Origin of the sequence: Pontixanthobacter sp. CEM42 (assembly GCF_017812015.1) — a bacterium.
Classification (GTDB): domain Bacteria; phylum Pseudomonadota; class Alphaproteobacteria; order Sphingomonadales; family Sphingomonadaceae; genus Pontixanthobacter.
This window is the reverse complement of record NZ_JADQTN010000002.1, coordinates 566609-623941: the sequence shown is the minus strand read 5'-3', so window position 1 is coordinate 623941 and position 57333 is coordinate 566609. Positions and strand designations below refer to the sequence as shown.

Sequence of the window (57333 nt, the reverse complement as noted above, 5' to 3'; positions counted from 1 at the left end):
TCTATCATTTGAAGTCTTTGCTGATGAGAGCCAGTTTTCGCTGAACGATATTGTCCAGCCGCTAGCTGAGCACGCCAGCGGATCGACGCCTTTGGACCATATGTCAGGCTTTTCTTATACCGGCGGCACGCTAGCCTCTGCGGTAAAACTAATCGGCGAGCTCCACCCGATCATTGCCGAATCAAACAGTGGTCATGTGCGGCTGTCGAGCGAAACCGCGTTGGACGCAGAACCAATACCGCTGCCTGCGACTGTTGCGACAGGTGAGGCTGGCGAGTTCGGACAAGCGGATGGTCAAAGCAGACAACGGCAAGCTGGCACGCCGCCACTATCAAGCGCAATCCGATATTACGATCTATCGCGCGATTATCAATCGGGCGTGCAGCGTCCGGATGGCCGCGCCAACTTGGCCGGCAATCGGATTATCGAATTTCCTGGCGCGCTGACACCAAACGATGCGCGACTCCTGATCAATCGCGCTGCATCGCATGATCAGCGCAGTAACGAGCGCCTTAAATGGCGAATAGCCGAGCTCGATCCAGCTTTGGCGCCTGGCCAGCTGGTTACCGCACCGGACATCGCAGGCAACTGGATCATCTCCGGCTGGGAGTGGCGGGCAAATGGCGTTGAGTTAGAGCTTGAGCGACCATCAAAAGCGATCGATTTCTCAAGCGAAGGCGATGTAGGCAATCCTGCAATTCCACCAGACACGCTGCCTTATCCAACGCGGCTTCGCGCCTTTGAATTGCCATGGGACGGGTGGGGCTCACCATACGAACCAAGGATTTTCGCGGCAGCAAGCGCAGAAGCTCCCACCTGGTCGGGTGCGGCGCTGTACTCCGGATCTGGCGGTCCGCTCAACGCTATCGGTGCTACTGGTAGACAGCAAGCGACGATGGGCACGCTTACTTCGCCTTTGAAAAGTTCATCAGCGATTCTGTTCGAGTGCGATGCGATCATCGAAATTGAGACAGTTTCCGATTCGATGGCGTTCACAACGCTTGATCTCAATCGTTTGATTGATGGCGGTAACCGTCTGCTTGTCGGTGAGGAAATCGTACAATTTGGATCGGCTGCACCTCTGGGGCCGAGGCAATGGCGCCTGCAGGGCCTTCTCCGCGGCAGAGGCGGAAGCGAAGCGACTGCGTTGCAAGGGCATGACATTGGTACGCAGGTCACGCTCATAGATGACAAATTGACACCGATTGACTCTCAACAGCTTCCACCGAGCGAGGAGAAACTCATTGCCGCGATCGGACGAGGCGACGAAGAGCCCGTTATTGCAGAGATTTCGAATCGGGGCACCACCTTACGCCCGCTGTCACCAGTGCATCCACGAGTCGTGTGGGGTCCCGGAACAGGCTTGCATGCGTGCTGGGCCCGCCGCGCGCGCGGCGCATGGCGCTGGATCGACGGTGTCGAAACGCCACTGGTCGAAGCCGCCGAATCCTACCGAGTCGGCATCGGCAGCACCCACAATCCCGACCTTCAGTGGCAAGTTGACGTGCCAGAAATCACACTCGACCCGGAGCAGGTCGCTGCACATTCAGCCGCGTTGCTGTGGGTCAAGCAGGTCGGCAGCACATCTCTTTCGGATCCGCTGCTACTCACAATTCTTCCTTGATACACGAGCACGCCGCCGATCCGATCGATTCCCGCTACCAACCGATAACCGCAGGAGCCCCAAATGGCCCAACCTATTGAATTTACTGATTCGTCGGGACGGTTTCTCCTGCCGTTCCTATTTGCTGGCCAAACGCAGAAGGAGTTCTTCGTCAACGAAGCCCACGCATTGACGGATATCCTGCTCCACACTGCAACACAGGGTGAGCGGGCCGCCCCGCCGACCGAATCGCTGGATGGCGACATCTGGCTCGTCGCGGACGGCGCTACGGGGGAATGGGTAGGCCACGAAGGAGAGCTAGCCGGATTGCAGGCAGGTGTGTGGAGATTCGTCTCGCCGAAGGACGGCATGCGCATATTCGACAACTCGGCCGGGCAATTTAGCGTCTATTCAAACGGCTGGATCCGCCCAACCACTCCGACTGCCCCAACTGAGGGTCAGACTGTCGATGTTGAATTGAGAGCCGCGTTCGATCAATTGATTGAAGCCCTTAGGAATGCAGGAATTTTTCCTGTAACCGAATAGGAACCATCTGCTGTCACTCACGTTGACAGGTCTAGAAGTAGAGGAAACGGGCAAATTTTGGCTGCAAACGGCCAAAGAGAGACATTCTTGCAACAGTTTGTGTCATTGATCGCTTGCCTCTGCTAATAGGAAAAGTTAGAAAACTGCCACTCGGTGGCTCAATTTCGCTAATAAAGGGGAACTACATAATGCGGAAACTCGTCATAGGCATGGCGATGGCTTCAACAGCCCTTGCTTCGCCTGCCCTCGCCCGCGACGGTCAATGGTATGTCGAGGTCGGTGGCGGCCCGATGTTGATTGAAGACGTCGACTTTGATGTTAACAATGGTGCCGGTGAAGTAACCGCTGACACCCAAGAAGGTTACGACTTCGGCGGCGTCGTTGGTTATGACTTCGGTGCGTTCCGCCTCGAAGCTGAAGCCAGCTATCGCGAAGGTGATGTTGATAATCTCGTCGCGGACTCAGTTGGTCTGCCGCGTACAACAGCTCCTGACGTAACACCTGCAGGCACTTATCCTGCTGGCGGTGACGTCAACGTATTGAGCTTCATGGTCAACGGCCTGTTCGATTTCGGTCCCGATGATGGTCTTCAAGGCTACTTCGGCGGCGGTCTCGGCGTTGCACGCACTGACGTTCAAGCATGTGCTAACCCACGCGCTTGTGATGCGATCAACGATTCGGACAGCGGCATCGCTTGGCAGGCACTTGCGGGCGTTCGCGCTCCACTCAGCGACAGCTGGGATGTGGGCCTTCGCTATCGGTTGTTCACTGCTGAGAACCTGAGCCTGGTCGACCGTTTCGGTCGTGATCTGGACGGCAAGTTCCGTTCGCACTCGCTCATGGGTACGCTGACTTATAACTTTGGCGGTGAGCCAGAGCCTGAGCCAGTAGCACCACCTCCACCACCAGTGTACACACCTCCACCGCCACCTCCACCGGTTGCAGTGACGCCTCCACCGCCACCTCCACCGGTGTGCAACAAAGGCCCGTACATCGTATTCTTCGAATGGGATCAGTCAGACATTACGCCTGAAGCTGCGAACATTCTTAACAACGCTGTTACAGCCTACGCAAACTGCGGTTCGGCATCTGTGATGCTGGCAGGTCACACTGACGCATCGGGTTCGATGACTTACAACAACGGCCTGGCCGAACGTCGTAACGCATCGGTTACCGATTATCTTGCAGGTCGCGGTATCCCAGCTGGACGTATCTCCAGCGAAGGATTTGGTGAAAGCCAACTGCGCGTCCCAACAGCTGACGGTGTGCGTGAACCGCAAAACCGTCGTGTTGAAGTGAACTACGGTCCAAACGCGGGCATGTAATTCGCTAACGCGATAAACCTATTAAGAAGGGGCTGGAGAAATCCGGCCCCTTTTTTATTGTGGTGACGAAAAGCGACTTAAACGGAGAGTGCAATGAAACATATCAAAGTGGCGCTAGCGGTAGGTGCTGCATCAATGACGATGGCATGTTCGCCCGGAAGCGAAGACGCGGAAAGTGATCCATCTGCGACGGCAGCCGAGCGCACACGGCTCGCATATGGCAATCTTGCATTGGCGGACGGGACTGAAGTTGGGGGAGTCAAGCTCGTGGCAGAAGGCGATGCAGTAGAACTCGTTGTAGCCCCTAGCGAACTACCAGAAGGCACACGGGGCTTTCACCTCCACCAAACCGGTAGCTGCGAGGGACCCGACTTCAAATCGGCTGGCGGGCATCTCAATCCGCTCGGCAAGACACATGGTAGCGAATCGGAAGGCGGAAGCCATGTCGGCGACCTACCAAATTTGGTGCTGAGTGAAGGCTCCACCGAACTGCAAACCTTCTCGATAGAGGGTTCAAAAGCTCAAATCACCGACTGGATCTTCGACGAGGATGGAACTGCCGTCGTGATTCATGCCGAGCCGGACGATTATAAAACCGATCCGTCTGGGGCTGCAGGCGCACGCATCGCCTGCGCCGTACTCGACGCCGACGCTACACCCTAATCAGATACCTTCCTCACCCGCAGCGCGCGCGCGCTCTACAACTGTGCGCTCGGCTTCAGGGACTGTGCGGTAGGCAAGATAAAGCAGCACGGTCCCTATAGGAGCCACCACCAACATCGACAGGACACCGGTCGATAGGCTTCCGGTGATGGTCGATACTTGACCCGCCATATAGGGGCCAAGCGCCAAGCCCACCAAAGTAGTCGATAGGAAGAATGTCGCTGTCGCAGTCCCGCGCATTCGCGGCAGAACCAGGTCTTGTGTGGTCGCTGCGGCGGCCCCCAGTGCAGAGCTGCCGAATAGCGAAAGCACGAAGTTCAAGAAGTAGAACAGCGTTACATTCTCAGTCGTGAAGGCAAAGATTAACGGAATCACGGGGGCGAGTACACCGAACGCTACAACCATTAAGCGACCACCCGGATTACGTTCGCGCAACCAATCCGAAACCCGGCCACCGATGATAACACCCAAGAAACCGCCGAGTGCTCCGCCTCCGCCAATCCAGAAGCCAAGCACCGATTTCGATGCCCCGAGCACACGCTCCGCATAAGGCGCGGCCCAGAAGGATACCGAGTAAGACGCAAATGCGACCATACCGTAACCGAGGATGGTATAAAGGAATGCCGGACTACCCCAGATTAACCTGAATGTCGGTAAATCACGGTGACGCAGAGACAGCGCCCATGAGAAGACGGCATAATAACCGATGCCCAACGCGATCCACTGTTGGAAGTTGCCGGTCAAACTACCGATTAGCCATGCAAGCCCGGCCGTTACAACAGCAGCGACGATGTTGACTATCAATGCACCAGAGCCGCGCTGAGCCGCTGAGAAAAAGGTGAAGGGTGGAATGACGGCGAATAGCTCGGTTGCAAAGCCGCGGAACGGCTTATCATTCTTCACCTCGGGCAGGCCGTCCATCCGACCGCGAATCGGCTCTCGCAGCGTAAATACCCAGATAGCGAGCAACAATCCTGGGACACCGACCGCCAAGAAAGCAGCCTGCCAGCCGACCAAATCAAGCGGGCCGCCGTTTGGATATGCAGCGTTCCATTTTTCGACGATCAAGCCGCCGATCAGCAGCGACACGCCGCCACCGATGTACAGACCTGCTGAATAAATCGCGAGCGCAGTGCCGCGCATCTTCTTGGGGAACCAGTCGGAAATCAGCGAGTATGCCGAGGGACTTGCTGTCGCCTCACCGACACCTACACCAATGCGAGCAGCGCCGAGAGCAAGGCCGCTTTTTGCAAAGCCCGATAACGCCGTCATCGCCGACCAAAGAGCCAGACCAGCTGTCATGAGCTTAACCCGGTGCCAGCTATCGGCTAGCCGCCCGAGCGGAATGCCGAATAGGGCGTAGAAAACGCCGAACGCAGTGCCGTAAAGAAAGCCCAGATCGGCGTCAGTCAGGCCCAGATCGGCTTTGATGTCGTTTGCCAGAATCGACAGGATGTTGCGGTCGATAAAATTCAGAACATAGACGAGGACCAGAACACCGAGAGCATACCAGCTGTAACGCGGTACCGCCTGATCTTGGATCTGATCTTCGGGCGACATATTCTCTTCGGTGGAACCTTCATTATTGTTCTGCATATTTGATCCCGTCCTCTAAACCAGCTTCGGCGAATCCCTTCTGCCTTAATCGGCAGCTATCGCAAGCCCCGCAGGCCAAACCATCTGATGACGGATCATAACAGGACCAGCTCATCCCGGTATTGAGCCTCAACCTCGCGGCCTCCGAAGCAATGTCGGCTTTGGTCATATCTTGCAGCGGTGTGTGGATTGTGAAGGGTTCACCTTCCACGCCGGCCTTTGTCCCGAGCCGCGCAGTTTCGGTGAAACTTGCGATGAATTCAGGCCGGCAATCGGGATAGCCGGAATAATCCAGCGCGTTGACCCCGATAAAAATGTCGCTCGATCCTGTCGCTTCTGCCCAAGCCGAGGTCAGCGCCAGAAACACCAAATTGCGTGCTGGCACGTAAGTGACGGGAATATCGTCACCAACGCCCTTTTTGGGAACATCGATATCATCGGTGAGTGCTGAGCCGCCAAAAGCGCGTAGATCAAGCGGCAGGACGACATGGCGCTCGCACTCGAGATACTCTGCGATCCGCTTTGCGGAATCGATCTCGATTCTGTGCCTTTGGCCATAGTCGATTGTCAGCGCAGACAGGGCGAAGCCTTGCTCGCGTGCAATCGCAGCAGAGACCATAGAGTCGAGACCGCCCGACAGCAGCACGACGGCGGATTTCATATTCTGGGAGTTCCTGACCATTGGCTCTGGCTAGTAGCAATCTCACGCAATGCTGCAACGCCGCAAGTTAAGCAGCCCCGAATCAACCAGGGCAGCTGCCGACAAGCCGGGCCTCTGCCGCTACATTGTAGACATTCCGGCCAACGGTGGCGTTGCCGCCAATCTGCACAAGCGTAGAAGTCTCACGGCGGATATTGGTTTGGCCATACCCCTTCCCCGGACACGAATAATGTACAGTCACCTGTGCTGGACCATCCTCAATGACCGTCCATGAACATTGCGGTCCAGGATGGCGGAGTTGGATCAGTTCACGACCAGTCCGAAGGCAAATTTTTTTCGTCTCGTCGACTGTCCGATAACGCACTTCCCACAATCCGCGATCCAAACCGTCGAGCATCGTCAGCGTTGGAGCCTGCGCTGTTGCAGGCAGACCAGCAAACCAAGCAGCCGCGCAAAGCGCAGCAAACGCGCCGATCCGCCGCAAAAACCCGGCAGTTGGCGCTTTGGAAGATACAATGTCAGCCATCAAAGTTGCCATACCACACGCTCTAGTACTGGAAAATGAACAAACACTGCACTCAGCGGTTCACGCCTCAATGGGGAACTTTCTAGAGCAAAATTTGCAATCGACTTGTATTATCCCGTCATCATCACGCATTTCTGCCCGCTCAGCCTCACCAAAGCGGGAAATAACCTCCTGATAGTGCTCGATTGTGCAGCGGCACCCGCGCGACAGGCTGTGCCCTGGCTGAACGCGCACCTCATCTTCCTCATGGAATAGACGCCAGATGATCGATTCCATCGATAGGGTCTCGTCCAACAGTTCTTCGTGCCGGATACTACCGGCGAGGATTGATACATGTTCCCACTCGGGATGATCGAGTCGCGCATGAAGACGCTCTCGCCCTTCTTCTCCATCAGGCAAGTGTTGAACCAATAAGCCAGCCGCAACGCAGCCTTCCGGACCGGATTTGACTCCCAAACGGATCAACGATGGGAGCTGTTCCGATTGCACGAAATAGGATTCGCATGCAGCGGAGAGAGACTCACCTTCAAGCGGAACAATGCCTTGATAGCGCCCATCTTTACCCGGCCGATCAAATGTAATCGCCAGATATCCTTTGCCGAACAGAGAAAACAGCGAGGGATTTGCGCCGAGCTCGGCCAAACGACTCTCACTGAAATCGACATAGCCGCGGAGCTCACCTTCGCGGTAGTCGCAGGCCAAAAGGCGCACCACGCCTTCTTCGGTTTGAGCCTGCATAGTCATTTGACCGCCTTCTTCTTTCACCAAGCCGCCAATCAGCGCGGTCAGCACCAACGCCTCTGCCAAAAGATGCGTTATTGCTGGCGGGTAATCATGCGCGCTCAAGACAGTGTCGAGCACGCCATCGAGCCGCAAGACGCGGCCACGCGCATCGCGGCCAGGCAAAGTAAAGCCAAGCAGCTGATCGCTGAATGTTTCTGCTGTGTCAGTCATCGGCCAAATATGGGGCTGCGATGGCAGAAAGCCACCCCGACGCCCAATAGGGCGCGCATCACAGCTTGCCGAGTGCCCAAAGCAAGATCGATTTTTGCGCATGAATGCGGTTCTCAGCCTCGTCGAACACACTCGATTGTGGGCCTTCGAACACAGCCTCATTCACTTCGTCGCCAACGTGAGCCGGCAAACAATGCAAGAACCGCGCGTCCGACTTCGCCTGCGCCATCAGCGCCTCGTTGACTTGATAGGGAGCCATCGCACCAAGCTTATTTTCGACATTGTCTTGACCCATCGAAACCCATGTGTCGGTGATAATAACGTCGGCGCCACCGGCTGCTGCTGCTGCATCTTGCGTTAGCGTCACGGTCGCACCGCCTGCGCGGGCCATGTCGACAAACTCCTGCTCAGGCTCGAAACCTGCCGGTGTTGCAATCCGGACATTGAACTTTAGCAAACCCGCCGCTTCGAGAATCGAATGTAAGACGTTATTGCCGTCGCCAAACCACGCGACTTCCAAACCCGGTAACGGCTTTTTGCTCTCCAAGATGGTTAGAAGATCGGCCACGATCTGACACGGGTGTGATCGATCGGTCAGACCGTTGATGACCGGAACAGACGCATGCCGCGCCATCTCTTCGATCTTGGCGTGATCGTCAGTCCGGATCATAATCGCATCGGCCATGCGGCTTAGCACACGCGCCGTATCGGCGATGGTTTCACCCCGGCCAAGCTGGCTGGTGCCTGCTTCCAAAATAACCACGCTTCCGCCAAGCTGGCGCATAGCAATATCGAAACTCACTCGCGTGCGGGTCGAGTTCTTCTCGAAAATCATCGCCAGCACAAAGCCGTCGAGAGGCTTGTCCGCGTCGGGCTTGCCCTTGGGCCAATCTACGCGCGCGGCCTTGCGGTCATGCGCGTCGTTCATCATTGCCGCGATTGCATCGGTGCCCGCGTCGGACAGATCGAGAAAGTGCCGTAAGGCGTTGTTTTGGTCCATCAGCTCGCCTGCGGGATTTCATAGTCGGCAGCGCCCGCCGACAGTTTCTCAAAGAACTCGTCGATTTCCGCATCGCCAATCACCAGAGGCGGCAGCAAGCGCAGAGTGTTGTCGCCAGCAGCGACCATCAACAATTCGTGATTGTCGCGCAGATGCACGAAGAATGGACGACTCTCGACCTTCATCTTGATGCCGAGCATCAGTCCCTTACCGCGCACGAGTTCGAAGAGATCGGGGTAATTGCCGATAAACTGCTCAAGGCGCGCACGGATACGCTCGCCCTTCTCGCTGACCTCAGCAAGAAAATCGTCGTTCGCAACCGCTTCCATCACCGCCGTACCAGCTGCCATCGCCAGCGGGTTGCCGCCATAGGTCGAACCATGCGTACCGAAAGTCATACCGCGCGCTGCTTTCTCGGTCGCGAGACAAGCGCCCAGCGGAAAGCCGCCGCCAATTCCTTTGGCCGTTGCGACGATGTCGGGGACGATACCATATTGCTCATAAGCATAGAGCGTGCCGGTCCGCGCAACACCGCATTGCACTTCGTCAAGCGCGAGCATCAGATCGTGCTCGTCCGCCAAAGCGCGCAGACCTTGCATAAACTCGTTCGATGCAGGGCGAATACCGCCCTCACCCTGAATCGGTTCGACCAAAAAGCCTGCCGTATTGGGCCCGATCAGAGATGTTGCCATCTCAAGATCGTCAAACTCGCAATATCTGAAACCTTCGAGCAGCGGCTGAAAGCCGTGATGCATCTTGGTTTGGTTCGAGGCACTAATTGTAGCCATGGTCCGACCATGGAACGCGTTGGTGAATGTGATTAGCTCGTGCTTATGCTCGTTACCGGCCGACTGGTGGTAAGCGCGGGCCGTCTTGATCGCAGTCTCAACTGCTTCGGCACCCGAATTGGTGAAAAACACCGTGTCGGCAAAAGTGTTGTCGACCAGCATTTGTGCCAGCTTCTCACCCTGTGGGCTGCCATAGAGGTTTGACACATGCATCAACGTCTCAGCTTGCTTCTGGATCGCACCGATCAGACCGGGATGCGAGTGCCCCAGCAGATTGACAGCAATGCCGCTGGCGAAATCAAGATATTTCGTGCCGTCTTCATCGATCAGATGGCAATGCTCTCCGCGTACAGGACGGACACCGCAGCGGGGATAGACGGGCATAAGCGGAGTGATGGCCATGAGAAATTCCTAAATTCAAAGCAGGTAAAACATTGGATCAAAAACGAATGGCGACCCCAACGGAGCCGCCATTCAAATTTCTATTCACTTGAAACTAGTTTGGTCAATCGCCGTCCCGAATAAGCGGTTGGCAAGTTGACGCCGTCACAAGTGAGGGATCAATCGCTGTGGCTTACTCAGCCGCAGTAAGATTGACCGCCGAATGTTTGCCTCGTCGGTCAACTTCAAGGTCGAACTGGTACCGCTCGCCTTCGTTAATCGCCGTCAGACCAGAACGTTCGACCGCACTGATATGCACGAACGCATCGGGTTGGCCATCGTCACGAACGAGGAAGCCGAAGCCTTTCATTGCGTTGAAGAACTTGACTGTGCCGGTAGCTTTTTCGCCAGTGAGCTCACGCTGCGGAGGTCCGCCGCTGTCACCACGATCGCCGCCGCCTTTTTTCACTTCGATGACATCGCCAACGACCTGAAGGTCTTGAGCCGATGTCTTTCCGCCGCGATCGACGAGATTATATTCAAGGCCTTGGCCTTCAGCGAGACCTTCAAGACCGGCGCGCTCAACAGCAGAGATATGCACGAAGACATCTTCGCCGCCGCCTTCTTGCTGGATAAAGCCGAAACCTTTGTCGCCGTTGAAGAACTTTACAACGCCTTTGCCGGTTCCAACGACTTGCGCCGGCATGCGGTCACCACCGCCTCCGCCACCGCCGCCACGGAAACCGCCGCCGCCACCGCCGCCGCCGAAGCGATCGCCACCGCCTCCGCCGCCGCCGCGATATCCGCCGCCGCCACCACGATTGCCGCCGCCGAAGCGATCACCGCCGCCACCGCCATAGCTGTCACCGCCGCCAAAACCGCCGCCGCCGAACGGATCGAAGCTATCTTCACCGATGTTGTCGCGCTTATCACGGCCTCGTCCACGACGCCCTTTATCATAACCCATAATCTAAAACGTACCTTCGTATTCGCCGCCCAATTTAGTATTATGCTGGTGACACGAACGGCAGGTTCACCGGGCAAAAGAGACTGTCAGAACAAACTGCACAGACTCGCAAGCAATAATCATAGCGCAGAACGCCGTCCCGCGCGACTTTTTTCACTTTCAAGCCATTTCTACAGCTCAAATGTGACATTTTCGCATAGCGAAATGGTTTCTGTGCTCTACATTACGTCAGCAATCAGCCCGCAATTGGAGACCATTGATGAGTGATTTTCGCCGCCTAAGCGACTCGGTATTGGCCAGCCCGCAGATCGTGACGGACGATATTGCGGAAGCCAAAGCCTTAGGTGTTACCCTGATCGTCAACAATCGTCCCGAAGGCGAAGCGCCTGACCAGACAGAAGGCCCCTTGATCGAACAGGCTACGCGCGATGCGGGCCTAGACTATCTGGCGATCCCGATCGGCCAGGGTGGTTTTGGCGAGGTAGAGGTGGCTGCAATGGGCAGTGCCTTAGAGAATGCAGACGGCAAAGTACTCGCCTATTGCCGCTCCGGAACACGCTCAACATTTCTCTGGTCTCTGGCCAGTGCCAGCAAAGGCGCTGATCCGGAGGAACTGTCAGCGCAAGCTTCCGCCGCCGGCTATGACGTCTCTCCAATTCGCCCGATGATGGATATGCTTGCCGCCAAAAGCGGGTGAATTACTTCCGGTAGTCGAGTGGCGGGTCACGGTCGCCTAGCAGCGATTCATAGACGTAATTTTCGCCGCGTGCTTCGACAAATTCCGCCTTCGCCTTCATGCGTAACTCGGGATTGGTGTAGAGCTCGATTGCCGCCAACGTCATTGCCTTCGCGGCGAATTGTGTTCCCTTTGTCCCATAGCTGTGCCCGCTCGCGGCAACTGCCTGCCAGCTATGCGCCGCTGTGCCTGGCACCCAAGCGGCAGCAGCGAGGCTGACGGTGGGAACTGCCCGCGAGACATCGCCCACGTCTGTTGAGCCGTAGCCAGTGAGCACTTCATGAGGCTGTATTTGCTGGGCTTGGGACATAGCCGGCGCGTTTTCACCGAAGCTTTTCTGAATTGTACGCGCCCATTCCAGCTCTTCCGCAGAATATTCGATCGGATCGAGCTGACGCAGCTTTTCAGTCATCATCAGTTGCAGAGCTTCTACTGGAAGAGTGGGATTATTGCCGTGAATAATCTCCCAATCGACCTCGGTCCCGGTGCCCATTGCTGCGCCCTTGGCTGCCGCCTCCAAGCGCGGCCACATTTCCCGCACATCGTCAGCTTGCGAATGGCGCAGATAATAGAACACTTCGGCAGAATCAGGCACCACATTAGGAGCAGCGCCGCCTTCGGTGATGACGTAATGGATGCGCGTATCCATGCTGGTGTGCTCGCGCATCATGTTGGCCATCATGTTCATCGCTTCAACCCCGTCGAGCGCACTGCGGCCGCGCTCTGGCGCGCCTGCCGCATGAGCCGAGATTCCACGGAAGCGGAACTTGGCCGAACGGTTTGCGAGGCTTTTGCGCGAGGCAGCCGAATTGCGATCCGCCGGGTGCCAGTCGATCACGAAATCGGCGTCGTCGAACAATCCTGCGCGGGCCATGTAGACTTTGCCCGATCCGCCTTCTTCCGCAGGAGTGCCATAGAGACGGACGCGGCCCGGCGTTCCTGTAGCCTCCAGCCAATTCTTGATTGCAATCGCTGCAGTCAACGAGCCCGCACCGAACAGATTATGCCCACAGGCATGACCGGCATGCTTGCCATCCACCTGATCGCGGGTTGGAGACGAGGACTGGTTTATTCCCGGCAAGGCGTCGAATTCGGCGAGCAAGCCGATAACCGGGCCGCCTTCTCCCCATTCGGCTACAAAGGCGGTGGGAATATCGGCAACGCCTTCCTTGATCGCGAAGCCTTCGCCCTTCAGTTCGGTTTTCAGCAAGCCGCTTGATTTGAGTTCAAGGTAACCCAGCTCAGCCCAATCCCATATCTGTTTGGCAACGCGTTCGGTTCGTTCCTCTTGGGCGTCTACGGCCGCAATTGGGTCCGCTTGCTGAGCAAGAGCGGGCGAGGCCGCGAGCAAGATGGTGCCAGCGATAAGGCTAAAGGCTGTTTTCATAGTCTGGGGTCCCCTTTCGACCACTCTACCGTGCAGTGTCCATCAAGCAAGTCTCGACCCCCACTGACATTTATGTCAGTAGCGATTCTGATGGATCAGTTGGTACAAATCGGTGGGTCGCTTATGGCCATCCTGGTGCTCGCATGGCTGGCGCACAAAATGGGCTTGGGCGGCGATGAGCGTATCCGCGATGATGATCACGCGCGCTATCTAGCCGATCAAGCAGTAAGCGGTTTTGACCCCGTCGATATCGTGATCGACAAGGCTGGTTATGGTGCCTTACTTCGTGATCGCTCTGGTCGCGTGCTCGTGCTGAAGCGCCATGGAACGCATTTTGCCGGACGGATCATGACGGTCCGGCCTGAAGCGCGGCTGGATCAGGGCTTGCTAACGATACAGCCAGATGACCGCCCGTTCGGCGCAGTAACGCTCAACCTCGGCGAGCAAGCGCAGATCTGGGCCGCTAGCCTACGGCGGTTGGAGAAGCGCGCCGATGCCTGAATTCTCACCTACCGAATATGCCGTTCCGGGCTTTGTCATTTTGGTCGTGCTGGAAATGCTTTGGGCATGGAAGAAGCGTCCGGACGCCTACGAGCCGCGCGATACGCTGACATCGCTCGCTTTCGGGCTTGGCAGCACTATCGCTGGCGCTTTGTTTGGCGGCTTTGCAATATGGGTATTTCTGCAAACCTATGAGTACCGCATTTTCGATTTCGGCGAGCAATGGTGGACGGTGTGGTGGACATGGCCTGTCGCATTCATAATCGACGATCTGAAATATTACTGGGTCCACCGCGCCGGGCACCGAATCCGCTGGATGTGGGCCGCGCATGTGAACCACCATTCCAGCCAGCACTATAACCTCTCTACCGCGCTGCGGCAGACATGGACCGGGAGTTTCACTTTCGGTCTGCTGTTCGCGCTCCCGCTGGCCTTGCTCGGCTTCCATCCCGCGCTGCTTGCCATCGTCGGTGGGTTCAATCTGATCTACCAGTTCTGGATCCACACTGAGGCAATCGGCAAGATGCCGCGCTGGTTCGAAGCAGTGATGAACACGCCCAGCCATCACCGCGTTCATCACGCGACCAACCCGCTCTATCTCGACCGCAACTATGCGGGTGTATTCATCATCTGGGACAAGATGTTCGGTACCTACCAACCGGAAGTTGAGAGTGAGGACATACGCTACGGCATCGTCAAACAGCTTGGCAGCTTCAACTTGCTGTGGTCGGTATTCCATGAATGGATCGGGATGCTCAGCGATATCTGGCGTGCGCCATGGCGGCACAAACTGTCCTATCTGCTGCGCGAGCCCGGCTGGACTCACGATGGCAGTCGCGAGACTTCCGATATGATCCGCGACCGTTGGCGCAGCCGCCAAGCTCCGGAAGACGGCGAAACGGCACAACAAAAACAAACCGCCTGAAAGGCAACGAAGGTAATTTCATGCAGCAATTCGATATCATCGTAGTTGGCGGGGGCAGCGCAGGCAGCGCCGCAGCAGCGCGATTGGCGGAGGATGGTAAACGACGCGTCTGTTTGGTCGAAGCTGGCGGCAAGAACGAGCATATCTTCACGCGCACCCCGGGTCTGATCGCGATGATGCCCGATAAGAGCAATTGGGCCTATGACACCGAGCCAATGGATGCGCTCAACGGACGTGTGGGCTACCAACCGCGCGGTCGCGGCATGGGCGGATCATCGGCAACCAACGGCATGGTCTATATTCGCGGCAATCCGTGGGATTATGACAATTGGGCCGACCTCGGCTGCACCGGCTGGGCATGGAAAGATGTTCTTCCCGTCTTCAAACGACAGGAGAACAGCCGTCACGGTGCCGGCGAACATCACGGCGTTGGCGGGCCCTTGCATGTCAACAAGCAGATCGAACCATGCCATGTGGGCGAAGCGTTCGTCGCAGCTGCCGAACAACTACAGATCCCGCGCAATGACGACTTCAACGGTGCCCGTCAGGAAGGGATGGGCATTTATGATGTGACTCAGAACAATGGTGAACGTTGGTCATCGGCGCGTGCATTTATCGATCCGATCAAGGACCAACCCAACCTGGAGATCAAAACCGACGCCTTGGTTGAGCGGATTGTCGTCGACAATGGCCGGGCAACCGGCGTCGTGATCAAACGCGGTCGGAAGCAAGAAACACTCCATGCTTCAGGCGGCGTTGTTCTGTCCGCAGGTGCGTTCGGATCGCCACAAATCCTGATGCTGTCCGGCATCGGCCCATCTGAAGAACTGCTGCGTCACGGGATCGACGTGATTCTCGATAAACCGGCCGTAGGCGCCGATTTGCAGGACCATTGCGATTACCTCACCGGTTATGAGCTCGACGATCCCAGCCTGTTTGGTGGCTCACTCAAAGTCGCGCTGCGGGTGGCCAAAGCCTTCGTCGAGCACCGTCTACACCGCACCGGGATGCTCACCACCAATTACGCCGAGAGTGGCGGTTTCGTGACCTTACGGCCCGATGCTCCTGCGCCTGATATTCAGTTCCACTTTATCCGCGCGATCATTCAGAACCATGGACGCGATAAGTTGAAAGAGAGCGGCTTTTCGCTCCATGTCTGTGTGCTTCGTCCCGAGAGTCGGGGTTGGGTCAAGCTGAACAGCGCCAATCCTGCCGACGCCCCCGCGATCAATCCCAACTTCCTGTCTGATCCACGCGACATGGAGCTTATGATCGATGCGGCGCAGCTGATGAACCGGATTGCCGAAACACCGCCTTTGTCCGATCTGGGTGCGAAAGACCGGAACCCGATCGACTACAATGATCGTGCGGCTGTCGAGGCGCGCATCCGCGAAGTTGCCGACACAATCTATCACCCGGTTGGCACATGCCGGATGGGTCCGAATGCCGATGATGTCGTCGACCCGACCCTGGCGTTTCGCGGGATCGATAACCTTTGGGTCGCCGATGCCAGCATTATGCCAAGGCTCGTCAGCGGCAATACCAACGCGCCAAGCATCATGATTGGTGAGCGCTGCGGCGACTTTGTGAAAGCTGCTTTGGGGTAGGGTGTTTGTTTAGCCTCAAGCGCCGGCGGTCGCGTCCGCTCCCTTAGGCTTCCGTCCTACCGGATGGCACACGGTCGTGCGCTGACTGCCGTGACCAAGGTTCAAAACAAATATCGATGGCTTGGAATGGATCGGTCAGTGACTAGCTGACCGCAAGGCCGACCGGCCGCCCGAGCTGATGCGAGGAAGCAAGCGAGGCGGATGGCTCGCGCCCGCAGAGACCAAACAAAACCCTCCCAAAAAAGGGCCGGAGCTTTTCAGCCCCGGCCCGTAAAGTGTTGTTCGCAGGAGGAACGTTGTGCGGCGGGAACGGGAGGGGAGAGAAAATCTCCCGATCCCGCCGAACCTGGGTGTTAGTTGTAGGCCCGTTCGCCGTGTTCGCTGATGTCGAGACCATCGACTTCAACTTCTTCGGTGACACGCAGGCCAATGATTGTCTTGACGATCAAGCCAGCAATCAGGGTACCGATACCGGCCCATGCAATCGTGACGAGTACGCCTTCGGTTTGGATCCAGAGTTGGGCACCGAGAGCGGTCGAACCGTCTCCAGGGCCGCCAAGGAACGGCTGGTAGACAATGCCGGTTCCGATAGCGCCGACGATACCGCCAACGCCGTGGATGCCGAATGCGTCAAGCGAATCATCATAACCGAACTTCGCTTTGAGCTTAGCTACAGCGAAGTAGCAGACGATCGACGACAGGATACCGAGCAAGATCGCACCGAATGGTCCGGAGTTACCGGCCGCCGGTGTGACTGCAACGAGGCCAGCGATGACGCCCGAGCAGAAGCCCAGCGCAGAACCTTTGTGCCCGGCCAGCTTCTCGATAACCATCCAAGTGAGCGCACCAGCTGCAGTAGCAACGAAAGTGTTGATCATCGCAAGGCCAGCAAAGCCGTCCGCTTCGAGCGCTGAACCGGCGTTGAAACCGAACCAACCGACCCACAGCAGGCCTGTGCCAACCATAGTCAGTGTCATCGAGTGCGGCGGCATTGGTTCCGATGGATAGCCGCGACGTTTGCCGAGCAAGTAGGCAAGCACCAGACCGGATACACCAGCGTTGATGTGCACAACGGTACCACCGGCAAAGTCCAGCGCTCCTGCTTCGAACAACAGTCCGTCACCGGCCCAGACCATGTGGGCAATCGGGAAATACACGATAGTCAGCCAGATGGGCACGAATGCCATAACAGCGCTGAACTTCATCCGCTCTGCCGTCGCGCCCAAGATCAGTGCAGCGGTAATCGCGGCAAATGTCATTTGGAAGCTGACGAAGACATATTCACTGATGACTTCGTCGGTGAAGGTTGCGGCTGTTGTCTCGGCGGTCATGCCAGCAAGGAAGTAGCTTCCCCCGCTGATGAACTGTCCAAGGAAGCCTTCGATCGGTGTTGAACCGAATGCGAGAGAGAAGCCCCACATTACCCAAACGAGCATTGCGAGACATGCTGTCGCGCCAATTTGCGTCATCGTGGACAGCATATTCTTCGAACGAGTCAGACCACCATAGAACAGCGTCAGGCCAGGAATGATCATCAGCAGTACCAGAACGGTAGCCGTCATCATCCAGGCGTTATTGCCGGGATTGGCGACGGGCTTGGCCGCTTCGGCAGCCTCCTGCGCCCAAACGGGAGTGGCGGCGGCGAGAGACGCACCAAGCGCCATCGCTCCACCGGTTAGTTTGCGGATCATGGAAATGTCCTTAGTTTTGGGGAGAGTCATCATAGCGCCGTATCCCCCGTTTCACCGGTGCGGATGCGTGTCGCATCAGCGAGGTCGAGCACGAAAATTTTGCCATCGCCGATGGCTTCGGTGCTCGCTGTGTCTTTGATCGTTTCGACGACTTGCGCAGCAATGCCGTCTTCTGCGGCGATCTCGAGCTTCACTTTGGGAAGCATATTGGTCGAGTATTCCGCGCCGCGATAAATTTCTGTCTGACCCTTTTGGCGGCCGAACCCTTTGACTTCTGAAACAGTCATACCCGCAACGCCAATGGCGCCGAGTGCTTCGCGCACTTCGTCGAGCTTGAATGGTTTGATTATGGCTATGATGAATTTCATCGACGCCCCCTGCTAAAAATTCCGTCGGATGATCCCGACTTCGCACATGCAGCAAAAGCCGTGCCAGAATCGAAATATTCCATCTGTCGAGGGGACTCGTAAGTAATAAGCCTGCGTCAGCCCATTAAGAATCGCTTAATAATTAGGCGGTGCTTAAATATTAGGCAGTTCTAACTCTGCGGTTATAGGCAAATGGTCGGATGCCTGCGACGCCGTCGCGCTATGATGAACGTGCTGCTCCAAGCAGCCCCACTCGTCAGACGTCACAATCCGGTCCAATCGCGCAATCGGCTGGCGTGAGGGAAAGCTGCGCCCTGTGTCCAGCACATGCCAATCACGACGAAACTCACGCATCGCACCGGTCTGGTTACCCCATTGGTTGAAATCGCCCATCAGCACGGTCGGGCATTGCGGCTCACACGCATCGACATGACCGATGACCGCTTTGATCTGATCGCGCCTGCGAAGCCCCGAGAGATCAAGATGCATCCCGACCACACGGATTCGCAAGCCTTCAATCTCGAGATCACCGCGAGCGGCCCCGCGTGGTTCTAAGGTCGGAAGATCAAGTGGCTCCGAGTCGAGCACAGTGAAGTTTCTGCGGACCAGAATGGCATTCCCGTGCCAACCAAGACTACGCGGTCGCTTCGCTACATCCAAGGCTTTCCACGGGGTGTCATCCAACGCTGCACGTTCAAGAACGCTTGCCCGCTCACCGACCCGCCGATCCGCTTCCTGCAGTGCAATGATATCGGCATCCATTTCACGCAGGACAGTGATAATCCGGTCAGGATCGCGCCGGCGATCCGTGCCTACCGCTTTGTGAATATTATAACTGGCAAATTTGAGACGCACGCCGCGCTAGTCTTCGCTCTCACCAGCAATGTAGCGATCGGTGGGCCGCGCAGGCAGGCCATCGATACTCGCCAGTCTGGTCGACATCTTGGCCGCCCATTCCGACGGGTTGGCCTGCGAATGCGCCTTCTTCAGCGTCGGACGCTCGGCCTCCATCTGCATAAAGGGTACACCCCAACCGCAGCTGGTCTGCACGCTTTCCACCTTGATATCGAATATCTGGCGTGTGCCGGAAATGAGCGTGAAGTTCTCGGCCAATGCGTCCCATTCAGGATCTTTGGGCAGCACTGCGCGCCCGGTCCCATAGATGCGCAAGATTAAGGCAGGCTGCTGGAAGTTGCAGAACATGATGGTGATCCGCCCATCAGCATCAAGATGTGCGCTGGTCTCGTTGCCCGATCCGCCGAGATCGAGATAACCGACACGATCGGGGCCGAGGACACGAAAAGCATCGTACCCCTTGGGGCTCAGATTAATCCGTGCATCCGCCGCTGCTGTCGCGACGAAGAACATCGGCTGCGCATCGATCATCGCGATGTGCTTGTCGTTCAGCGTGTCAAAAAATTCTGCCATGCGCCAATGCTAGGCCGCGCAGCACAGATTGTCACCGTTCCTTGGTCGCGGAGAAGGTCAAATCAGGGTTTTTCTCTTCCTGATACCCAACATCCCATGGCGATTTGGCCATAAACACTATGTCACCATCGCGGTCTTTCGCAAGATTCGCACGGTTGAAGCCCTCGAATTGGTCAAGCGCTTCTTGCGGTCCTTTGACCCAGCGCGCCGTCGCAAAAGGCGCCGCCTCAAGCGCAGCCTCGACTTTGTACTCCGCCGACAAGCGCGAGATCAGCACTTCGAGCTGCAACTGCCCAACAACGCCGACAATATGCTGCGCACCCAACTCAGGGTAAAACACTTGGATCACGCCCTCTTCGGACAGATCATCTAGCGCCTTGCGCAACTGTTTTGTCTTGGTCGGGTCCTTGAGCTGAACCCGCCGTAATATTTCCGGCGCGAAGTTCGGCAGGCCGGTGAAACGCAGCTTGTTGTGCTCGCTCAGCGTGTCCCCGACGCGCAATGTGCCGTGATTGGGAATGCCGATAATGTCGCCTGCTTCCGCAGTGTCGGCAATCTCTCGGTCCTGCGCAAAGAACAGAATTGGCGAGTGAATAGCGATTGGTTTTCCAAGACCAGACGGGGTCAGTTTCATCCCGCGCTTAAACGTGCCCGAGACCTGCCGCATAAAGGCAATACGGTCGCGGTGGTTCGGGTCCATATTGGCCTGAACTTTGAAGATGAAGCCGGTGACTTCGTCGTAGTCGGGGCTGATCTGCTCGTCACCGGCAGGTTGTGGTCGCGGCGGCGGTGCATATTTGGCAATCGCTTCAATCAATTCAGTCACGCCGAAATTCTTAAGCGCCGAGCCGAAATAGACCGGGGTCAAATCGCCATTGCGATAGGCTTCCAAGTCAAATTCAGGGTAGCCAATTTGCGCGAGCTCGGCATTCTCTGCGAATTGCTCCGGCAAAACTGCATTCTCGTCACGCTTGCCAAGAAATTCCTTCGATGCACCTTCAGGCCGTGCAATCGAACCTGTCTCATAGTCGAGAATGCCTTCGAACTCGCCACCCATACCGACAGGAAACATCTGCGGCGATACGTCGAGGGCGAGCATATCGGCAATCTCATCGAGTAGCTCGAATACCGGCCGACCTTCACGGTCGACTTTGTTCACAAAAGTGATGATCGGCACCGAACGGAGGCGGCAAACCTCGAACAATTTGCGCGTTTGTGGCTCGATACCTTTCGCCGCATCGATCACCATAATCGCCGAGTCGACAGCAGTCAGCGTGCGGTAGGTGTCTTCGGAAAAGTCCTCGTGCCCCGGAGTGTCGAGCAGATTGAAGGTTACGCCGTTCCGCTCGAACGTCATCACCGATGACGTCACAGAAATCCCACGCTGCTGCTCGATCTTCATCCAGTCGGACCGCGCCCGCCGCGCCTGTCCGCGCGCCTTCACCTCGCCAGCAAGGTGGATCGCGCCGCCTTGCAACAACAGCTTCTCCGTCAGCGTGGTTTTACCAGCATCGGGGTGCGAGATGATCGCAAAAGTACGGCGGGAATTGATCGACATTGCTTAGCCCCGAAGCTCCGCGCCCAATTTGCCAGCCGCAGCCACAACTTTGTCCGAAATCGCCTTGAGGTCTTCGTCCTTATAGCTCTTCTCGCCGGGCTGAAGCGTCACTTCGACAGCGAGTGATTTCTTGCCCTCAGGAACGCCCTGCCCGCGAAAATCATCAAAAATCCGCGCTGTGACAATGTTCGCTTTGTCCGTGCCTTTGATCACGCGCAGCAAATCGCCCGCTGGCACATCGTCGGATACGAGGAACGCGAAATCGCGTAGCACCGATTGCAGAGCTGGCGGCGCATAATGGGCTCGCGCGAACCCGGCATTCTTCTTCGCCGGAATGGCGTCGAGATGAATTCCGCCTACGACGACCGGCATATCGACATCAAATGCCTTCAGCAGCGAAGGATGGACTGTGCCGAAACTTGCAATTTGATTTTTGGGGCCAAGACGCAGCGTAGCCGACTGGCCGGGGTGATAGATGCTATTCGCTCCATCATCGTCAACGCCCATGACCATCAATTTGTCGACCGGCGCACCCGCCGCCTCGAGAATCGAGAGACAAATAGCCTTAGCGTCAAACGCATCAAATAGTTCCGCCTTGCCATTCTGCCATGAACGCCCAGTCCGCTCGCCCGCCAGCACAAAGGCCAGCGAAGGATGCTCGCCATCGGCAAGATACCGCCGTCCAATCTCGAATAGCCTCAGAGACGTTGCACCCCTGTCGGCGTTGCGACGAACCGCAGAAAGCAAGCCGGGCAGCAATGAGGGCCGCATGACTTTCATGTCTTCACTGATCGGATTGTCGAGTGTCCAACGGCCACCGCCAACAGCCTCCGCCTCCGATTCCGAAATGAACGACCATGTGATCGCTTCATTGAGCCCGCAACCGGCAGCAGCGCGGCGCACGCGGCGTTCGAGCTTTTGTTCCGGTGAAGCGGTTGGCACCGCGACTCCTTCAGCGCGCGGCAAGGCGACGCTGGCAATATCGTCGATGCCGTAAATGCGCACGACTTCTTCGACGAGATCGGCGGGGCCTTCGACATCATGGCGGCGCAGCGGAACAGTCACGCTCCATGGAGTCGACGCAACATTCACACCGAAGTCGAGCGACTCAAGAATGGCTTGCTGCTCCGCCAGATCGACAGACACGCCGCCGAGGCGCTCGGTCAAAGCCGAATCGAATGGCACAATTTTGGCTTCCGCAGGTGCAGCACCAGCGTGCACGCGCTCGCTCGCTTCGCCGCCAGCAAGCTCGACAATCAGGCCAGTCAGTAGGTCGAGGCCGTCATCCAGAAATTCAGGGTCGACGCCGCGTTCGAAACGCGTTTTTGCATCGGAACTGAGGCCAAGTTTCCGGCCTGTCGCTCCAATTCGATCGGGGTCGAAATATGCGATCTCGAGCAACACATCGGTCGTGCTTTCGGAACAGCCGGAATCCTCGCCGCCCATAATGCCCGCAATGTCATGCACGCCATTATCGTCGGCGATGACGGTCATGCTGCTATCGAGTGTATAAGTCTTCTCGTTCAGCGCCAGCACTTGTTCGCCATCCTTCGCACGGCGCGCAACAACCGCACCCGTCAGCTTCGAAAGATCATAAGCGTGTGCCGGGCGGCCAAAGGCCAGCATGATGTAGTTGGTCAGATCGACCAGCAACGAGATCGGGCGCTGACCTGCACTAGTCAAACGCTGCTGCAACCAATCGGGCGACGCGCCGTTGCTAACGCCCGTAATCACGCGACCATAGAATGCCGGACAGCCTTCTGGATCGTCGGTACGAATTTCAACCGGGCACGCTCCTGAGGCAGCGAAGGCAGGCATCGCAATCGGCTTAAGCGTGCCCATGCCGGCCGCCGCCAAATCGCGCGCGATACCGTAGACGCCCATGCAGTCGGGCCGGTTCGGAGTGATCGCTACGTCGAATATAGGTGAAGACCCGTTGTAGTCGGCAAAGCTGTGACCGACCGTCGCATCTTCGGGCAATTCAATAATGCCGTCATGCTCGTCGCCCAGTTCGAGCTCTCGCACCGAGCACATCATGCCGTTGCTCTCGACACCGCGAATCGCCGACTTGCGCAACTCCATACCGTTGGATGGGACGACTGCTCCGGGCTGACCCAACACGCCGAGCATACCAGCACGCGCATTGGGCGCGCCGCATACGACTTGCAACGGATCACCTTCACCAGTGTCTACAGTCAGGACCTGCAGCTTGTCCGCATCGGGGTGTTTGTCAGCGGTCAAAACCTTGGCGACGGTGAAGCCAGCCAAGCGCTCAGCCGGGTCCTCGATGCCTTCAACTTCAAGGCCGATGCGGTTCATCGCCGCTGCCAGATCAGCAACGCTTGCCTCAGTTTCGAGGTGATCTTTGAGCCATGTCAGGGAGAACTTCATGCGCTCACTCCCACTCCGGCTGAAAGGGTCGGTTGATCAAACGGGCTGAAGCCGTAGTGTTGCAGCCAACGAATATCGCCATCAAAGAAGGCGCGCAGATCGTCCATGCCGTATTTGAGCATCGCCAAGCGATCGACGCCGACGCCAAAGGCAAAGCCCTGCCATTCTTCCGGATCGAGACCGGCGAACTCAATCACTCGGGCGTTAACCATGCCGCTGCCAAGCAATTCCATCCAGGCATGTCCCGGAGCATCGCCCGAACCGCCCAGAACACGGCGGCCTTTGACGACTTCAAAACCGACATCGACTTCGACCGATGGCTCGGTAAAGGGGAAGTAAGACGGACGCAGGCGCAAAACGATATCGTCGCGCTCGAAGAAGGCTTTGAGGAATGTCTCCAGCGTCCATTTGAGGTGGCCCAGATGGATATCCTTGTCGATCACCAGACCTTCGACCTGATGGAACATCGGCGTGTGCGTAGCGTCGCTATCGCTGCGATAGACACGGCCCGGTGCGATGATCCGCACAGGCGCGCCTTCATTAACCATCGTACGGATTTGCACCGGTGAAGTATGCGTGCGCAACAGCATCCGGCGGCCATCTTCATCATGGTCTGGGAAGTAGAATGTGTCATGCATCGCCCGCGCCGGATGGCTTTCGGGCATATTGAGCGCGGTGAAATTGTGCCAGTCGTCCTCGACCTCCGGCCCGGTTTTCACAGCGAAACCAAGGTCTGCGAAAATCTCTGCCAGCTCGTCCATCACCTGGCTCACTGGGTGAACTGTGCCGCGCGGTGTTGCTGGTGCGGGCAGTGACAGGTCGAGTGTTTCGGTCGCCAGACGCCGGTCCTGCTCGGCATCGTCAAGCGCTTGTTTGCGCGCCGTAATCGCATCGGCAATTTCCGCGCGCGATTGCTGGATGATGGGCGCTTTTTCTGTGCGCTCTTCCGGCGTCATTTTACCCAATGTCTTGAGCAGTTGACTGACCCAGCCCTGCTTGCCCAAAGCCTCTACGCGCAGCGCCTCAACCGCGTCGGCATTATCCGCCGCAGTGATCGCCTTGAGAGTGTCGTCTTTACGTGTTTGCAAATCATCCATAGCGCAGGCGCGCTAGCGGCTATTTACGCATAAGGCAAAGCTGCAATTGGACTTTGGATGGACCGATCACTCAGGATGATCGAGCGTTTGCACCGCAGAGCCATGCACACGCATCCGCTCTCGCATAAATCCGGTAATCACCGGATGGTCCATCGAGGAGTATTCGGACGGCGACATTCCGAGAAAGTCCTGACAATCCCGGACGAAATGCGACTGATCGAAATAGAGCGAATCAATCGCGCCAATCCATCCCATCGAAGGGTCTAGGATAAAATCCGCAACACTGCGCATAAAGCGTTGCCGACGCAGCAATATCTTGGGCGAGAAACCGAAGTGCTTTCGGCAAAGTCGTTCCAAGGTGCGTTGATTCAGATCGCAGCGTACCGCCATTTCCGACACGTGCGGCAATTCCGGCTCCAGCAGAACCGAATGGATTGTCTGAATACGCGGGTCTTCTTTGCCAAAGCGCGGCGTCTCATCGCGGAAGAATGCAGATATTGCGGCAAGCTGGCGCTTTTCGCTCATCTCAGGCCTTAGCAGTGCGTCAGCGAGCGCAGCGAAGTGCTCGAGGGCACTCTCTTCGCGCGCATCATAGATACCATTTGCAAACCCGTCAGCAGACTTGCCGACGAAAGTTGCCCAACCAAGCGGTAGAAAGCCGATACCCCAAAAGCGGGTCGGGCCGATAGTGAAGCGTAACGGTTGGCTGCTGGGGCCGGTGACCACCACGTCAGCTCCAGAAAGCGCCGCGCTTCCCTCGATTAAACTCTCGGGCCGAGCGCCGGCAAATATTCTTAGATTTGCCCATTCAGGTTGCAGAGAATCGGTGACCGAAACACCGTCTTCCGGATTGATCTCTACGCAATAGAATGTCGTGAAGAACCGCTCCAAATCCTTGGGCGGTTCATAGAAACTGACTGCGACCTGGCTATTCGTTGGGCCATTCTCTGGCACTCTTTTCCCCAAAAGTGTCGTTTTCTTCCAACTCTCTTTAAAGGGCAGGCGGGAAAAAGAAAGCGTAGATTTTCAGATGGTTGTTCAGGCGTTAACCTGTTTGGCCCGTATCGCTAGGATCGTGCAGCCCCTGCATCGTCTGGCCGGCAGCTTCAGCGCGGCCGCGAACTGCCGCCATCAAAATGGGATGCGGTAGCTCTCGATATTGATTGGGCGTCATTGACATGAAGCGTTTGAAGTCGCGCACGAAATGCGCCTGATCGTGGTACTGGTAGTCGAGCGTGCTCAGCCAACTAAGCGATGGATCCAGCATGAATTGTGACAGACTTCGCAGGAAGCGCTGGCGGCGGAGCAGAAGCTTTGGAGTGAAACCGAATGCTTTATGAGAAAACCGCTCGAGCGTGCGAGCCGACATACCTGAACGATCGGCCAGCTCTGCAACAGTTGAAACCGATGCATCGACAAGCGCAGAGTGAACGCGCGTCACCTCGTCCTCATCCTTCAAGGGCTTGTCCGCCAATTGCATCATATGCGAATCGATCTGCGCGACTTCCGTCTCGATATCCGGCGCACCGCTTAGCAAAGCTTTAGCCAGAGGCACGAAATTCTCGAAGGCCGGATTGGAGGTTGCGTCGGTAATTTGATCGGCGAATTTTTTTGCCGGTGCGTCAATGAACTTCAGCCAGCCTAATGGCAGCAACCCGACACCCCAAATTCGCCCTTCGTTGACAGAGAATCGTGTTGCGACGCTAGTCGGGCCGACGGCAATGGATCGCGGCATTCTTTGGAGCGGCTCGGAACCAATACCGGCTTGCAAATCATCGTTCGAACCAAAGCGAATATTGCCCCATTCCGGGTGGAGATAGTCGACCAAACGCTGGTCACCAGCAGCGGTCACTTCCATCAGATAATAGGTGGTGATGTACTGGGAGAGCTCTGCGGAAGGCAGGAAAAACCGCAGGCGAACACCGGGTCCTCCCTCGCGTTCCATCACCATTGTTACTGCGCCCCCCTTCGCGTCGCGTTTTTACAACGTGATCAACAGCGAGTTGTTTACGCTAGATATTTCGCACGGCAAGAAAATTTGGGCGAAATTGAGTTTGTGTCTGTCGGGACCGCGACCCTCCGGCGGATATGAGAAGGGCGCAAGTGGCATCCGCCACCTGCGCCCTTTTTACTCATGAAAAGCAGTTCTGACTTAAGCCGGAAGTGCTTTCTTGGCTTGTTCAATGATGGTCTTGAAAGCAGCGCCTTCATTCATCGCTAGATCAGCCATAACTTTACGGTCCAGTTCGATACCGGCGAGCTTAACGCCGTGCATGAACTGTGAATATGTCAGACCTTCAGCGCGAACCGCAGCGTTGATACGCTGGATCCACAGAGCGCGGAAGTTGCGCTTCTTAACTTTACGGTCCCGGTACGCATACTGGCCGGCTTTCTCGACGGCTTGGCGTGCGACGCGGATGGTGTTTTTGCGGCGACCGCGATAGCCCTTGGCCTGATCGAGTAACCGTTTGTGCTTCTGGCGTGAGGTCACGCCGCGTTTAATGCGAGGCATATCTTAACTCCTAAATTTGGGAATGGTCCGTGGGGCTTAGCTAAGCCCGTAAGGAGCCCATTTCTTGATCGTCTTCGCATCAGCGTCAGAGATCACAGAGGTGCCACGGTTCTGGCGGATATACTTCGCATTGTGATGGGTCAGGCGGTGGCGTTTACCGGCCACGCCGTGCTTCACTTTGCCGTTTGCGGTGATTTTGAAGCGTTTCTTCACACCACTTTTGGTCTTCAGCTTGGGCATTTTCATCTCCTAAAAGGAATCGGTTCTGAGACACGTTCAACCAGCCCTGGCAGCCCTAACGGCCAGACCGGCAGATGAATCACGTGTCGGTGAAGGCGCGCCAACTAAGGCGGGAGCGCCGCAATTGCAAGCGGAATCATTGCCATTCAGCTGGCCAAGAGCCGCAACGAACCAGCAGTGCAGTTGGGTGGCAAGGAAATGCCGCGCTACCCCATCGCCTCTAGCACATCGTCCAGCCGAGCCGGATCACCCAGCGCCAATACGTCCGCGCCATCTTTGCCCGCGCTATCCGCATCAAGCGGGTTGCCCTGCCAATCGGACATCGTGCCGCCTGCGCCTTCGACCACCGGAACGAGTGCGGCGTAATCGTAAATTTGCAGGCCAGACTCGCAAATGATGTCCAGATGCCCCGAAGCAAGCAGGCCGTAATTGTAACAATCGCCGCCATAGACGATCATACCCTGTCGTTCGTTTCCGCCGACTGCTCCGGCGACTTTCATATAGGCATCGGCTTGCTCAGCGCCGAAATAATGCGGACTGCTGGTCGCCAGCTTGGCGTCGTCGAGAGCACGACATGACGCGGTTCTAACTGGCAGGCCATTGAGTGTTGTCCCGCCACCTATTTGCCCAACCCATCGCTCACCCGAAATCGGCTGGTCAATCACACCGAGAACCGGCCAGCCGTCTTGCATCAACGCAATAAGTGTCCCGAAAATCGGACGCCCGGCCATAAAGCTGATGGTGCCATCGATTGGATCGAGCACCCATTGCCGACCTGCATTTTCATTTCGGGTCCCATATTCCTCACCGATGATCCCATCATCGCTGCGCTCGCTTTCCAGGATGGCGCGCATCGCCGCCTCTGCACCACGATCCACTTCGGTCACCGGGCTGCGGTCCGCTTTGCGTTCCTGCGCGAATTCGCTACGAAACGCAGGGCGAATGACCGCACCAGCGGCATCGGCCAACCGGCCCGCCAAAATCAAATCTTGTTTGAAGTCCATCACGATCTATTCGCGGCGGAGTCGGCGCCGGTCAAGTGGCTCAAAAATGTGACAGGGGGTTGCCAAACGCGTCAGGAATCATAAAGCGGCGCAACGGCAATTGTATAAATGCGACATCACTGTGAGGGCGGGTGTGTTCGCTGATGAGGCAGGGGCGAAATAATGGGCGACAAAAGCCCGGATAAAAAATCGAAATCGCAAACACCGTCTGACCAAACAGCGCAACTGATCCCAGAGACAGGTGCGACCAAGGATGGTGTCCCACTATCACTCAATCGCGCGCCTGCTGCGGATCTGGAGCCGTGGCTGAGCCGGATTATGGTAGCCGTGGCGCACGCTCCCGCGGACAGCGTCCGAAACGGGTTGCTGTGCAACGATGCAGGCTATGTCCGGACCGCTATCGGTGTCGATTGGACCGTCGAAACTGCCGACGGCTCGCTTGAAATTCGTGATGAAACGTTCCTGTGCGGTCAGCATTCAAAGGCAATGCCGCTGAAGTTCGTCGGCGGAATCAAAGTCGCCGGCTTCATGCTCAAACCCGGTGCCATCCGGGCGATGTGGGGCGCCGATGACGGCAAACTGGTCGACAGGATCAAGCCGATGGAATCGGTCGGTTTGAATGATGCCGAGCTTACCAGCCTGCATACACCCGATATCAAGCCAGAGGACTGGCTGTTGGCGATCGAAGATTGGCTGCGCACCACCATCGCACGCAAAGGAATTGCACCGCCTGATTCTCTATCCCAGCGGTTCGAAGAGGCGAGCTTCGCCGACCCCAATCAATCGATTACTGACTTTGCCGACGAGAATAATGTCACCGCGCGCACATTGCAGCGGATCATCAAACGTGACTTCGGCCTGACGCCCAAGCAAGTAATGCGCCGCGCACGCACACTCGACCTAGCGGCACGTCTTTGCGGTGTCGCCGATGAGGAGGAGGAGGAGGATATCTACCTCCGGTTCTTCGACCAATCGCACCAAATCCGCGAATTTATCGCGTTCTTTGGAATGACCCCGAAGCAGTTCCTAAAAGACCGCCAAGGTCTGCTGACGCTCAGCTTGGAAATTCGCCAAGCACGGCGGTTGGAATTGCTCAATCGTGTCGATCCCGGAGCCGTTCGCCCGTGGATGCGCGATCCGCTACTACCCGCACCGAGCGAATTACCGGTCAATCGAACAGGGAGCTGACCGAGCTTTCATCGGCAATCCGGCTGACAGCTTCACCGATCAGTGGTGCCATCGCCAGAATGCGGATTTTCTCTGCATCTTGCGCAGCATCCGACGGTAGGATGGTGTCGGAAATCACCAGCTCTGTCAGCGCTGAGTCATTCACACGCGCCACTGCGCCGCCGGATAAAACGCCATGCGTGATATAGGCAGCGACGCTGCTTGCACCTTGATCGAGCAGTGCTTGTGCAGCGTTACAGAGCGTTCCGCCTGAATCGACGATGTCATCGATCAGGATGCAATGCCGCCCCTTAACGTCACCGATGATGTTCATCACTTCAGACTCGCCAGGGCGATCACGGCGCTTATCGACGATGGCAAGCGGTGCGTTGTCGAGACGCTTGGCAAGCGCCCGCGCACGGACCACACCGCCGACGTCGGGCGACACAACCATCAAAGACTGGCCACCATAGCGCGCCTGGATATCCGCTGCCATCACCGGCGCGGCATATAGATTGTCTGTGGGAATATCGAAGAAGCCTTGAATCTGACCAGCGTGCAGATCAACTGAGAGCACGCGGTCCGCGCCCGCTTCGGTGATCAGATTGGCCACGAGTTTGGCTGAAATCGGTGTGCGCGGGCCGGGCTTCCGGTCCTGACGCGCATAGCCGAAATAGGGAACGACGGCAGTTATCCGGCGCGCCGAAGCCCGTCGCAATGCATCGATACAAATCAGCAGTTCCATCAAATTATCATTCGCGGGAAAGCTGGTCGACTGGAGGACAAACACATCCTCGCCCCGGACATTCTCGTGAATTTCGACGAAAATCTCTTCATCGGCGAAACGCCGGACACTGACATCGCACAGCGGCATCTCCAGATAGGCAGCGACCGCCCTAGCCAGAGGAAGATTGGAATTGGCGGCCATGATTTTCATGCGAAGAGTCCCCGGTGCGAGAGCAATAGCGATTAAACTAGCAGTTTGGCGCGCGGCGATTCGCGCAGCGCAGACTTAGCCAGCGCAGCGGCCTTACAACAGAGGCCATGCGGCCTTTTCCCAATCCTGAGTTAACGCAGGCGGCTAACTAGCCAATACGGTGCTCGCCTTTGACCCAGCGCACGGTTCCTGAAGATGCACGCATAACGACGCTTTCGGTCGTCATCGTACCGTTGCGACGACGCTTCACACCGTCGAGCAACGACCCGCTGGTCACACCGGTGGCTGCGAAGATGCAGTCGCCGCTGGCAAGCTCATCAAGCGTGTAGATCCGGTCGAAATCCTTGTCCGCAATACCCCATTTGCGCGCACGGGCTTTCTCATCATCATTGCGGAATACCAAGCGGCCATTGAATTGACCGCCAACGCAGCGCAGTGCCGCCGCTGCCAAAACGCCCTCAGGTGCGCCGCCTTGGCCCATATACATGTCGATCGTCGTGTCTTCGTCTGTAACCGCGATCACACCTGCAACATCCCCGTCAGGGATCAAATGGATACCGCAGCCAAGTCCGCGCAGCTCATCAATAATCGCACCATGCCGCGGACGGTCGAGCACACAGACGATGATATCAGCAGGCGCAACGCCTTTGGCTTCGGCAACGGCTGTGACATTCTCGGTCACGCTTTTCTCAAGGCTGATTATGCCTTCCGGATAGCCGGGGCCGACCGCAAGTTTGTCCATGTAAGTGTCAGGCGCGTTGAGCAGGCAACCTTCTTCAGCAGCCGCGAGCACCGCCAGCGAATTAGGGCCAGCCTTGGCAGTAATGGTGGTGCCTTCGAGCGGATCGAGCGCGATGTCGATTTTTGGCCCCTTGCCGGGTGCACCGCCAACCTTCTCACCGATGTATAGCATCGGCGCTTCGTCGCGCTCGCCCTCACCAATTACTACGGTGCCATCCATGTAGAGTTCGTCAAATGCGCGTCGCATCGCTTCCACCGCAGCCGCATCCGCGGCCTTCTCATCACCTCGCCCGATCAGCTTCGAAGCGGCAACGGCGGCCTTTTCTGTGACACGAACCATTTCGAGGACGAGAACCCGATCAAGGGTTTGGCTGGCCGAGACCTTAGGCGATACTTTAGGCTTGTTCATGATGAATTCAGTCCATTTGGCGTGGTTACAAGAAGCGTGCTTGGCTTACGATTGAGCGCTTAGACAGGGAGTGTTGCATTGTCGAGAAGCGCGCTGCGAAACGGGGCGATTGGAATAGCTATGCTGTGGCCGTCCGTTATCACGTCAGCGGTAGCGCAAGATATAGAGCCCCTTCGAACTGAAGAAGCCGCCGAAGACACCAAGGTTGTTTTTGGCCCGCCTCCGCCAAAACCGAAATGTGACCCACAAGAGGGCGATGAGATCGTCGTCTGCGCAGAAGAAGAAGACCAGTCGCAGTTTCGGGTGAAATCGAGCAGCGAACTTGATCCGACATCTGAGGAAGCCATCAAAGACGGCTTGCCGCGCGCGCCCGACGTGGGGGGTGCCGGCATCTTCAAAGGGCCAGCAACAGTCAGCGGCTTGTGCCTGGTCCCGCCATGCCCGCCGCCGCCAGCGTTGATTATTGATGTTACTGCCCTGCCCGAAGCGCCGCCGGGATCAGATGCCGACCGGATTTCGCGCGGGCTTGCACCGTTGGGTCAGGACGAGGCGCGCGAAGGCAGTCTGGAAAATCCCATTACCGAAACCAGCGATGAACCCGACAAAGCTCCCATGCCTGCGACGGGTCAGCTACGGCTTACTCTTCCAGAATCTTCATCACCAACGGTGGAGCCGTCAGACTCTCCGAACCGCTAAGCAGTTCGATGGCCGATTCGACGCAGCGCTCCGGCCCGTCATGTGTCACCATCGCGACCAGCACTTCACCACCATCATTGGCACGGCCTTGCTGGATCAGGCTTTCGATCGACACATCCGCGTCGCGCATCGCTGCGGTGATTTCGGCCAGTACACCGGGACGGTCAGTCACGGTGAAGCGCAAATATGTCTGCCCAGTGCGCTCACCCGATTCGGCTGGCTCCATTGCGACAAGTTCACCAGTTGGTACCGAGAACGGGCTTCCAGCCTCGCCGCGCGCAATATCGATAAGGTCCGCAACAACGGCGCTAGCGGTCGGTCCATCACCTGCACCAGCACCCTGAAATAGCAGCCGGCCCGAGAAATTTCCTTCGGCCACTACCGCATTGGTTGCACCGGTGACATGTGCCAACGGATGGCCTTTGGGCACCAGACATGGTTTGACCTGCTGCAGCAGCGCTGGCGCGCCAGACGGGCTCTCAGCGACATCAGCCATGCCGATCAGGCGAATAACATATCCCAGCGCATCGGCCTGAGCGATATCGGCAGCGCGAACGCGAGAAATGCCTTCGCAAGCCACCGCATCGAAATCGACTTTCGCACCGAAGCTGATCGCTGCGAGGATGGCCAGCTTGTGTGCGGCATCCACGCCCTCAATATCAAAAGTCGGGTCTGCCTCAGCATAACCGAGCTGCTGCGCGTCTTTCAGCGTGGTTGCAAAATCTGCACCGCTCGCCTCCATCGTCGAGAGGATATAATTCGCGGTACCGTTAAGGATGCCGTAAATCTGCTCGATAGCATTGGCCGCTGCACCTTCGCGCAGCCCTTTGACAACAGGAATGCCGCCCGCAACAGCGGCTTCGAATTTCAACGCAGTGCCATTCGCTTCCGACGCATCCGCCAGCGCCAAACCATGATGTGCGATCATCGCCTTATTGGCGGTGACGAAGTGCTTATTTGCGGCGATGGCATTGCGCGCGAGCGTCAGTGCCGGCCCATCCGAGCCGCCGACCAGTTCGACCACAACGTCGACGTCATCGCGTGCCGCCATCACGGTCATGTCATCTTCCCACGCATAGCCTGACAGATCGACACCGCGATCCAATGTCCGGTCGCGCGCGCTGACCGAAACGATCTCCAGCGGGCGTCCTGCTCTTGTGGTAACCAAATCCCGATTGGCTGCGAGCAAGCGAATAACTCCGACGCCCACGGTGCCCAATCCGGCCAGTGCAATTCTGAGTGGTGCTGACAAAATTCTGGTCCTTATTAGTCTATAATATCAGCCGAGCAGCGCGGCGCGCGCACTTTCCGGGATCGGCAGCGATTGGCCAGTTTCGAGCGAAACGTGAACGTTGACCAGCTCGATTTCGGCACGCAAATCGTCACCCCCATCATCTTGTACGCCGTGTAGTTCGATCCGGGTCGTCATACTCGAATTGCCAATCTTGGTGGTCCAAGCACGGCCTTCAATTTCTTCCTCGGCGCGGATCGGCTTGCGGAAATTCACGCCTGCATGGGCAACATGGAATTCCATCGCGCCTTCGCCGAACATTCTGAGTTCTCTGGCACGCCAATATTCGCTGATGATCAGATCGCCATATTCAAGGTAGCGCGCATTAAACACGACGCCTTGCGGGTCGAGTTCGGCATAACGGACGCGGAAACGGTGGAGAAAGGGCTCACTCATAGCCGCCCAATAGACCGGGCAGACGGTATGATGGAACCACTTATTCTAAGCGGCGCGTTAGCTGCGGTTGCGCGAGCAAGGCCCCAATTGCTGCAACACGAAACGATAATCCGTATCCGCTTGGCGGCGCGAAGCGGGGTCTCTCGACAGGTAAGAATCGGCAGACAGTCTCGCCGGTAAGAAACACGCAAGGCGGTACCAATCGAGCGTGTTGGACTGCGGAGGACGCGCGGCCTGATCGACAATATCGGACCATGAGACACCCCAGACGGGTTCCTGATTCGGTCGGCGAATCACTGTTACGGATACCGGCCCATCATTGTCAGTCGACAGGAAAAGCTGAGTTTCCGATTCGCCTGCCAAGTTACCCGGAATCGACAGAACATCACGAATTCCGGTGATCTCCGGTGCAGCATCCTGCGCGACAAGCTCCGCCAGAACGCCGCGCAGTCTGGTCTCCAAAGACGCACTCCACAGCATCTGCGATGTCTCGGTAATTAGCTGGATCTCGCCAGCCCGGCCCGCCGCCGGGCGTGCAAACAGCAATACGGTCTGCTTCTTCAGCTTTGGCGCTTTGCCTTTCGAATCGCGCGGCACATCAACCAAATAGCGAAGCGATTCGCCAACCGCTGCACGGCCGGTCAGCAAGCTATCGGTTTGGGCTTCTATATAGAGGCGGACATATCCGGGGCGCAGGCCCGGAGCACGCTCTGGTTCCAGTTCAGCTTGTTTGCGAATCTGTGCGCGCAGAACGATTTCAGAAGCGTCTGCAAGGTCGACAAGATCAGCATAAGTGGCTTGATCAGGGACGACTCCATCCTGTGCAGCTGGCGCTGAAACGGGCATCATGACCGTTACGGCAAGGCCAATAGCGGATGCCAATCTCAACATTGTTTCGCGTTTTTCCAATGCATTATCCTGCAAGAAATCTAATTTTGAACCAATGCCTGATCGAACAGTTAGTATCACAAGCTGTGAATCTGCGGTTAACCTATAAAGCGTTTGCTTGGTCTCCGCATCATAGCTAAGGGTCGAGACGAGCTGGGGCAACGATAACTAGAACAGCCACAGCAGACCCGGACCGGGTCTTTCGGGGATCCGGTGGTCGAAACGCCACTTGTCCCGAAAACCGGGAAGGGTGGACAAGCAGGATAACACTCTGGCAGACAAGTGTGCTGTCAAAGGGATGAGCAGCCGGATTAGCGTCCGGCGTTAGATGATGGAGTGATGCTACTGAATGGCCTACGCTGACCAACAGATGAGCAGCAATCGAATTGTTGCCTTGATCATCGTGGCGTTGATTCACATCGGTGTCGGCTACGTGCTCGTGACTGGACTTGCCTATGAAGCAATCCAGAAAGCGGTTGAGCGCGTAACGACAGTCGATGTTGAGGAGCCTGAAGAACCAGAACCTGAGGAAGAACCACCACCACCTGAAGAGGTGCCGGAAACTGTTCCTCCACCGTTTGTTCCAGAGCCTCTGGTGCCGCTCAATAATGATGCGCCGGTTCAGGAATCTCCAAAAGAGATTCCGCCTGACACGGGCGTGTCCCAAACGCCGAATAAGGTGTGTCCTGATGGATCGCAGGTTGCAGCTAATGCAGCATGTGGACCGGCAACGAAGCAGTGTCCGGACGGGAAGTCGTATCCAATCAATGCGACCTGTCCTCCGCCACCGCCTAGGTTCACGCCGAAAGATCCTGCTCCGAGAAATAATCGGGGCCGTTGGGTGACCAATGACGATTACCGGAATAGCTGGATCAATCGGGATTACGCCGGAACGGTCTCGTTCCGCCTAACCGTGGGCACTAACGGGCGCGCCAGTGCTTGTTCGGTCACCGGTGGTAGTGCTCCGGAAGCGCTGAAGAACGCGACATGTCGTCTCGTTCAGCGTCGGGCACGATTTAATCCAGCCACGAACGGTGAAGGTAACGAAGTAACAGGTAGTTACACCGGAACCGTACGCTGGCAGATTCCAGAATAACAAGATGGGCCGCCCAGGGGATGGTCGGCCCATTTTGAACCAAATTTAAATTATGCTTCTTCTGAGAGGAAACTCGCAATGATTACTCAACTACTAGCAGTCGCGGCCGAAGGTGCAGCGCCTAAAAACCAATTCGGCTTCTGGGAAGCCATGAACCAAGGCGGCGCAATCGCGTGGTCGATTTTTGGCGTTCTCGTCATCATGTCAGTTGGTTCGTTCTACATCTTGATCACTAAGCTTCTTGAGCAACAAAAAGTGATGAAGCAGTATAACGATGTGCGCGGCAATTTCTGGCGCGCCAACTCGCTGAAAGAAGGCGCCACCAAGCTGGAGAAAAACAGCGCATGGCGTCAGCTTGTCGATGACGCTCTGATGGCCGAAGACCAGCACGGCAAGATGACCGACAGCCTCGAAGCACATGACTGGCTGCACGGCACATTGGCCCGTTCGGAGTCGGCAATTAATGCCAAACTCGCAGGCGGTCTTCCATTCTTGGCTTCGGTTGGCGCTACATCGCCATTCGTTGGTCTGCTGGGTACGGTTATCGGTATTTACCGTGCGCTGATTAACATCGGTCTCGCCGGTTCGGCATCGATCGATAAGGTTGCTGGCCCGGTTGGTGAAGCTTTGATTATGACCGCTATTGGTCTTCTCGTGGCTGTTCCTGCTGTTCTTGCCTACAACTGGCTCTCGGCTCGCAACAAGCGGATCGCTGGCATGCTCAGCGGTTTCTCGACCGACATTCTGGCGAACATCAATTCGGACGGTGCAGTTAAGCCAACAGTGGCTCCTGCCAAGGCTCCGGCTAAGCCAGCTGCTGCTGCGAAACCAGCCGCTGCTGCTAAGCCAAAGGCCTGATCGGGTGAATTGGACGGGCTGCTATCGTGGCAGTCCGTCCATCCCGAACCCGAATTGAAACTAACTCAGGATAGGAATTAGCAATGGCTATTTCGATGGGCGGCGACGGCGACGAGAAGCCGATGTCAGACATTAACACCACGCCGCTTGTCGACGTGATGTTGGTGCTTTTGATCATCTTTCTTATCGCAGTTCCCGTGGCGATCCAGACGATCGACAAGCTCGAGATTCCAATCATGGAAACTGAAGAGTCGAAAGATAAGGTTGAAAACCTTCTGCTGACCGTCAGCACAACCGACGCATCCGGCCGCAGTGCTGGTGAACCCGGTTTTGAAGGCGCAGCACGCGAAGGCGAATGCCGGATCTATTTCAACAACACTACTCCAGTCGATTCCAAAGAGCTGTTCGACCAAGCATTTGAACGTCTCGACACAATCGTGGAGCGTGCTGGTGGACCCGAAATGATCATGCAGGATCCTGAATTGATCCCGCAAGTTCACATTCGCGGCGATATCAATGCACCGTGGCGCTGTGTTGCTGGAACAATCTACAATGTCCAAGTGGCGGGCTATCCCACCGTGGGCTTCATTTCCAATCCGGTCGATCCAAACGGCTAACGCTGTCAGATTATCGGGCGGAACGAAAAGAATTCAGGAGTAAAACACCATGGGCATTTCAGCTGGCAGTGATGATGGCGAGCCGATGATGGATATGAACACGACGCCGTTGATCGACGTCATGCTCGTTCTTCTCATCATGTTCATTATCACTATCCCGGTCGCGACCCACTCGGTCGATATCGATCTACCGGTTCCGGACAACAGTCCACCACCACCAGACCAGATTGACCCGATCAAGAACAAGATCGTTCTTTCACAGACCGGCGACATTATCTGGAACGGTACAGTCATCAGCCAAGAGGAACTGGTCCGCAATCTGGAAATCACGAAGGGTATTACCCCGATTCCAGAATTGCAGTTCGAGCCGGAGCCTTACGCGAGCTATGAACTGTCTGCACGTACACTGCAGCTGATCAAAGCAACCGAGGTGACCAAGTTCGGCTTCGTCGGTAACGAAAAGTACCGCGAATTTGGCAAGTAAATCGATCATCATTCGATACCCAAAAGGGGGCGAAGCAATTCGCCCCCTTTTTTGTGCGCGTCACTCTTTTCGCTCAGGCCAAAACGCCTATCAGCGCCATCCCTGCTCCCGCCGATTTGCAATCTTCCAATAATTCCGTAAGTTACAACATATCATAACGGGAGAAGCGACGATGGGACAAGCAACTGCACCTGCCGCAGGTCAACCGATGGGCGACCTCAACACGACACCACTCATTGATGTCATGCTGGTCTTACTGGTGATGTTTATCATCACTATCCCGGTCGCGACTCACTCAATCGAAGTCGATCTCCCCGTCCCGTGCGGCACCGAATGCCCGGATATCCCGAAACCGGACGCGGTGAAGAACAAGATCGTTCTCAACGACCAGAACCAAATCCTGTGGAACGGCACTGCGGTTACCGAACAGCAAATGGCCGCACTACTAATCCAAACCACCCAAATGGATGTCGAGCCGGAACTTCAGTTCGAACCGACTGCCAATGCGAGCTACGCCCTTGCCGCCCAGACCTTGAATACAATCAAATCGGTCGGTGTCAGCAAGTTCGGCTTTGTCGGCAATGAACGCTACCGGCGATTTACCGCAGCGAGTGAAGAAACCTGACCTGCGCCCTGATAGCTAGAACATAATGCCTGTTCGGAGACCATTGCGCCGATCCTATGTGGTCGATCATGATGATTTGATCTCCCAGCCATCCTACGCGCCAATCGCGGCAGTGTGGATGGTGATCGCAATGCTGGGAATAGCGGCATATCGCATGCCCACCCACGCTATTGTAATCGATCTTCCCGTACCCTTGATAGCGAGTGCGCCCGCGCCGCTGATCGACCTGAAAGTAAACAGGGTCCGCCTGACGGCTGTCGGCGAGATCCTCTGGAACGGTGAGATCGTCAATTACAACGAGCTGGTCGAGTTTGCCGAAGCGAGTCGCGAAGAACCGGTCACACCGCTGCTGATCTTCGAGCCCGACGCAAATGCCAGTTATGAATTCTCAGCCCACGTTCTCGCCGTTCTTCATGCCACAGGCCTTACTCGCTATCGCTTCTGCTTTGGCGGTATTGAACAGCACCGACATTTCGGAGGTAGCCTCTTTGGCCGCTCAGCCTCCCCTGTTTTTGCCAGCGCCAGCCTGCAATTCTCCAACCCCGCCCCGATAACCGATCAAGCGGAATGCGATGCAGCATCCCGGATGCCAAGCACCTAGTTCACCTTATTCGTCAACCTTATTCGTCACTATCAACCTCAACCCGCATCGCAGCGTCGGCCAAGCTCTCTGCCTCGAGCAGCAATTCGTCATCGATCGCACCTTGCGGAACGCTCTCGCGGCCGATCATAACCATCACTGGCACTGCGAGCGGGCTAACCCGTTCCAATTCAACATGATTGACCTGCTCCGCCGAGCGTTCGAGCAGAACTGCAAGCCGCCCAATGTCAGTCAGGCGGGCCCGTGCGTCGGCCCATGCTGCTTCCAGCAAGACATGATCCGGCTCATGCTTGCGCAGCACATCATAAATCAGATCGGTGGAGAAAGTGACTTGCTTACCGCTCTTGCGTTTCCCGGGATGCTGCCGCTCGATCAAGCCGGAAATCACCGCCACTTCGCGGAATGCGCGCCGCAACAAGTGCGAATCCTGCACCCAATCAACGAACTCGTCAGCCAGAATGTCGGGCGACAGCAGTGGCAGCGGATCTTTCACCGGCTGCAAACCCCAAACCCCCAGTGAGTAGTCGTTCGCGACGAACCCGCCAGGCTGCAGGCCGCGATCCTCCATCCGCCGCGTAATCAGCATCCCCAGTGACTGGTTCGCGTTCCAGCCCTCGAATGTATAATAGACTGTGTAGTGCCGCTTCGAATGTGGGAAACTCTCGACCAGCAACTGCCCCGGCGCGGGCATCTGGCTGCGCCAATCCTGCACTTCCAGCCATTCGCGCACATCGTCTGGGAAGCGCCCCCACCCTGCGCGATCGTCCAGCAATGCGCGCACCCTATCCGCCAAATGGGTGCTCAGCGGCATTCGCGCGCCGCCGTAGGACGGGATCATGGCCGATTTCTTGGACGCCCGGACGAACACATCCATGTCCTTGATTTGCTCGACCTCCAGACTGGTCCCGGCAAAGGCGAATGTGTCTCCTGGTGAAAGACTTGCAGCAAAGCGCTCTTCCACGCGCCCCAACGACCGGCCATTCTTGAACCGCACGGTCAGCATCTCACTGTCGATGATAATCCCCGCATTCAGTCGATGCCGCGCAGCATGCTCGGGGTGAGTAAGCCGCCAGGTGCCATCCTTGTCGCGCGTGATCCGTTTAAAGCGATCATAGGCTTTGAGCGAATAGCCCCCCGTCTCGACAAAGCTGAGAACCCGCTCCCACACAGACTGATCAATCTCGGCATAAGGAAGCGAAGAGCGCACTTCAGCCAGCAATCCGGCCTCATCGAATGGCGCGGCGCAAGCGCATGCCATCACATGCTGAGCGAGCACATCTAAGCCGCCTTCGCGAAAATCCTCTCCGTCGCGCTGTCCTTCCTCGACCGCATCCTTAGCCGCCGTCGCTTCGAGGAATTCGAATCGATTGCCAGGCACCAAAAGCGCACGGCTACGCTGATTGAGCGTGTGGTTTGCCCGCCCAATGCGCTGGAGTAGACGCGACGACCCCTTAGGCGCGCCCATCTGCACGACACAATCAATATCGCCCCAATCCACCCCGAGATCGAGACTGGCTGTGGCCACCAATGCGCGTAATTCACCGCGCGCCATCGCACCTTCAACCTTGCGCCGCGCCTCCCTTGAGAGTGATCCGTGATGGATTCCTATCGGCAGCTGCTCTTCATTCGCCTCCCACAGATTCTGAAAAATGAACTCGGCCAGAAAACGCGTGTTAGTGAAGATCAACGTCGTCTTGTTGTCGCGAATTTGCTCATAGAGCTGCGGGATTGCCCAAGTCGCCGCATGCCCGCCCCATGGCACCCGCTCCTCTTGAGGCAGCAATATTTCGAGATCGGGCTCAGCGCCCTCCTCTCCGATCACCAGTGCCACTTGATCGACATCGCCCCACGGCGCGAGCCACGCCTGAAATGCCTCCGGATCGGCAACCGTGGCCGATAACGCAGCGCGCCGCATATCCGGAGCGATGGATTGCAAGCGCGACAGGCATAGTGCCAGCAGATCACCGCGCTTGCCCGTCGCGAAAGCGTGCACCTCATCGATCACGATGCGCTTAAGATTGCGGAACAAATCAAAGCTGTCAGGATAGGACAGCAGCAAAGACAGCGATTCCGGCGTCGTCAGCAGAATGTTGGGCGGCTTGCTGCGTTGGCGTTTTTTTCGATCCGATGGCGTGTCGCCACTGCGTGTTTCGATCCGTAGCGGCAGCCGCATCTCCTCGACCGGAGTGACCAGATTGCGCTGCACATCATGTGCCAACGCCTTGAGCGGCGAGACGTAGAGCGTGTGCAAACCATCCGGCGCGCCATCATCGCCAAGCTCGGATGGACAGAAATCAGCCAGCGTTGGCAGAAATCCGGCGAGCGTCTTACCCGCCCCTGTATCGGCCACGAGCATCCCGTGCTTGCCGGCTTTTGCCGCCGCAAACATGTCGCGCTGGTGCCGCCGGATCGACCAATCGCGCCCGGCAAACCAGTCTTCGATTTCCTGAGGAATGTCGGCGCTGCTCATCAAACCAATATGAGCAGCTTTATCGCGGCGATGAAAGCGCGCTCGTCGCCTTATTGCAAACGCAACAATTCGGCAGGCACTCTGCCTGGCTGGCGCAGAGCCGATTGCAGCAAGGCGATCTGGACATCGCAGGCGCCGCCCGCCTCGACATCTCCGAGCGCCTGATCAACGGCATCCCGAGAGAGACCGGTACTGTCGATAATCTCACCAACCACCCATCCAGGCACCGAAGCCTGTGCCGGACCGCCCGCATTTGCATCGCGATCCAGCAGCCCTTGCTGGAGTAAGCTCCTTGATAGACTGCGCTCGCGGTCCCGAAGCTCTGCACTGAGTGTGACCGCTTCATCTACTCTGCCGGTGGTCAAAAATGCCGTGCACGCATCACTGCTAGTGCTTCTGGACTCCCGCAGAATATCCAGTTGGAGCTGCTTGATTTTGAGCAAGTCCTCAAACTCGGCCTTAACCACGGCCTGTAGCGTCAGTGCCCGGACAGCACTCTCCGCATCCAGAGAACCCCGCTCCGAAGGCTGTAGCTCAGGCTTGTCCAGCAGCGCAGAGAGGCGGACCACTCTGGCCACTTCTTCGTCGAGCTGTTCAACGCTGTCATATGTTGCATCCGAACCGAAAAGATCGGCCGCGAGCTGGTCGGCGCGCTCCTGCACCTCGGGAGATCCTTCGAATATCGTTTCGACCGTCGGAATCTCATCGACAGTGCCGCCCGGTGAATCTGCGCAATGGCGCAACGGGATAGAGATCAGGAACAGAACAAACAGAAGGCGGATCGCGCCGGGAACAAACCCGGTCACGCCTTCCTCTAACGCCGAGACCTTGCGCGGCTCGAGATGAGATTCGAGTTCCGGGTATTTGCCGCGTATTTCGCCGATCAGCTCGCGGGTCTGGTCTCCGCTGTGATACATCGCGTGCCACCACCGATATGGCCCGGGTTCGGCCAGATATTTCCACGAAGAGTATTTCGCATGGCCGGAACGCTGGATTGCCTCATGGAATTGCATTCCACCAAGCCGTGCGTTGAGCCATGACAATGCCGGGCGTTCAGTCAGCTGCCCTTCTTCGCGCATCCAATTGAACGCATTGCTCGCCTGCTCAACCAGCGGTGCCGAACGCGGCCATGCTTCTGCCAGCATGTCCGACAGCCAATAATCAATCGCCTGCTCGGTCTGCAGTTCGGTTTTTCCGGCATAGTCCAGAACTGTGTCGAGCGCGGCCTGCGCGCGCTCAAACTCTTCCCATTCCATCGGATCGTCGGATCGTTCACCGCCAGGGAACAGTAGCCCGGCCAGTTCTTTGTCCGCTGTGCCAAGAGGGTTTTCCTCGGCTGATCCCGCAACCACATTGAGTTCAGGGCTTGCTTGCGGAACATGCCCCTGCCCGAAGCTGTCCAAACTGGGCGGTCCAAAAGGATCGATACCAAAATTCAGCAAATCCCCGGCGTTGAACTCATAGTCATAGTCAAACGATTCATCCGCATCGTCGCCATCATACGGCTCGTCGTCGTCGTTTGCTTCGTCGGCTTGAGAATCGTCCGGGACGTTGAAGCCAACATTTGAAAGAGCGTAATCACGCGCACCGCGAAGGTCAGAATAGGCGCTGATCTCTTTATCGATATCGAGCGATTTAAGCTTCTGCGCATAGGCCCTACGAATAGCGCCCTTGTCGTCGGTCGCCTCGATACCCAGCACGTTCCATGGCCACTCAGTCATAGCGGCGGATTGGCCTCGATCTCGTCAAGCGCGGCAAGTAACTGTTTACGCGCATCGGCAATAATGCGCGGATCCTGCTTGTCGAGCGCACCTTTGAAAGCCGTAATCCATCCGCCAATGGCATCGCGCACGTCGCCTGTGAAACCTTCGTAGCACCGCTCCGCACGCGCCATAGCAGCGATGTTTTCTGCCTCGTCGCGCGGATGGACTTTCAGCTTTTCGAGCGCTTTACGGCTGGAGGCAATCTCGTTTTTGCTACGCTTGTCTTCCTCGTCGACAATGATCAAATTCTTGGTCAGGCCTGTCGAAGGGACATGGGTGTCGACTTCCAGAAGGCCGCTCGTATCATAAGTGAAACGCACCTCGACGATTTCCTCGCCGCGCGGCTTGGGAGGGACACGCACTGACATTCCGCCAAGCTTGACGTTGTTTCTCACATCGCGGGCTTCGCCTTGATAAACGCCTATCTCAATTCTGGTCTGATTTGCCTGCATCGTGCTGTACACTTGCATACGGCTGACCGGGACAGGCGTGTTACGTTCGATAATCGGCGAGAAGATACCAGTATGGATTTGGCCGTGCGCATCCTCGTCGCTGCTGTCGATGCCCAGCGTAAAGGGCGCAACATCGGTGATCCGGATTTCCTCCAGCCCCTGATCATTCGAGAGCAAGCCCGCTTGCACCGCTGCGCCCAGCGCCACCGCGTGATCGGGATGGACTGTATGATTAGGGAAGCGCCCGAACATCCGCGTCAGTGCCTTGCGCGCTACCGGCATCCGCGTTGCCCCGCCCACGAGGACAACCTCGCTGAGGCTCTTCACATCAATCCCGGTATCGCGAAGCGAGCGCAGAACGGGATCGCGTAACCGGCGGATAAGGGGCTCGACGGTCTCCTCAAACTCTTCGGTGGTTATCCGCGTCGTGAAGGTCTCGTCATCGATTGTAATAGAGAAGTCAGCTTCGTGCGCCGTGGTCAGCGCGCGACGGCACCGCTCGGCGGCCTGCGTCAACAGCGCCGCCTTCCTGTCTGCCGGCATCACGTTGAGCAGATCGTCTGCTTCCAATCGTGGCTGTGCGAAAGCCACCAGTGCGGTGTTGAAATCGTCACCGCCCAAACGGTTGTCGCCGGCCGAGGCGCGAACCTCGACAATGCCTTCGAACATTTCCACGATGGAGACATCAAATGTCCCGCCGCCCAAATCGAACACCAGAAACGGCTCTTGATCCCCGCGATCAGTCAAACCGAACGCCAGCGCAGCAGCAGTTGGTTCGTTGATCAAACGCTTCACTTCCAGCCCGGCGATCTCGCCCGCACGCCGTGTGGCACGCCGTTGCCGCTCATTAAAATAGGCCGGGACGGTAATGACAGCCTCCGTCGGTCGCTCACCCAGTGCCGCTTCGACATCATCCATCAGCGAGACAAGCACCATTGCCGACAGCTCATCAGCGCTGAATTCGCGCTTGCCCAGCGATGCTTTGGATTCGGTACCCATCATGCGCTTAAAGCTGGTTACAGTCTCTCCGGGATGAGTCCCAAAGCGGTCAAGCGCGGAAGCGCCTATCCAGGTCTGCCCGCTCTTATCGACGGACACAGCCGAAGGCGTCAGCACATCGCCGAGCGCGTTGGGCACCAGTTCAGCTTCACCATCACGCCAAATCGCGACAGCACTGTTGGTCGTGCCTAAATCAATTCCGACAAGCATAGTTGGTCCGATCGCAGACTTATTGACTCATATCTTCGACGATCAGCCCGCCGGATACACCAGCACTTTCATCACCGCTCATGGTCGCCTCGAGGCCACTCGCATCCATGCCCACCAGCTCGGCTAAACGGGCACGCTCTGCTTCGCTCAGATCCTCATATGTGCGAACGGCAGGAAGTTCAGCGGTCGCTTCTTCCATCTGTTTGCCTATGGTTTCAAACAATCCCATCATTTCCGGCAGTGATTCCATAATCGAGCCGATCAAGCGCGGATCGCTCGAAATGGTGAAAGACTTACGAGCAAAATTGGCGCCGGTTTCGGTCTTGAAGAAACTGTTGATCTCACCCAGCTCGGTCGACGAAAAGTGCACTGCGTAGACTTCCGACATCCCCTTGCGCATCGCGGGTTCCATAGCCGTCATCATCTGGTTCATAATATCGGGCATCATATTGCGCTCGATTTCCTTCCGCTCGGTCCAGGCCGGATCAAGGATCGCTAGCGCTTCGGCGACATCGCCGTCATCCACGGAAATATCGAACTCGGTCACGCCAAGCTGCTCTGCGACATTCGCGGCGCTCGGTTCCTGTTCCATGTCGAGGATCGGTTTGAGGAAGCCATCGAGCATGGATCCCATCATTTCGCCCATCGCCCCTTCCGGGATCATGCGTGTGACCACTTCGGTCGCAAGCGGCAGCCGCGCTTCTTGCTCAGCCGTCAGTGGCTCTGCCGCAAACATCGACATCATCGCCTCAAGCATTTCGGCGCCCGCTTCGCCTTCTTCCGTCTGAGGCGATTCCATAGTGTCTTGTGCCAGGGCGGGGGTAGCCAATACAAGCACGCTGGCTGCAGTGACGGTCAGGAATTTCTTCAACATTTTCAAACCTTCCTAAGAGCTTACTATGGTGCGTTAGTGCCCGACGCTTTCCCCGCGTTCAAGGCCTGATGCAGCCAGCTGCTCATCGATCTGCGCCATCAGGCGTTCGAGGCCAGCTTCGCTTTCACTCTCTGCACGCGCGACTAGCACGTCCTGCGTGTTCGACGCGCGTAGCAGCCACCAACCATCATCGGTGGTCACACGGACGCCGTCGGTCCCGTCAACTTGAGCGGGACTGTTCGCCAACCGTTCTTTGACTTCGTCAATCGCAGCGAATTTGCGGCTTTCATCAACTTGGAAACGCATCTCCGGCGTGTTGATCATATTCGGCATCGCGCCGCGCAGCTCGGTAACGGATTTATCCAGCCTTGCAGCAGCGGTGATCAACCGGACCCCGGCATAGAGCGCATCATCATATCCGTAATAATCATCCGCAAAGAACACGTGGCCACTCATCTCACCAGCCAATGGCGAACCTGTTTCCTTCATTTTGGACTTAATCAGGCTGTGACCCGTCTTCCACATCACCGGCTTACCGCCATGCGCCGCAACATGATCGAACAGTGCGCGTGATGCCTTCACGTCGGCGATAATGGTGGAGCCGGGCATTCTTTGAAGCAAATCTTCGGCATAGATCATCAGTAGTTGATCGCCCCAGATCACGCGGCCTTCGCCGTCAATTGCACCGATCCGGTCACCATCACCGTCGAATGCCACTCCGAAATCGAGGTTCTTCTCCGCGACCAGTGCGCGCAGATCCTCCAGATTTGCCTCAACAGTGGGGTCAGGATGATGGTTTGGAAAATTCCCGTCGACATCGGTGTAGAGAAGGTGGTGTTCCCCGGGGAGTCGCGCCGCAAGCTTCTCCAGCGCAGGACCAGCCGCGCCATTGCCATTGTCCCAGCCGACTTTGAGGCCCGCAAGCGCAGACTGGTCGATATCGCCGAAACCAGCAACCAACCGGTCAATATACTCGTCCAAGATCTCGCGATCTTCTACGCCCCCGAGACCGTCGATCCAATCGCCCGCCTCGGCCATACGTCCAATCGTCAGGATATCCTCGCCAAAGAAAGGACGCCCCTGAAATACCATCTTGAAGCCGTTATAATTGGCGGGATTATGGCTGCCGGTTATCTGAATGCCGCCATCCACATCATCGGCTGAGGCCGCCGCATAATAGAGCATCGGGGTCGCGCCCATACCCACGCGCACAACATCACAGCCGCTGGCATTGAGCCCCTCGACCAAAGCGCTTTCGAGGATCGGCGAACTGACACGCCCGTCATAGCAGACGGCCACTTTGGAACCACCGGCCCGTTTCAACAGCGTAGCGAAACTGCGCCCGATAGCGCGCGCATCATCGGGACCCAAAGTCTCCCCAATGATGCCGCGAATATCATATTCGCGGAGGACGGTCGGGTCGAAACTATGGTTCATCGGGATATCCTAGGGCTTGTCGGGGGATGGATAGGGAAGTTCATTGATCAGCAGATCGCGCGCAGCATTGGCTTCATGCACTTGGTCATTGGTTCCGCCCTTGTCCGGATGCACCATCGCGATCAGTTGCTTATGCGCTTGCAGCACTTCCTGCCGTGTGGCGTTCTCACGCACACCAAGTAGCTTGCGCGCCTTGAACAAGGCCTGCGCCCGCGTGCTTTTGCCCTGCGCGAATTGCCACGGCCACTTGCCGAAGACGAGCTTGCAGGCGAGGCTGGCGAGCAGCGCAATAAGGGCAAATTTCATCATCGGTTAGGCAAGCTCCAGCGTGGGTTCCGGCTTCGAGTGCGCGGGAAGGTTCAAGCTGGCAAGCAGCGAACGCATTTCCTGCCGCGCAACCAAATGGCTAGTGCCAAGTTCGCCGAGATGCCCTTTGTCGAGCAGCGTAAAGCCGGATGGGAAGAGCTCGCGATAGATTACCCGTTCGGACAGACCCTTGGCGACACGGAAACCGGCACGTTTCGACAATTCGCCCAACGCCCGCTCAATCCGCTGCATATTGCGCGCTTCGGTGTGGCCGCTCCGATTGCGCACAACGACCCAGTCGATCTCTTTGCGTTGCTGGATCGCGCGCATCTTGCGCGTTTCCCAGATCAACTCTGCATAGAAGGACAGCCGGCGGACTTTGAAAGTCTCCGAATCCACCTGTCCGATCAGATCAAAGTCGACGAAGCTGTCATTCATCGGCGTGACCAGCGTGTCTGCCTCGGTTGCCGCATGCCGCGCAAACAGATCGTCGCGGCCCGGCGTATCGACGATCAGGAAGTCGACACCCTGCCCCATTTCCTCCGCCATGGCGTCAAACTCTTCAATCGTCTCGCCGCGAAACACGGCGCAATGCGCAGTCGGCAGATCGATGCCGCGATTGGCAGTGGTTTCCGCACGGTTCTCGAAATAGCGATCCATTGTGCGTTGCCTCGGATCAAGATCAATCGCCGCTACCCGTGCACCCTGATATGCCAGCGCCACCGCGACATGCACTGCGGTGGTCGACTTACCCGTTCCGCCCTTTTCATTCGCGAATGTAATCCGGTGCGGCGTGGTATCTGGCAAAGCGCATGTCCTGTATCTGGGTTGTTTTGACATCCCTAGCACGGCTAGAGGTGATAGGCATTTTACTACCGGAGGGTTTCACCCCGTGCAAACAATCGCACAGCTCGACATGTTGAGAAAAAGCGTCGCCGAATTGCGGAAAGGCGGCGCGAAAGTTGCGCTGGTTCCGACGATGGGCGCATTGCATGACGGGCATCTGACATTGATGCGCGAAGCGGCGAAACTTGCCGATCACGTGGTCGCATCAATTTTCGTAAACCCGACGCAGTTTGGGCCGAACGAGGATTTGGACGCCTATCCACGCCAGTTGGCAGAGGACTCCGCAATGCTTGAGAGCGAAGGTGTGGCCTTGTTGTGGGCACCAACCGTCGATGAGATGTATCCGAAGGGCTTCGCCAGCAGCATTTCCGTTGAAGGCGTCAGCGCCGATTTCTGCGGTGCCGACAGGCCCGGGCATTTTGACGGGGTTGCCACGGTGGTTTGCAAGCTGTTCCATCAGGTTCTGCCCGATATCGCCTGCTTCGGGGAAAAGGACTGGCAGCAGCTTGCCGTCATCCGGCAAATGGCGCGCGACCTTGATCTAACCCGGCCCTTTGCGAACGATATTATCGGAATCCCAACCGTGCGCGAACCGGACGGCCTAGCGATGAGTAGCCGCAACCGGTATTTGGACGACCAAGATCGCGCCGCTGCAGCCACGTTGCCACGTGAAATGCGCGAGGCAATTGCGCGGATCGAGGACGGTCAACATGTCGGACGGACCTTGGCCGCCTTGGAAGACGCACTGCTAGGCGCAGGCTTCAGCTCGGTCGACTATGCCGATCTTGCCGACGCAGCAAATCTTGCAAAATTGGATAAGCTCGACACCCACCCAGCCCGCTTGTTGGTTGCCGCGCGGATCGGCGGAACGCGTCTCATCGACAACATGGCCGTCAATATGTAAAATCCAAACCATTCGGAGTCGCACAGCCCATAGCGGGGTGCTCCATGAATGACGAAACTACGGAATATTGGGATGCATTGGCGTTGGTCGCGCAGGCCGATGGTGTTGTCTCCTATCGGCGCGCTATTCTGACACTACTCAAGGCCGTGGACTACAGCGCGATTTACTTTCTCGCGCCAGTTGTCGCCGACCGCCGTGTCGGCCGGACAATGTGGAATATCGGCTTCCCCGAGCAGTGGGAAAGCGAATATCGCGCTCGGCTTCATCTATCTGATCCACTTCCCAATATCGCTCTCAACCGCTCCAGCGCATTTCGTTGGTCCGATGCCGGAAAGCTGGCGCAGTTGAGTGATGGAGAAAGGGAATACCTCACCTTCATCGATAATCTGAAAATGAGCGAAGGCATCGCCGTGCATTGCACCGGGCCCAACGCCCGTTCCGGTTTCGTGGGTGTAGGCTTGCCCAAAGAGGGTGCCGCAGAGAATGATACGGATCTACGCAAAGTGCAGGTGGCGGCACAATTGTGTTTCCAACGCTACTGCGCACTCGTCGGTACATTTGGCCGCGAGATTCCCGATCTCTCCCAGCGCGAACTCGATGTCATTCGCTGGATTGGCGAAGGGAAGAGCAATGCGGTAATCGCCGATATTCTCGAAATTTCGAAGTCTACGGTCGACAGTTATGTGAAGCGGATATTCGCCAAGCTGGACGTGACCGACCGGACAACCGCAGCAGTTCGCGCGGTTGCTTTAGGCCTTATCGCCACGGGTAAACACAGCCGAAAACAGTCGCATCGCCCACGCTGGGACGGGTAACTTTCCTTCGGCGTATTTAGTCCGATTTCTTCGGGCCACCTTTGCGGTGCTTGAAGTTCACTCTGGGTCCGCGCTGCTTGACAGGTTTCTTTCCGCCCGGCTTGCCGGACTTTTCACGGTCCCACTTGCCAGCGCGGACTTGACCGCCATCACCGTCACGTTTGGGACCGCGATCACGCTGTGGTCCAACATGGCGCTTCTGTCCGTCACGCTCATGCTTACTCTTGCGATAGGGTTTTTTGCCCTGACGATTATTGGACCCCTTTTTGGGACGCGCATTATGGCGCGCTTGCTCTCGCGGCCCACCTTCGGATCGTTCGATATGAACCGGACGATCCTTGTCATCGTTCTCCGCCGTGCGTTTCACAGCATCTTCGAACTTGTCAGCAATGTTAGTCGGAACTTGGAAGAATGTCTCGTCACCACCGATACGGATCGCGCCGACTTCATTGCGCGTGATATGACCGCGACGGCATAGCAGCGGCAGCACCCAGCGCGGATCAGCGTTGTGACGGCGGCCAATATCCATGCGGAACCAGACGGTGTTCTCGAAACCCGGACGATGCCGTTCCTGCTGCGCTTCCTTGCGCGCTTCGGGCGTGTTCGCAATCAGCTCTTCCGGCTGCGGCATTTTCGCGCGGTGCGATTGCACCAAAGCCGCTGCGATATCTTCAGCAGAACGCGTTTCCAGCAGCTTGCGCCCCAGTGCGAGATCTTCTTCATCTGCCTCAACCGGAGCGAGCAGCGTTTCCATCAAGCGTTCGCGATCTTGTGCCCGAATGGCTTCCGGTGTCGGTGCGCCCACCCAGTCGGCTTTGATCTTCGCATTGCGCAGCATCGATTCGACGCGGCGGCGGCGCGGATAGGGCACAAGAATAACCGCCGTACCCTTTTTGCCCGCGCGGCCGGTACGCCCTGAACGGTGCTGCAAAGCCTCAGCATCGCGAGGCACTTCGACGTGAATTACCAGCGTGACGGTCGGTAGATCGATTCCACGCGCAGCAACGTCGGTTGCAACGCAGACGCGCGCACGGCGGTCACGCAGTGCTTGCATCGCCTGGTTGCGTTCCTGCTGCGAGTGCTCGCCCGACAGAGCGACGACACCAAAACCGCGCTCCTGCAAAGTCGCATGCAAACGCCGGACGGCGTCACGCGTTGCGCAGAACAAGATTGCAGTCTCAGCTTCATGGAAGCGCAGAAGATTGACGACTGTACTTTCAATTTCCGAAGGCGGAATGGTGACCGCTTGATAGGAAATGTCGCCATGCCCGCGATCGTCACCAACGGTCGATATCCGCAAAGCATTGTTCTGATATCGTTTGGCTAGCGACACGATAGATTTGGGCATCGTCGCCGAGAAAAGAAGTGTTCGGCGGCCTTCCGGCGTGCCGTCAAGAATCGCCTCAAGCTCTTCGCGAAAGCCCATATCGAGCATCTCGTCAGCTTCATCGAGGACAACAGCTTTCAATGCCGAGAGATCAAGCGCACCGCGCTCCAGATGGTCGCGCAGACGGCCCGGCGTACCCACGACAATCTGCGCGCCGCCGCGCAATGAACGGCGCTCTTTCGATGCATCCATCCCGCCAACGCAGGTGGCAATCCGTGCGCCTGCCTTTGCGTAGAGCCAACCGAGCTCACGGCTAACCTGCAATGCCAGTTCACGCGTCGGTGCGATCACCAACGCCAGCGGCTGGATGCCGTATGGAACGGTACCGCTATCGCCGAGCATTTGCTCTGCCATAGCGAGGCCGAATGCTACGGTCTTACCCGACCCGGTTTGCGCCGAGACGATCAGATCGCGGCCAGCCGCTTCCTCTTCGATAACGGCAGCTTGTACAGCGGTGGGCTTCTCATAGCCGCGTTCGGTCAATGCATCGCCAAGGATTGGCGGAAGGTCAGTAAAGCTCATGATACTCACAAAATTTAGGGGCCAGCAGTCTGGTGCGGCGCCGGGAAGTCGCTTTGCGCGATGTAATAGCTCAGCGCCCCTACACAGTTTTCCTACGTTTGGCTTGCAGTTTTTGTGCAACTGCGAAGAGAACGATTCCTGTGCCGCCCAATTGAGGGACAAGCCATTTGTGCGGCACCTGCTAACAGCCGCTGCCCGTTGGTGCTGATAGCCCTTCGGGTCGCATGGGTCGGGCGTCTTGGCATTAGCCGGGCGTCCGGCCTTTTTCGTGCGGGAAGATTGGAGCGGGTAAGGGGAATCGAACCCCTCTAGCTAGCTTGGAAGGCTAGAGCATTACCACTATGCTATACCCGCCCGCTGTGGGGAGGCGCTTTCGACCACAATTGCGGATTCGTCAACGCCCTTTCCGGCTCGCAAGCAAATCTAACTTGTCCGCAGGGCGATATTGACTAGCTCGCACTTGTCCCTGAACACGCCCAATCCGGCAATACATATCGCACAAGAAAGCCAAGCAACGCATGCGCCGCCTGACCCATCTCGAACGGCTCGAAGCCGAAAGCATCCATATCATGCGCGAAGTTGCCGCAGAGGCGGCCAAGCCGGTCATGCTGTACTCTGTCGGCAAAGACAGCGCGGTGATGCTGCATTTGGCGAAGAAAGCGTTCTATCCTTCACCGCCGCCATTTCCGCTGATGCATGTCGATACGACGTGGAAGTTCAAAGATATGTATGCGCTGCGCGAAAAAGCCGCGCAGGATGCTGGAATGGAATTGCTGGTGTGGCAAAATCCTGAGGCAAAAGAGCGCGGGATTAACCCATTCGATCACGGCGCTCTCCATACCGATATGTGGAAGACACAAGGTCTGAAACAGGCGCTCGACCATCATGGCTTCGACGCAGCCTTTGGCGGCGCGCGGCGTGACGAGGAAAAGAGCCGGGCCAAGGAACGCATTTTCAGCTTTCGCACCGCCAACCACGGCTGGGACCCGAAGCAGCAGCGGCCGGAATTGTGGAATCTCTACAATGCCAAGAAAGCCAAGGGTGAGAGCATCCGCGTATTCCCGCTGAGTAACTGGACCGAGCTGGATATCTGGCAATACATCATGGCCGAGAATATCGAGATCGTGCCACTCTATTTCGCCGCACCGCGCCCGACTTATGAATATGAGGGCGGTCTGTTTATGGCCGATGATATTGACCGGCTCGAGAAGGTGATGGGGCATCGGCCAGAAATTACCGAGCGTTCGGTGCGTTTTCGTACATTGGGCTGCTCCCCGCTTACCGGAGCAGTCGAAAGCGAGGCATCGACTCTCGCTGACGTCGTGCAAGAAATGCTGCTCACCACCACCAGCGAGCGCCAAGGCCGGGTCATCGACCAGGATGAAGGCGGTGCCGGGATGGAGAAGAAGAAGCAGGAGGGCTATTTCTAATGGCTGATGCTTCTTATGAAACCGACGCGCTCATTGCCGACGATATCAACGCATATCTCGACCAACATCAGAACAAATCACTGCTGCGCTTTATTACCTGCGGCAGTGTGGATGATGGCAAAAGCACGCTGATCGGGCGGTTGCTCTACGACTCGAAGATGATCTTTGAAGATCAACTGGCCGCGCTTGAGGCCGACAGCAAGAAAGTCGGCACACAGGGTCAGGATATAGACTTCGCATTGCTGGTCGACGGACTGGCGGCAGAGCGTGAGCAAGGCATCACCATCGATGTCGCCTATCGCTTCTTCGCCACAGAGAAACGCAAGTTCATCGTCGCCGATACCCCGGGACACGAGCAATATACGCGCAATATGGTCACCGGCGCATCAACCGCTGATTGCGCGGTGATCCTCGTCGATGCGCGCAAAGGTATGCTCGTCCAGACGCGGCGGCATAGCTATCTCGCGCATTTGCTCGGTATCAAGCACTTGGTGCTGGCGGTGAACAAGATGGATCTGGTCGATTATGACCAAAGCACGTTCGATCAGATCGTCGCCGACTATTCCACTTTTGCCGATGAGATCGGCATCGAAACATTCACAGCCGTTCCGATTTCCGGATTCAAGGGCGACAACATCACTTCGTCGCCATCCGCGAATACCACATGGTATGATGGTCCAAGCCTGATCGATCATCTCGAGACTATCGAGATTGCCAATGTCGCTGCGCAGGAAAAGCCTTTCCGGATGCCCGTGCAATGGGTCAACCGGCCCAATCTCGACTTCCGTGGTTTCTCAGGTTTAATCGGTAGCGGCACGGTCAAACGGGGTGACGCAGTTCGCATAGTCCCCTCTGGCAAGACAAGCACGATCAAAACCATCGTGACCTATGATGGCGAATTGGACGAAGCCGTTGCCGGCCAATCGGTCACCATCACCTTGGAAGATGAAGTCGATTGCAGCCGGGGCGATGTAATTGCCGCTGCAGACAATCCTCCCGAAGCCTCCGATCAGTTCGAGGCGACGCTGGTTTGGATGGATGATGAAGCGCTGAAGCCCGGGCGTGGATATACGCTCAAGCTGGCCAGCCAATCAGTGACGGCGACAGTCCAAGAGCCGAAATACGAGATCAACGTCAATAATGTTGGGGGTTCCGGGGAGAAACTCGCAACGAAAACGCTCGAACTCAACTCTATCGGCGTCGCCGAAATTCACACTGACCGTCCGATCACGTTTGAGGCTTATGAAGACAGCCGTGCCTTGGGCGGTTTCATTCTGGTCGATAAAATCACCAATGCCACCGTCGGTGCCGGGATGCTGCATTTCAGCCTGCGCCGCGCGTCGAATGTTCACTGGCAAGCGACCACGATTACGCGCGATCATCACGCCGATCTGAAGAACCAGAAGCCGCGCGTGCTGTGGTTCACCGGCTTGTCAGGCTCGGGCAAGTCAACGATTGCCAATGCTGTCGAACAGCGGCTCAATGTGATGAACCGTCATACGTTCTTGCTCGATGGTGACAATGTCCGCCACGGGTTGAACAAAGACCTTGGCTTTACGGAAGCTGACCGGATCGAGAATATCCGCCGTGTGGGCGAGGTCGCCAAGCTGATGACCGATGCGGGCCTCATTGTCCTGACCGCCTTTATCAGCCCATTCCGCGCCGAACGTGATCTGGTGCGCGCGATGATGGAGGATTGCGAATTTATCGAGATCTTCGTCGATACACCGCTGGAAGTCGCCGAGCAGCGCGATGTGAAAGGGCTTTACAAGAAAGCCCGCAGTGGAGATCTCAAGAACTTCACCGGCATTGATAGCCCTTATGAGGCACCCGATGAGCCCGAGATCCGCGTCAACACGGTCGAGATGACGGTCGAAGAAGCCGCTGACCATATCATCAGTCAGATCATGCCTCTAAAGTGAGCAGCCCAATGAGTGGTGAACCCGCAAACATGAACGATGCAGAGCTTGCGGCCCATCTCGCTGTCGAGGCTGGCAAAATCCTGCTCGATGTTCGCGCGAGCGGTGCCTTCGAGGGTAAAGCTTTGGGTAACGCAGGTGACGAGACCGCTAATCGCTACTTGGTCGATGCATTGCGCAAACTGCGACCGGATGACGGATTGCTGTCGGAAGAAAGCAAGGACACTGACGCGCGCCTGTCCAAATCGCGGGTCTGGATCGTCGATCCGGTCGACGGCACTCGCGAATATGGCGAAGGTCGAAGCGATTGGGCAGTCCATGTCGGTCTGGCCATTGATGGCAAGGCCGTAACCGGCGCGGTCGCTTTGCCCGGTCTGGATAAAGGCATTGTGCTGAGAACCGACCAGCCCTTGCAGAACGTGAAGCATGCGCAAATTCCGCGTTTGGTCGTAAGCCGCACGCGCCCCGCCAAGGAAGCCGTTGCAGTTGCTAAGGCGTTGGGCGGTGAGCTTGTGCCTATGGGGTCTGCAGGCGCCAAAGCCATGGCAGTGGTGCGCGGCGAAGCGGAAATATACCTGCACTCGGGCGGACAATATGAGTGGGACAGCTGCGCGCCAGTGGCGGTCGCACTTGCAAACGACCTGCATTGTTCGCGGATCGATGGATCGCCAATGCAGTACAATCAAAGCGACACTTATTTACCCGATTTGCTGATTTGCCCACGCGGCCTGGCTGACAAAGCACTTACACTCGTGCGCGAAAGTGCTGACTCCGGCTAGTCTTCGGTGGAAACCTGCTCGACCAGCGTGGGCGCTTCATCCTCAGGATTGGGTCCAGCCAGCTCAGCAGGGACAGTAATAACCACATCGACACGGCGATTGAATGCCCGGCCCTCTTCATCGGGTGAACCGTCCGGCCTTGCATTCGGCCGCGCTGGGTTCTGCTCACCGATAGCGATGACAGTGATACGGCTTAGCGGAACGTTCTTTGCAACCAGCCAATCACGCACAGCTTCTGCACGGTTCTGCGCAGCACGCATATTGGCTGCGTCGGTACCCTTTGTGTCGGTATGCCCGCTAAGAACGATCGCTCCCCCTGCCTTGAACTGGCGTGTTTCGAGAACCGCCTCCAACTCGGCAATTGCCGTACCGCTCAGATCTGATCCTCCCTGATCGAAGGATATGCGCGTTTCCAAAGGCTGCAGCCTGATGATCTCTTGCGCCACATCGGAATCTTCACGGATGATCGACACCCCTTCCGATTCTTCTGGAACGGGTGTCTCGCCAATCGTTGCCGTTGGCAGCGGTTCGGGCTCCGGCTCGGCTGGTTCGCTAGTGCATGCCGCCAAAGCAAGGGCGAGCGTGATCGCCAGCGGGGCCCGGTAAGTCATGGTCATCGTCCTCATGTCGGTTGCACCTTTCCAGTGGTACGCTCCGCTTTGCGAGCAGCCACTTCCTCGGGTGATTTCGCCTTCGGAGGCGAGAAAGTAATGATCGTATCGCCTGCACGCGGCTCTGGTTTCACGGCGTGGGTGAAGAAACGCATCCGGCCATTTTCACGCAGCAGCAAAAGCATATGCGCCGCCTCCGGCAGCTTTGCCTGCGCGTCTTCGAAGTCAAACTCGTCAGACAGCGTCGTCTTACGGAAAATCCACCCCTGTTGGCTCCGCTCGATCACGTCGGACATGCCGAAGCCTGCCTCAAACAATGCGCGGCCACGAAGTGATGGGGGTATTGCG

At 57.1% G+C, this 57333-nt stretch carries 56 protein-coding genes and 1 tRNA gene (2 of these 57 only partly in view); 21 read left to right on the top strand and 36 right to left on the bottom strand.

The features are described 5' to 3' along the window. From J9777_RS13005 to J9777_RS12990, 4 genes are all read left to right on the top strand, one after another. Window positions 1-1624: the 3' portion of a phage tail protein gene (locus tag J9777_RS13005; RefSeq protein WP_209349235.1), read on the top strand. 551 nt of this gene lie to the left of the window's left edge; the window shows 1624 of its 2175 coding nt (coding positions 552-2175); its start codon lies beyond the left edge, outside the window; its stop codon occupies window positions 1622-1624. 63 nt (window positions 1625-1687) lie between these two features. Then, on the top strand, window positions 1688-2149 hold the full coding sequence (locus J9777_RS13000; RefSeq protein ID WP_209349234.1) for a DUF2793 domain-containing protein: 462 nt from the start codon (window positions 1688-1690) through the stop codon (window positions 2147-2149). A gap of 188 nt (window positions 2150-2337) precedes the next feature. After that, a complete protein-coding gene (locus tag J9777_RS12995) occupies window positions 2338-3474 on the top strand; it encodes an OmpA family protein (RefSeq protein WP_209349233.1) in 1137 nt (378 codons plus the stop codon). A 93-nt stretch (window positions 3475-3567) separates the two neighbouring features. Continuing rightward, the gene (locus J9777_RS12990) at window positions 3568-4137 is read left to right on the top strand and encodes a superoxide dismutase family protein (RefSeq protein ID WP_209349232.1); all 570 of its coding nucleotides are present in this window, start codon (window positions 3568-3570) and stop codon (window positions 4135-4137) included. Here the strand turns inward: J9777_RS12990 and J9777_RS12985 are convergent, their stop codons facing one another. From J9777_RS12985 to J9777_RS14755, 7 genes are all read right to left on the bottom strand, one after another. Continuing rightward, window positions 4138-5697, bottom strand: coding sequence for an MFS transporter (locus tag J9777_RS12985; RefSeq protein WP_209349575.1), 1560 nt, complete (start codon window positions 5695-5697; stop codon window positions 4138-4140). Between the two features lie 22 nt (window positions 5698-5719). Beyond that, window positions 5720-6394, bottom strand: coding sequence for a 7-cyano-7-deazaguanine synthase QueC (gene queC / locus J9777_RS12980; RefSeq protein ID WP_245228736.1), 675 nt, complete (start codon window positions 6392-6394; stop codon window positions 5720-5722). A gap of 82 nt (window positions 6395-6476) precedes the next feature. Beyond that, complete coding sequence (locus J9777_RS12975) at window positions 6477-6920, bottom strand: hypothetical protein (RefSeq protein ID WP_209349230.1); 444 nt, start codon at window positions 6918-6920, stop codon at window positions 6477-6479. Between the two features lie 60 nt (window positions 6921-6980). Beyond that, entirely contained in the window at window positions 6981-7874 is an 894-nt protein-coding gene (locus J9777_RS12970; RefSeq protein WP_209349229.1) for an Hsp33 family molecular chaperone HslO, read from the bottom strand. Between the two features lie 58 nt (window positions 7875-7932). Further along, window positions 7933-8874 (bottom strand): ornithine carbamoyltransferase, encoded by a 942-nt coding sequence (gene argF / locus J9777_RS12965; protein WP_209349228.1) that lies wholly within the window; start codon window positions 8872-8874, stop codon window positions 7933-7935. Further along, window positions 8874-10064, bottom strand: a complete 1191-nt coding sequence (locus tag J9777_RS12960; RefSeq protein WP_209349227.1) for an aspartate aminotransferase family protein — start codon at window positions 10062-10064, stop codon at window positions 8874-8876. The genes argF and J9777_RS12960 overlap by 1 nt, the downstream gene beginning before the upstream one ends. Before the next feature lie 172 nt (window positions 10065-10236). Further along, window positions 10237-11010 carry a cold-shock protein gene (locus J9777_RS14755; protein ID WP_209349226.1) on the bottom strand — a complete coding sequence of 258 codons (774 nt, stop codon included), beginning with the start codon at window positions 11008-11010 and terminating at the stop codon, window positions 10237-10239. A 259-nt stretch (window positions 11011-11269) separates the two neighbouring features. On the opposite strand from J9777_RS14755, the gene J9777_RS12950 reads away from it, so the two are divergent. Continuing rightward, window positions 11270-11707, top strand: a complete 438-nt coding sequence (locus tag J9777_RS12950) for a TIGR01244 family sulfur transferase (RefSeq protein WP_209349225.1) — start codon at window positions 11270-11272, stop codon at window positions 11705-11707. 1 nt (window position 11708) lies between these two features. Here the strand turns inward: J9777_RS12950 and J9777_RS12945 are convergent, their stop codons facing one another. Then, entirely contained in the window at window positions 11709-13133 is a 1425-nt protein-coding gene (locus tag J9777_RS12945) for an amidohydrolase (protein WP_209349224.1), read from the bottom strand. A gap of 90 nt (window positions 13134-13223) precedes the next feature. Between J9777_RS12945 and J9777_RS12940 the strand changes: the two genes are divergently transcribed. The 3 genes from J9777_RS12940 to J9777_RS12930 are packed head-to-tail and all read left to right on the top strand — an operon-like array spanning window position 13224 to window position 16166. Next, entirely contained in the window at window positions 13224-13634 is a 411-nt protein-coding gene (locus tag J9777_RS12940) for a hypothetical protein (RefSeq protein WP_245228735.1), read from the top strand. Then, window positions 13627-14559: a sterol desaturase family protein gene (locus J9777_RS12935; protein ID WP_209349222.1), complete on the top strand. Its 933-nt coding sequence runs from the start codon at window positions 13627-13629 to the stop codon at window positions 14557-14559. The genes J9777_RS12940 and J9777_RS12935 overlap by 8 nt, the downstream gene beginning before the upstream one ends. A 20-nt stretch (window positions 14560-14579) precedes the next feature. Continuing rightward, window positions 14580-16166 (top strand): GMC family oxidoreductase N-terminal domain-containing protein, encoded by a 1587-nt coding sequence (locus J9777_RS12930; protein ID WP_209349221.1) that lies wholly within the window; start codon window positions 14580-14582, stop codon window positions 16164-16166. 353 nt (window positions 16167-16519) lie between these two features. On the opposite strand, the gene J9777_RS12925 is transcribed toward J9777_RS12930, so the two are convergent. The 12 genes from J9777_RS12925 to J9777_RS12870 all read right to left on the bottom strand — a co-directional run bounded on the left by J9777_RS12925 (window position 16520) and on the right by J9777_RS12870 (window position 28455). Then, window positions 16520-17857: an ammonium transporter gene (locus tag J9777_RS12925; protein WP_209349220.1), complete on the bottom strand. Its 1338-nt coding sequence runs from the start codon at window positions 17855-17857 to the stop codon at window positions 16520-16522. A 29-nt stretch (window positions 17858-17886) separates the two neighbouring features. Next, window positions 17887-18225, bottom strand: a complete 339-nt coding sequence (locus tag J9777_RS12920) for a P-II family nitrogen regulator (RefSeq protein ID WP_209349219.1) — start codon at window positions 18223-18225, stop codon at window positions 17887-17889. Window positions 18226-18378: 153 nt separating this feature from the next. Then, window positions 18379-19080 carry an endonuclease/exonuclease/phosphatase family protein gene (locus tag J9777_RS12915; protein ID WP_209349218.1) on the bottom strand — a complete coding sequence of 234 codons (702 nt, stop codon included), beginning with the start codon at window positions 19078-19080 and terminating at the stop codon, window positions 18379-18381. 6 nt (window positions 19081-19086) lie between these two features. Next, entirely contained in the window at window positions 19087-19653 is a 567-nt protein-coding gene (locus tag J9777_RS12910; RefSeq protein ID WP_209349217.1) for a pyridoxamine 5'-phosphate oxidase family protein, read from the bottom strand. 31 nt (window positions 19654-19684) lie between these two features. After that, on the bottom strand, window positions 19685-21211 hold the full coding sequence (locus tag J9777_RS12905; RefSeq protein WP_209349216.1) for a peptide chain release factor 3: 1527 nt from the start codon (window positions 21209-21211) through the stop codon (window positions 19685-19687). A 3-nt stretch (window positions 21212-21214) separates the two neighbouring features. After that, window positions 21215-23602, bottom strand: coding sequence for a phenylalanine--tRNA ligase subunit beta (gene pheT / locus J9777_RS12900; protein ID WP_209349215.1), 2388 nt, complete (start codon window positions 23600-23602; stop codon window positions 21215-21217). Next, window positions 23599-24699, bottom strand: a complete 1101-nt coding sequence (gene pheS / locus J9777_RS12895) for a phenylalanine--tRNA ligase subunit alpha (RefSeq protein WP_209349214.1) — start codon at window positions 24697-24699, stop codon at window positions 23599-23601. The genes pheT and pheS overlap by 4 nt, the downstream gene beginning before the upstream one ends. A gap of 66 nt (window positions 24700-24765) precedes the next feature. Then, window positions 24766-25653 (bottom strand): helix-turn-helix domain-containing protein, encoded by an 888-nt coding sequence (locus J9777_RS14830; RefSeq protein ID WP_209349213.1) that lies wholly within the window; start codon window positions 25651-25653, stop codon window positions 24766-24768. A gap of 91 nt (window positions 25654-25744) precedes the next feature. After that, window positions 25745-26644: a helix-turn-helix domain-containing protein gene (locus J9777_RS12885; protein WP_209349212.1), complete on the bottom strand. Its 900-nt coding sequence runs from the start codon at window positions 26642-26644 to the stop codon at window positions 25745-25747. Between the two features lie 207 nt (window positions 26645-26851). Further along, window positions 26852-27211, bottom strand: coding sequence for a 50S ribosomal protein L20 (rplT, locus tag J9777_RS12880; protein ID WP_209349211.1), 360 nt, complete (start codon window positions 27209-27211; stop codon window positions 26852-26854). Between the two features lie 36 nt (window positions 27212-27247). Then, window positions 27248-27451, bottom strand: coding sequence for a 50S ribosomal protein L35 (rpmI, locus tag J9777_RS12875; RefSeq protein ID WP_160612321.1), 204 nt, complete (start codon window positions 27449-27451; stop codon window positions 27248-27250). A 206-nt stretch (window positions 27452-27657) separates the two neighbouring features. Beyond that, on the bottom strand, window positions 27658-28455 hold the full coding sequence (locus J9777_RS12870; protein WP_209349210.1) for an inositol monophosphatase family protein: 798 nt from the start codon (window positions 28453-28455) through the stop codon (window positions 27658-27660). A 162-nt stretch (window positions 28456-28617) separates the two neighbouring features. Here J9777_RS12870 and J9777_RS12865 point away from each other — a divergent pair, with 162 nt between their 5' ends. Next, window positions 28618-29643 (top strand): helix-turn-helix domain-containing protein, encoded by a 1026-nt coding sequence (locus J9777_RS12865; RefSeq protein ID WP_209349209.1) that lies wholly within the window; start codon window positions 28618-28620, stop codon window positions 29641-29643. Here J9777_RS12865 and J9777_RS12860 read toward each other — a convergent pair. Together J9777_RS12860 and glpX are read right to left on the bottom strand one after the other, a co-directional pair. Then, window positions 29624-30559 (bottom strand): ribose-phosphate pyrophosphokinase, encoded by a 936-nt coding sequence (locus J9777_RS12860; protein WP_209349208.1) that lies wholly within the window; start codon window positions 30557-30559, stop codon window positions 29624-29626. The genes J9777_RS12865 and J9777_RS12860 overlap by 20 nt on opposite strands. 148 nt (window positions 30560-30707) lie before the next feature. After that, entirely contained in the window at window positions 30708-31709 is a 1002-nt protein-coding gene (glpX, locus tag J9777_RS12855; protein ID WP_209349207.1) for a class II fructose-bisphosphatase, read from the bottom strand. Window positions 31710-31829: 120 nt separating this feature from the next. On the opposite strand from glpX, the gene J9777_RS12850 reads away from it, so the two are divergent. Next, window positions 31830-32405 carry a hypothetical protein gene (locus J9777_RS12850; protein ID WP_209349206.1) on the top strand — a complete coding sequence of 192 codons (576 nt, stop codon included), beginning with the start codon at window positions 31830-31832 and terminating at the stop codon, window positions 32403-32405. Here the strand turns inward: J9777_RS12850 and J9777_RS12845 are convergent. The 3 genes from J9777_RS12845 to J9777_RS12835 are packed head-to-tail and all read right to left on the bottom strand — an operon-like array spanning window position 32347 to window position 35001. Further along, entirely contained in the window at window positions 32347-33657 is a 1311-nt protein-coding gene (locus J9777_RS12845; RefSeq protein WP_209349205.1) for a homoserine dehydrogenase, read from the bottom strand. The genes J9777_RS12850 and J9777_RS12845 overlap by 59 nt on opposite strands. Before the next feature lie 27 nt (window positions 33658-33684). Beyond that, window positions 33685-34092: a thioesterase family protein gene (locus J9777_RS12840; RefSeq protein ID WP_209349204.1), complete on the bottom strand. Its 408-nt coding sequence runs from the start codon at window positions 34090-34092 to the stop codon at window positions 33685-33687. 57 nt (window positions 34093-34149) lie between these two features. Next, the gene (locus J9777_RS12835; protein WP_245228734.1) at window positions 34150-35001 is read right to left on the bottom strand and encodes a hypothetical protein; all 852 of its coding nucleotides are present in this window, start codon (window positions 34999-35001) and stop codon (window positions 34150-34152) included. Between the two features lie 328 nt (window positions 35002-35329). Between J9777_RS12835 and J9777_RS12830 the strand changes: the two genes are divergently transcribed. The 6 genes from J9777_RS12830 (at window position 35330) to J9777_RS12805 (ending at window position 39261) form a co-directional block, all read left to right on the top strand. Further along, on the top strand, window positions 35330-36076 hold the full coding sequence (locus tag J9777_RS12830) for an energy transducer TonB (protein ID WP_209349203.1): 747 nt from the start codon (window positions 35330-35332) through the stop codon (window positions 36074-36076). Window positions 36077-36154: 78 nt separating this feature from the next. Next, window positions 36155-36934, top strand: a complete 780-nt coding sequence (locus tag J9777_RS12825) for a MotA/TolQ/ExbB proton channel family protein (protein ID WP_209349202.1) — start codon at window positions 36155-36157, stop codon at window positions 36932-36934. An 83-nt stretch (window positions 36935-37017) separates the two neighbouring features. Next, entirely contained in the window at window positions 37018-37551 is a 534-nt protein-coding gene (locus J9777_RS12820) for a biopolymer transporter ExbD (protein ID WP_209349201.1), read from the top strand. A 49-nt stretch (window positions 37552-37600) separates the two neighbouring features. Continuing rightward, window positions 37601-38035, top strand: coding sequence for a biopolymer transporter ExbD (locus J9777_RS12815; protein WP_209349200.1), 435 nt, complete (start codon window positions 37601-37603; stop codon window positions 38033-38035). A 172-nt stretch (window positions 38036-38207) separates the two neighbouring features. Next, window positions 38208-38660, top strand: coding sequence for a biopolymer transporter ExbD (locus tag J9777_RS12810; protein ID WP_209349199.1), 453 nt, complete (start codon window positions 38208-38210; stop codon window positions 38658-38660). A gap of 25 nt (window positions 38661-38685) precedes the next feature. Beyond that, a complete protein-coding gene (locus tag J9777_RS12805) occupies window positions 38686-39261 on the top strand; it encodes a biopolymer transporter ExbD (RefSeq protein WP_209349198.1) in 576 nt (191 codons plus the stop codon). 19 nt (window positions 39262-39280) lie between these two features. Here J9777_RS12805 and J9777_RS12800 read toward each other — a convergent pair whose 3' ends face one another. Genes J9777_RS12800 through J9777_RS12770 form a run of 7 tightly spaced genes read right to left on the bottom strand, consistent with a single transcriptional unit; the run spans window position 39281 to window position 48612 of the window. Further along, the gene (locus J9777_RS12800) at window positions 39281-41731 is read right to left on the bottom strand and encodes a ligase-associated DNA damage response DEXH box helicase (protein ID WP_209349197.1); all 2451 of its coding nucleotides are present in this window, start codon (window positions 41729-41731) and stop codon (window positions 39281-39283) included. Window positions 41732-41781: 50 nt separating this feature from the next. Next, window positions 41782-43452, bottom strand: coding sequence for a hypothetical protein (locus tag J9777_RS12795; RefSeq protein WP_209349196.1), 1671 nt, complete (start codon window positions 43450-43452; stop codon window positions 41782-41784). After that, complete coding sequence (locus J9777_RS12790) at window positions 43449-45155, bottom strand: Hsp70 family protein (protein ID WP_209349195.1); 1707 nt, start codon at window positions 45153-45155, stop codon at window positions 43449-43451. The genes J9777_RS12795 and J9777_RS12790 overlap by 4 nt, the downstream gene beginning before the upstream one ends. Before the next feature lie 19 nt (window positions 45156-45174). Further along, window positions 45175-46029 carry a DUF2059 domain-containing protein gene (locus J9777_RS12785; protein WP_209349194.1) on the bottom strand — a complete coding sequence of 285 codons (855 nt, stop codon included), beginning with the start codon at window positions 46027-46029 and terminating at the stop codon, window positions 45175-45177. Between the two features lie 33 nt (window positions 46030-46062). Beyond that, window positions 46063-47466, bottom strand: a complete 1404-nt coding sequence (locus J9777_RS12780; RefSeq protein WP_209349193.1) for a phosphomannomutase/phosphoglucomutase — start codon at window positions 47464-47466, stop codon at window positions 46063-46065. A gap of 9 nt (window positions 47467-47475) precedes the next feature. Beyond that, window positions 47476-47775 (bottom strand): molecular chaperone DnaJ, encoded by a 300-nt coding sequence (locus J9777_RS12775; RefSeq protein WP_209349192.1) that lies wholly within the window; start codon window positions 47773-47775, stop codon window positions 47476-47478. Between the two features lie 3 nt (window positions 47776-47778). Beyond that, on the bottom strand, window positions 47779-48612 hold the full coding sequence (locus J9777_RS12770; RefSeq protein WP_209349191.1) for a division plane positioning ATPase MipZ: 834 nt from the start codon (window positions 48610-48612) through the stop codon (window positions 47779-47781). Between the two features lie 52 nt (window positions 48613-48664). Here J9777_RS12770 and panC point away from each other — a divergent pair, with 52 nt between their 5' ends. Both panC and J9777_RS12760 read left to right on the top strand, forming a co-directional pair. After that, a complete protein-coding gene (gene panC, locus J9777_RS12765) occupies window positions 48665-49522 on the top strand; it encodes a pantoate--beta-alanine ligase (RefSeq protein WP_209349190.1) in 858 nt (285 codons plus the stop codon). Window positions 49523-49566: 44 nt separating this feature from the next. Further along, window positions 49567-50337 (top strand): LuxR family transcriptional regulator, encoded by a 771-nt coding sequence (locus J9777_RS12760; protein WP_209349189.1) that lies wholly within the window; start codon window positions 49567-49569, stop codon window positions 50335-50337. A 16-nt stretch (window positions 50338-50353) separates the two neighbouring features. Here the strand turns inward: J9777_RS12760 and J9777_RS12755 are convergent, their stop codons facing one another. Both J9777_RS12755 and J9777_RS12750 read right to left on the bottom strand, forming a co-directional pair. After that, complete coding sequence (locus J9777_RS12755; RefSeq protein ID WP_209349188.1) at window positions 50354-52246, bottom strand: DEAD/DEAH box helicase; 1893 nt, start codon at window positions 52244-52246, stop codon at window positions 50354-50356. Between the two features lie 280 nt (window positions 52247-52526). Further along, window positions 52527-52600: transfer RNA gene (locus J9777_RS12750), tRNA-Gly, on the bottom strand. A 164-nt stretch (window positions 52601-52764) separates the two neighbouring features. On the opposite strand from J9777_RS12750, the gene cysD reads away from it, so the two are divergent. Genes cysD through J9777_RS12735 form a run of 3 tightly spaced genes read left to right on the top strand, consistent with a single transcriptional unit; the run spans window position 52765 to window position 56374 of the window. Next, window positions 52765-53676, top strand: coding sequence for a sulfate adenylyltransferase subunit CysD (gene cysD / locus J9777_RS12745; protein ID WP_245228733.1), 912 nt, complete (start codon window positions 52765-52767; stop codon window positions 53674-53676). Further along, window positions 53676-55598 (top strand): sulfate adenylyltransferase subunit CysN, encoded by a 1923-nt coding sequence (gene cysN / locus J9777_RS12740; RefSeq protein WP_209349187.1) that lies wholly within the window; start codon window positions 53676-53678, stop codon window positions 55596-55598. Before cysD ends, cysN begins: the two co-directional genes overlap by 1 nt. A gap of 8 nt (window positions 55599-55606) precedes the next feature. Beyond that, window positions 55607-56374, top strand: a complete 768-nt coding sequence (locus tag J9777_RS12735; RefSeq protein ID WP_209349186.1) for a 3'(2'),5'-bisphosphate nucleotidase CysQ — start codon at window positions 55607-55609, stop codon at window positions 56372-56374. Here the strand turns inward: J9777_RS12735 and J9777_RS12730 are convergent. Continuing rightward, window positions 56371-56985, bottom strand: coding sequence for an OmpA family protein (locus J9777_RS12730; protein WP_209349185.1), 615 nt, complete (start codon window positions 56983-56985; stop codon window positions 56371-56373). The genes J9777_RS12735 and J9777_RS12730 overlap by 4 nt on opposite strands. An 11-nt stretch (window positions 56986-56996) precedes the next feature. Continuing rightward, window positions 56997-57333: the final stretch of a sodium:proton antiporter gene (locus J9777_RS12725; RefSeq protein ID WP_209349184.1), read on the bottom strand. 1547 nt of this gene lie beyond the right edge of the window; only the last 337 of its 1884 coding nucleotides appear in the window; the start codon falls outside the window, past its right edge; its stop codon occupies window positions 56997-56999.

Excerpts from the sequence above, each read along its gene's own strand:
- J9777_RS13000 (WP_209349234.1), top strand. The coding sequence starts at position 1,688 with ATGGCCCAACCTATTGAATTTACTGATTCGTCGGGACGGTTTCTCCTG.
- J9777_RS12995 (WP_209349233.1), top strand. The coding sequence starts at position 2,338 with ATGCGGAAACTCGTCATAGGCATGGCGATGGCTTCAACAGCCCTTGCT.
- J9777_RS12990 (WP_209349232.1), top strand. The coding sequence starts at position 3,568 with ATGAAACATATCAAAGTGGCGCTAGCGGTAGGTGCTGCATCAATGACG.
- J9777_RS12985 (WP_209349575.1), bottom strand. The coding sequence starts at position 5,697 with ATGTCGCCCGAAGATCAGATCCAAGATCAGGCGGTACCGCGTTACAGC.
- queC (WP_245228736.1), bottom strand. The coding sequence starts at position 6,394 with ATGAAATCCGCCGTCGTGCTGCTGTCGGGCGGTCTCGACTCTATGGTC.
- J9777_RS12975 (WP_209349230.1), bottom strand. The coding sequence starts at position 6,920 with ATGGCTGACATTGTATCTTCCAAAGCGCCAACTGCCGGGTTTTTGCGG.
- J9777_RS12970 (WP_209349229.1), bottom strand. The coding sequence starts at position 7,874 with ATGACTGACACAGCAGAAACATTCAGCGATCAGCTGCTTGGCTTTACT.
- argF (WP_209349228.1), bottom strand. The coding sequence starts at position 8,874 with ATGGACCAAAACAACGCCTTACGGCACTTTCTCGATCTGTCCGACGCG.
- J9777_RS12960 (WP_209349227.1), bottom strand. The coding sequence starts at position 10,064 with ATGGCCATCACTCCGCTTATGCCCGTCTATCCCCGCTGCGGTGTCCGT.
- J9777_RS14755 (WP_209349226.1), bottom strand. The coding sequence starts at position 11,010 with ATGGGTTATGATAAAGGGCGTCGTGGACGAGGCCGTGATAAGCGCGAC.
- J9777_RS12950 (WP_209349225.1), top strand. The coding sequence starts at position 11,270 with ATGAGTGATTTTCGCCGCCTAAGCGACTCGGTATTGGCCAGCCCGCAG.
- J9777_RS12945 (WP_209349224.1), bottom strand. The coding sequence starts at position 13,133 with ATGAAAACAGCCTTTAGCCTTATCGCTGGCACCATCTTGCTCGCGGCC.
- J9777_RS12940 (WP_245228735.1), top strand. The coding sequence starts at position 13,224 with ATGGATCAGTTGGTACAAATCGGTGGGTCGCTTATGGCCATCCTGGTG.
- J9777_RS12935 (WP_209349222.1), top strand. The coding sequence starts at position 13,627 with ATGCCTGAATTCTCACCTACCGAATATGCCGTTCCGGGCTTTGTCATT.
- J9777_RS12930 (WP_209349221.1), top strand. The coding sequence starts at position 14,580 with ATGCAGCAATTCGATATCATCGTAGTTGGCGGGGGCAGCGCAGGCAGC.
- J9777_RS12925 (WP_209349220.1), bottom strand. The coding sequence starts at position 17,857 with ATGATCCGCAAACTAACCGGTGGAGCGATGGCGCTTGGTGCGTCTCTC.
- J9777_RS12920 (WP_209349219.1), bottom strand. The coding sequence starts at position 18,225 with ATGAAATTCATCATAGCCATAATCAAACCATTCAAGCTCGACGAAGTG.
- J9777_RS12910 (WP_209349217.1), bottom strand. The coding sequence starts at position 19,653 with ATGGCAGAATTTTTTGACACGCTGAACGACAAGCACATCGCGATGATC.
- J9777_RS12905 (WP_209349216.1), bottom strand. The coding sequence starts at position 21,211 with ATGTCGATCAATTCCCGCCGTACTTTTGCGATCATCTCGCACCCCGAT.
- pheT (WP_209349215.1), bottom strand. The coding sequence starts at position 23,602 with ATGAAGTTCTCCCTGACATGGCTCAAAGATCACCTCGAAACTGAGGCA.
- pheS (WP_209349214.1), bottom strand. The coding sequence starts at position 24,699 with ATGGATGATTTGCAAACACGTAAAGACGACACTCTCAAGGCGATCACT.
- J9777_RS12885 (WP_209349212.1), bottom strand. The coding sequence starts at position 26,644 with ATGGAACGCGAGGGAGGACCCGGTGTTCGCCTGCGGTTTTTCCTGCCT.
- rplT (WP_209349211.1), bottom strand. The coding sequence starts at position 27,211 with ATGCCTCGCATTAAACGCGGCGTGACCTCACGCCAGAAGCACAAACGG.
- rpmI (WP_160612321.1), bottom strand. The coding sequence starts at position 27,451 with ATGCCCAAGCTGAAGACCAAAAGTGGTGTGAAGAAACGCTTCAAAATC.
- J9777_RS12870 (WP_209349210.1), bottom strand. The coding sequence starts at position 28,455 with ATGGACTTCAAACAAGATTTGATTTTGGCGGGCCGGTTGGCCGATGCC.
- J9777_RS12865 (WP_209349209.1), top strand. The coding sequence starts at position 28,618 with ATGGGCGACAAAAGCCCGGATAAAAAATCGAAATCGCAAACACCGTCT.
- J9777_RS12860 (WP_209349208.1), bottom strand. The coding sequence starts at position 30,559 with ATGAAAATCATGGCCGCCAATTCCAATCTTCCTCTGGCTAGGGCGGTC.
- glpX (WP_209349207.1), bottom strand. The coding sequence starts at position 31,709 with ATGAACAAGCCTAAAGTATCGCCTAAGGTCTCGGCCAGCCAAACCCTT.
- J9777_RS12850 (WP_209349206.1), top strand. The coding sequence starts at position 31,830 with ATGCTGTGGCCGTCCGTTATCACGTCAGCGGTAGCGCAAGATATAGAG.
- J9777_RS12840 (WP_209349204.1), bottom strand. The coding sequence starts at position 34,092 with ATGAGTGAGCCCTTTCTCCACCGTTTCCGCGTCCGTTATGCCGAACTC.
- J9777_RS12830 (WP_209349203.1), top strand. The coding sequence starts at position 35,330 with ATGGCCTACGCTGACCAACAGATGAGCAGCAATCGAATTGTTGCCTTG.
- J9777_RS12825 (WP_209349202.1), top strand. The coding sequence starts at position 36,155 with ATGATTACTCAACTACTAGCAGTCGCGGCCGAAGGTGCAGCGCCTAAA.
- J9777_RS12820 (WP_209349201.1), top strand. The coding sequence starts at position 37,018 with ATGGCTATTTCGATGGGCGGCGACGGCGACGAGAAGCCGATGTCAGAC.
- J9777_RS12815 (WP_209349200.1), top strand. The coding sequence starts at position 37,601 with ATGGGCATTTCAGCTGGCAGTGATGATGGCGAGCCGATGATGGATATG.
- J9777_RS12810 (WP_209349199.1), top strand. The coding sequence starts at position 38,208 with ATGGGACAAGCAACTGCACCTGCCGCAGGTCAACCGATGGGCGACCTC.
- J9777_RS12805 (WP_209349198.1), top strand. The coding sequence starts at position 38,686 with ATGCCTGTTCGGAGACCATTGCGCCGATCCTATGTGGTCGATCATGAT.
- J9777_RS12800 (WP_209349197.1), bottom strand. The coding sequence starts at position 41,731 with ATGAGCAGCGCCGACATTCCTCAGGAAATCGAAGACTGGTTTGCCGGG.
- J9777_RS12795 (WP_209349196.1), bottom strand. The coding sequence starts at position 43,452 with ATGACTGAGTGGCCATGGAACGTGCTGGGTATCGAGGCGACCGACGAC.
- J9777_RS12790 (WP_209349195.1), bottom strand. The coding sequence starts at position 45,155 with ATGCTTGTCGGAATTGATTTAGGCACGACCAACAGTGCTGTCGCGATT.
- J9777_RS12785 (WP_209349194.1), bottom strand. The coding sequence starts at position 46,029 with ATGTTGAAGAAATTCCTGACCGTCACTGCAGCCAGCGTGCTTGTATTG.
- J9777_RS12780 (WP_209349193.1), bottom strand. The coding sequence starts at position 47,466 with ATGAACCATAGTTTCGACCCGACCGTCCTCCGCGAATATGATATTCGC.
- J9777_RS12775 (WP_209349192.1), bottom strand. The coding sequence starts at position 47,775 with ATGATGAAATTTGCCCTTATTGCGCTGCTCGCCAGCCTCGCCTGCAAG.
- J9777_RS12770 (WP_209349191.1), bottom strand. The coding sequence starts at position 48,612 with ATGTCAAAACAACCCAGATACAGGACATGCGCTTTGCCAGATACCACG.
- J9777_RS12760 (WP_209349189.1), top strand. The coding sequence starts at position 49,567 with ATGAATGACGAAACTACGGAATATTGGGATGCATTGGCGTTGGTCGCG.
- J9777_RS12755 (WP_209349188.1), bottom strand. The coding sequence starts at position 52,246 with ATGAGCTTTACTGACCTTCCGCCAATCCTTGGCGATGCATTGACCGAA.
- cysD (WP_245228733.1), top strand. The coding sequence starts at position 52,765 with ATGCGCCGCCTGACCCATCTCGAACGGCTCGAAGCCGAAAGCATCCAT.
- cysN (WP_209349187.1), top strand. The coding sequence starts at position 53,676 with ATGGCTGATGCTTCTTATGAAACCGACGCGCTCATTGCCGACGATATC.
- J9777_RS12735 (WP_209349186.1), top strand. The coding sequence starts at position 55,607 with ATGAGTGGTGAACCCGCAAACATGAACGATGCAGAGCTTGCGGCCCAT.
- J9777_RS12730 (WP_209349185.1), bottom strand. The coding sequence starts at position 56,985 with ATGACTTACCGGGCCCCGCTGGCGATCACGCTCGCCCTTGCTTTGGCG.